Annotated in this window: 52 protein-coding genes, 3 tRNA genes and 2 pseudogenes (1 of these 57 running past the window's edge); 28 read left to right on the forward strand and 29 right to left on the reverse strand. The window is 60.3% G+C overall.

The genetic code is table 11. The features are described 5' to 3' along the window. Window positions 1-194: 194 nt before the first annotated feature. Both HEP69_RS05260 and HEP69_RS05265 read left to right on the forward strand, forming a co-directional pair. Window positions 195-674, forward strand: coding sequence for a hypothetical protein (locus HEP69_RS05260; RefSeq protein WP_290557512.1), 480 nt, complete (start codon window positions 195-197; stop codon window positions 672-674). Between the two features lie 82 nt (window positions 675-756). Next, entirely contained in the window at window positions 757-1815 is a 1059-nt protein-coding gene (locus HEP69_RS05265) for a Fic family protein (RefSeq protein ID WP_290557513.1), read from the forward strand. 105 nt (window positions 1816-1920) lie between these two features. Here HEP69_RS05265 and HEP69_RS05270 read toward each other — a convergent pair whose 3' ends face one another. The 3 genes and pseudogenes from HEP69_RS05270 to HEP69_RS05280 form a co-directional block, all read right to left on the reverse strand. Further along, window positions 1921-2541 carry a LysE family transporter gene (locus HEP69_RS05270; protein WP_290557514.1) on the reverse strand — a complete coding sequence of 207 codons (621 nt, stop codon included), beginning with the start codon at window positions 2539-2541 and terminating at the stop codon, window positions 1921-1923. 17 nt (window positions 2542-2558) lie between these two features. Beyond that, on the reverse strand, window positions 2559-3506 hold the full coding sequence (locus HEP69_RS05275; RefSeq protein WP_290557516.1) for a DMT family transporter: 948 nt from the start codon (window positions 3504-3506) through the stop codon (window positions 2559-2561). A 136-nt stretch (window positions 3507-3642) separates the two neighbouring features. After that, a pseudogene (locus HEP69_RS05280) lies at window positions 3643-4569 on the reverse strand (AAA family ATPase); the annotation flags it as partial. 23 nt (window positions 4570-4592) lie between these two features. Here HEP69_RS05280 and HEP69_RS05285 point away from each other — a divergent pair. Beyond that, window positions 4593-4919: a very short patch repair endonuclease gene (locus tag HEP69_RS05285; RefSeq protein ID WP_290557580.1), complete on the forward strand. Its 327-nt coding sequence runs from the start codon at window positions 4593-4595 to the stop codon at window positions 4917-4919. 94 nt (window positions 4920-5013) lie between these two features. Here HEP69_RS05285 and HEP69_RS05290 read toward each other — a convergent pair. Continuing rightward, window positions 5014-5088, reverse strand: a tRNA-Asn gene (locus HEP69_RS05290). Between the two features lie 104 nt (window positions 5089-5192). After that, entirely contained in the window at window positions 5193-6104 is a 912-nt protein-coding gene (locus HEP69_RS05295; RefSeq protein WP_290557517.1) for an MBL fold metallo-hydrolase, read from the reverse strand. A gap of 39 nt (window positions 6105-6143) precedes the next feature. Here HEP69_RS05295 and HEP69_RS05300 point away from each other — a divergent pair, with 39 nt between their 5' ends. Further along, on the forward strand, window positions 6144-7454 hold the full coding sequence (locus HEP69_RS05300; RefSeq protein ID WP_290557518.1) for an ATP-binding protein: 1311 nt from the start codon (window positions 6144-6146) through the stop codon (window positions 7452-7454). 413 nt (window positions 7455-7867) lie between these two features. Here HEP69_RS05300 and HEP69_RS05305 read toward each other — a convergent pair. Then, window positions 7868-7944, reverse strand: a tRNA-Ile gene (locus HEP69_RS05305). Window positions 7945-8065: 121 nt separating this feature from the next. Here HEP69_RS05305 and purM point away from each other — a divergent pair. The 3 genes from purM (at window position 8066) to rnd (ending at window position 11028) form a co-directional block, all read left to right on the forward strand. Continuing rightward, complete coding sequence (gene purM / locus HEP69_RS05310) at window positions 8066-9115, forward strand: phosphoribosylformylglycinamidine cyclo-ligase (protein WP_290557519.1); 1050 nt, start codon at window positions 8066-8068, stop codon at window positions 9113-9115. Continuing rightward, on the forward strand, window positions 9112-9714 hold the full coding sequence (gene purN / locus HEP69_RS05315) for a phosphoribosylglycinamide formyltransferase (RefSeq protein WP_290557521.1): 603 nt from the start codon (window positions 9112-9114) through the stop codon (window positions 9712-9714). Before purM ends, purN begins: the two co-directional genes overlap by 4 nt. A gap of 156 nt (window positions 9715-9870) precedes the next feature. After that, window positions 9871-11028 carry a ribonuclease D gene (gene rnd / locus HEP69_RS05320; protein WP_290557522.1) on the forward strand — a complete coding sequence of 386 codons (1158 nt, stop codon included), beginning with the start codon at window positions 9871-9873 and terminating at the stop codon, window positions 11026-11028. Between the two features lie 16 nt (window positions 11029-11044). On the opposite strand, the gene HEP69_RS05325 is transcribed toward rnd, so the two are convergent. Then, window positions 11045-11578 carry a hypothetical protein gene (locus tag HEP69_RS05325; protein WP_290557523.1) on the reverse strand — a complete coding sequence of 178 codons (534 nt, stop codon included), beginning with the start codon at window positions 11576-11578 and terminating at the stop codon, window positions 11045-11047. A 136-nt stretch (window positions 11579-11714) separates the two neighbouring features. On the opposite strand from HEP69_RS05325, the gene HEP69_RS05330 reads away from it, so the two are divergent. Beyond that, window positions 11715-12128, forward strand: coding sequence for a SufE family protein (locus HEP69_RS05330; protein WP_290557524.1), 414 nt, complete (start codon window positions 11715-11717; stop codon window positions 12126-12128). A 49-nt stretch (window positions 12129-12177) separates the two neighbouring features. Here the strand turns inward: HEP69_RS05330 and HEP69_RS05335 are convergent, their stop codons facing one another. Both HEP69_RS05335 and HEP69_RS05340 read right to left on the reverse strand, forming a co-directional pair. After that, a complete protein-coding gene (locus tag HEP69_RS05335) occupies window positions 12178-12828 on the reverse strand; it encodes a DUF1638 domain-containing protein (protein ID WP_290557525.1) in 651 nt (216 codons plus the stop codon). A 71-nt stretch (window positions 12829-12899) separates the two neighbouring features. After that, on the reverse strand, window positions 12900-13598 hold the full coding sequence (locus tag HEP69_RS05340) for a B12-binding domain-containing protein (protein WP_290557526.1): 699 nt from the start codon (window positions 13596-13598) through the stop codon (window positions 12900-12902). A gap of 220 nt (window positions 13599-13818) precedes the next feature. Here HEP69_RS05340 and HEP69_RS05345 point away from each other — a divergent pair, with 220 nt between their 5' ends. Further along, window positions 13819-14919 carry a PA0069 family radical SAM protein gene (locus HEP69_RS05345; protein ID WP_290557527.1) on the forward strand — a complete coding sequence of 367 codons (1101 nt, stop codon included), beginning with the start codon at window positions 13819-13821 and terminating at the stop codon, window positions 14917-14919. A 233-nt stretch (window positions 14920-15152) separates the two neighbouring features. Further along, window positions 15153-15238, forward strand: a tRNA-Leu gene (locus HEP69_RS05350). An 89-nt stretch (window positions 15239-15327) separates the two neighbouring features. Here HEP69_RS05350 and HEP69_RS05355 read toward each other — a convergent pair. The 6 genes from HEP69_RS05355 to HEP69_RS05380 form a co-directional block, all read right to left on the reverse strand. Beyond that, window positions 15328-16383, reverse strand: coding sequence for a tyrosine-type recombinase/integrase (locus HEP69_RS05355; RefSeq protein ID WP_290557528.1), 1056 nt, complete (start codon window positions 16381-16383; stop codon window positions 15328-15330). A 205-nt stretch (window positions 16384-16588) separates the two neighbouring features. After that, entirely contained in the window at window positions 16589-16774 is a 186-nt protein-coding gene (locus HEP69_RS05360) for a hypothetical protein (RefSeq protein ID WP_290557529.1), read from the reverse strand. 5 nt (window positions 16775-16779) lie between these two features. Next, window positions 16780-17037 (reverse strand): hypothetical protein, encoded by a 258-nt coding sequence (locus tag HEP69_RS05365; protein ID WP_290557531.1) that lies wholly within the window; start codon window positions 17035-17037, stop codon window positions 16780-16782. 1 nt (window position 17038) lies between these two features. Beyond that, window positions 17039-17185 (reverse strand): hypothetical protein, encoded by a 147-nt coding sequence (locus HEP69_RS05370; protein ID WP_290557533.1) that lies wholly within the window; start codon window positions 17183-17185, stop codon window positions 17039-17041. A 216-nt stretch (window positions 17186-17401) separates the two neighbouring features. Next, the gene (locus HEP69_RS05375) at window positions 17402-17740 is read right to left on the reverse strand and encodes a hypothetical protein (RefSeq protein ID WP_290557534.1); all 339 of its coding nucleotides are present in this window, start codon (window positions 17738-17740) and stop codon (window positions 17402-17404) included. Window positions 17741-17936: 196 nt separating this feature from the next. Further along, window positions 17937-18209, reverse strand: coding sequence for a hypothetical protein (locus tag HEP69_RS05380; protein WP_290557535.1), 273 nt, complete (start codon window positions 18207-18209; stop codon window positions 17937-17939). A 1285-nt stretch (window positions 18210-19494) separates the two neighbouring features. Between HEP69_RS05380 and HEP69_RS23705 the strand changes: the two genes are divergently transcribed. Continuing rightward, complete coding sequence (locus HEP69_RS23705; protein ID WP_366111304.1) at window positions 19495-19941, forward strand: DNA adenine methylase; 447 nt, start codon at window positions 19495-19497, stop codon at window positions 19939-19941. A gap of 553 nt (window positions 19942-20494) precedes the next feature. Here the strand turns inward: HEP69_RS23705 and HEP69_RS05390 are convergent. Continuing rightward, the gene (locus HEP69_RS05390) at window positions 20495-21352 is read right to left on the reverse strand and encodes a DMT family transporter (protein WP_290557537.1); all 858 of its coding nucleotides are present in this window, start codon (window positions 21350-21352) and stop codon (window positions 20495-20497) included. A 181-nt stretch (window positions 21353-21533) separates the two neighbouring features. Between HEP69_RS05390 and HEP69_RS05395 the strand changes: the two genes are divergently transcribed. Continuing rightward, window positions 21534-22004, forward strand: a complete 471-nt coding sequence (locus HEP69_RS05395; protein ID WP_290557538.1) for an Lrp/AsnC family transcriptional regulator — start codon at window positions 21534-21536, stop codon at window positions 22002-22004. 140 nt (window positions 22005-22144) lie between these two features. Beyond that, on the forward strand, window positions 22145-22777 hold the full coding sequence (locus HEP69_RS05400; RefSeq protein ID WP_290557539.1) for a tyrosine-type recombinase/integrase: 633 nt from the start codon (window positions 22145-22147) through the stop codon (window positions 22775-22777). 92 nt (window positions 22778-22869) lie between these two features. On the opposite strand, the gene HEP69_RS05405 is transcribed toward HEP69_RS05400, so the two are convergent. The 4 genes and pseudogenes from HEP69_RS05405 to HEP69_RS05420 all read right to left on the reverse strand — a co-directional run bounded on the left by HEP69_RS05405 (window position 22870) and on the right by HEP69_RS05420 (window position 27627). After that, window positions 22870-23517 carry an MAE_28990/MAE_18760 family HEPN-like nuclease gene (locus HEP69_RS05405; RefSeq protein ID WP_290557540.1) on the reverse strand — a complete coding sequence of 216 codons (648 nt, stop codon included), beginning with the start codon at window positions 23515-23517 and terminating at the stop codon, window positions 22870-22872. Next, window positions 23514-24623 (reverse strand): DUF262 domain-containing protein, encoded by a 1110-nt coding sequence (locus HEP69_RS05410; RefSeq protein WP_290557541.1) that lies wholly within the window; start codon window positions 24621-24623, stop codon window positions 23514-23516. The genes HEP69_RS05405 and HEP69_RS05410 overlap by 4 nt, the downstream gene beginning before the upstream one ends. Window positions 24624-25125: 502 nt before the next feature. After that, window positions 25126-25464, reverse strand: a pseudogene (locus HEP69_RS05415) (transposase); the annotation flags it as partial. Between the two features lie 1242 nt (window positions 25465-26706). After that, on the reverse strand, window positions 26707-27627 hold the full coding sequence (locus HEP69_RS05420) for a LysR substrate-binding domain-containing protein (RefSeq protein ID WP_290557542.1): 921 nt from the start codon (window positions 27625-27627) through the stop codon (window positions 26707-26709). 111 nt (window positions 27628-27738) lie between these two features. Between HEP69_RS05420 and HEP69_RS05425 the strand changes: the two genes are divergently transcribed. From HEP69_RS05425 to HEP69_RS05470, 10 genes are all read left to right on the forward strand, one after another. Beyond that, window positions 27739-28698 (forward strand): universal stress protein, encoded by a 960-nt coding sequence (locus HEP69_RS05425; protein ID WP_290557543.1) that lies wholly within the window; start codon window positions 27739-27741, stop codon window positions 28696-28698. Window positions 28699-28703: 5 nt separating this feature from the next. Continuing rightward, window positions 28704-30980, forward strand: a complete 2277-nt coding sequence (locus HEP69_RS05430) for a putative monovalent cation/H+ antiporter subunit A (RefSeq protein WP_290557544.1) — start codon at window positions 28704-28706, stop codon at window positions 30978-30980. Then, the gene (locus tag HEP69_RS05435; RefSeq protein ID WP_290557545.1) at window positions 30977-31396 is read left to right on the forward strand and encodes a Na+/H+ antiporter subunit B; all 420 of its coding nucleotides are present in this window, start codon (window positions 30977-30979) and stop codon (window positions 31394-31396) included. Before HEP69_RS05430 ends, HEP69_RS05435 begins: the two co-directional genes overlap by 4 nt. Window positions 31397-31400: 4 nt before the next feature. Beyond that, complete coding sequence (locus HEP69_RS05440) at window positions 31401-31766, forward strand: Na+/H+ antiporter subunit C (RefSeq protein ID WP_290557546.1); 366 nt, start codon at window positions 31401-31403, stop codon at window positions 31764-31766. Further along, complete coding sequence (locus HEP69_RS05445) at window positions 31763-33262, forward strand: Na+/H+ antiporter subunit D (RefSeq protein ID WP_290557547.1); 1500 nt, start codon at window positions 31763-31765, stop codon at window positions 33260-33262. The genes HEP69_RS05440 and HEP69_RS05445 overlap by 4 nt, the downstream gene beginning before the upstream one ends. Next, window positions 33259-33741 carry a Na+/H+ antiporter subunit E gene (locus HEP69_RS05450; protein WP_290557548.1) on the forward strand — a complete coding sequence of 161 codons (483 nt, stop codon included), beginning with the start codon at window positions 33259-33261 and terminating at the stop codon, window positions 33739-33741. The genes HEP69_RS05445 and HEP69_RS05450 overlap by 4 nt, the downstream gene beginning before the upstream one ends. Further along, window positions 33738-34043: a cation:proton antiporter gene (locus HEP69_RS05455; RefSeq protein ID WP_290557549.1), complete on the forward strand. Its 306-nt coding sequence runs from the start codon at window positions 33738-33740 to the stop codon at window positions 34041-34043. The genes HEP69_RS05450 and HEP69_RS05455 overlap by 4 nt, the downstream gene beginning before the upstream one ends. Then, on the forward strand, window positions 34040-34375 hold the full coding sequence (gene mnhG / locus HEP69_RS05460; RefSeq protein WP_290557550.1) for a monovalent cation/H(+) antiporter subunit G: 336 nt from the start codon (window positions 34040-34042) through the stop codon (window positions 34373-34375). Before HEP69_RS05455 ends, mnhG begins: the two co-directional genes overlap by 4 nt. A gap of 725 nt (window positions 34376-35100) precedes the next feature. Beyond that, a complete protein-coding gene (locus tag HEP69_RS05465; protein WP_290557551.1) occupies window positions 35101-35799 on the forward strand; it encodes a hypothetical protein in 699 nt (232 codons plus the stop codon). Beyond that, the gene (locus HEP69_RS05470) at window positions 35796-37706 is read left to right on the forward strand and encodes a Hint domain-containing protein (RefSeq protein ID WP_290557552.1); all 1911 of its coding nucleotides are present in this window, start codon (window positions 35796-35798) and stop codon (window positions 37704-37706) included. Before HEP69_RS05465 ends, HEP69_RS05470 begins: the two co-directional genes overlap by 4 nt. 86 nt (window positions 37707-37792) lie before the next feature. On the opposite strand, the gene HEP69_RS05475 is transcribed toward HEP69_RS05470, so the two are convergent. Beyond that, window positions 37793-38398, reverse strand: coding sequence for a nucleotidyltransferase family protein (locus HEP69_RS05475; protein ID WP_290557553.1), 606 nt, complete (start codon window positions 38396-38398; stop codon window positions 37793-37795). Window positions 38399-38430: 32 nt separating this feature from the next. Beyond that, complete coding sequence (locus tag HEP69_RS05480) at window positions 38431-40848, reverse strand: FAD-dependent oxidoreductase (protein ID WP_290557554.1); 2418 nt, start codon at window positions 40846-40848, stop codon at window positions 38431-38433. Between the two features lie 294 nt (window positions 40849-41142). On the opposite strand from HEP69_RS05480, the gene HEP69_RS05485 reads away from it, so the two are divergent. Next, window positions 41143-43557, forward strand: coding sequence for an FAD-dependent oxidoreductase (locus tag HEP69_RS05485; RefSeq protein WP_290557555.1), 2415 nt, complete (start codon window positions 41143-41145; stop codon window positions 43555-43557). 20 nt (window positions 43558-43577) lie between these two features. On the opposite strand, the gene HEP69_RS05490 is transcribed toward HEP69_RS05485, so the two are convergent. The 4 genes from HEP69_RS05490 to HEP69_RS05505 form a co-directional block, all read right to left on the reverse strand. Beyond that, window positions 43578-45203, reverse strand: coding sequence for a hypothetical protein (locus tag HEP69_RS05490; protein WP_290557556.1), 1626 nt, complete (start codon window positions 45201-45203; stop codon window positions 43578-43580). Window positions 45204-45207: 4 nt separating this feature from the next. Then, complete coding sequence (locus tag HEP69_RS05495) at window positions 45208-46542, reverse strand: HlyC/CorC family transporter (protein ID WP_290557557.1); 1335 nt, start codon at window positions 46540-46542, stop codon at window positions 45208-45210. 106 nt (window positions 46543-46648) lie between these two features. After that, on the reverse strand, window positions 46649-47596 hold the full coding sequence (locus HEP69_RS05500; protein WP_290557558.1) for a tyrosine recombinase: 948 nt from the start codon (window positions 47594-47596) through the stop codon (window positions 46649-46651). A gap of 3 nt (window positions 47597-47599) precedes the next feature. Next, entirely contained in the window at window positions 47600-49114 is a 1515-nt protein-coding gene (locus HEP69_RS05505; protein ID WP_290557559.1) for a hypothetical protein, read from the reverse strand. Between the two features lie 240 nt (window positions 49115-49354). Here HEP69_RS05505 and HEP69_RS05510 point away from each other — a divergent pair, with 240 nt between their 5' ends. Together HEP69_RS05510 and aroB are read left to right on the forward strand one after the other, a co-directional pair. Continuing rightward, complete coding sequence (locus tag HEP69_RS05510; protein WP_290557560.1) at window positions 49355-49945, forward strand: shikimate kinase; 591 nt, start codon at window positions 49355-49357, stop codon at window positions 49943-49945. Further along, on the forward strand, window positions 49945-51057 hold the full coding sequence (gene aroB, locus HEP69_RS05515; protein WP_290557561.1) for a 3-dehydroquinate synthase: 1113 nt from the start codon (window positions 49945-49947) through the stop codon (window positions 51055-51057). The genes HEP69_RS05510 and aroB overlap by 1 nt, the downstream gene beginning before the upstream one ends. Before the next feature lie 90 nt (window positions 51058-51147). On the opposite strand, the gene ssb is transcribed toward aroB, so the two are convergent. After that, on the reverse strand, window positions 51148-51633 hold the full coding sequence (ssb, locus tag HEP69_RS05520; RefSeq protein ID WP_290557562.1) for a single-stranded DNA-binding protein: 486 nt from the start codon (window positions 51631-51633) through the stop codon (window positions 51148-51150). A gap of 211 nt (window positions 51634-51844) precedes the next feature. On the opposite strand from ssb, the gene HEP69_RS05525 reads away from it, so the two are divergent. After that, window positions 51845-52429 carry a transglycosylase SLT domain-containing protein gene (locus HEP69_RS05525; RefSeq protein WP_290557563.1) on the forward strand — a complete coding sequence of 195 codons (585 nt, stop codon included), beginning with the start codon at window positions 51845-51847 and terminating at the stop codon, window positions 52427-52429. Window positions 52430-52526: 97 nt separating this feature from the next. Then, window positions 52527-53984 carry a tetratricopeptide repeat-containing sulfotransferase family protein gene (locus tag HEP69_RS05530; protein WP_290557564.1) on the forward strand — a complete coding sequence of 486 codons (1458 nt, stop codon included), beginning with the start codon at window positions 52527-52529 and terminating at the stop codon, window positions 53982-53984. 252 nt (window positions 53985-54236) lie between these two features. Here the strand turns inward: HEP69_RS05530 and HEP69_RS05535 are convergent, their stop codons facing one another. Together HEP69_RS05535 and HEP69_RS05540 are read right to left on the reverse strand one after the other, a co-directional pair. Continuing rightward, window positions 54237-56324: an ABC transporter ATP-binding protein gene (locus tag HEP69_RS05535; protein WP_290557565.1), complete on the reverse strand. Its 2088-nt coding sequence runs from the start codon at window positions 56322-56324 to the stop codon at window positions 54237-54239. A gap of 173 nt (window positions 56325-56497) precedes the next feature. Further along, window positions 56498-56618, reverse strand: the 3' portion of a protein-coding gene (locus tag HEP69_RS05540) for an ABC transporter permease (protein WP_290557566.1). The gene runs 1073 nt beyond the window's last position; only the last 121 of its 1194 coding nucleotides appear in the window; its start codon lies beyond the right edge, outside the window; its stop codon occupies window positions 56498-56500.

Genomic DNA, 56618 nt, shown 5'->3' on the forward strand with positions numbered 1-56618 from the left:
CCCCCCTCAGGGGGGTCGGGGGCAGGAACTTCCCCGAAATGTTCGACGCAATCGCACAGGTCTGCGATCTCTACTCGCCACAGGAGTGCTGGAATTACTGCAGGGCTGCCGGGTATGTCTCAAGTTAATGGCGGGAGACTTTAGCGGTTTACGATACCGCTGTTGTCGAAGCCTTGATGGAAAATGATCGCCTTTTGGCGCTTGTTCAGGCCGAAAAAGACGCGCTGCTGGAGCAAGCCTATGTCATGGAAGATGGGCGTCGCGTCTTCCGCACAGAAGACGGCGGTCAGGTTTTTGACGAGTTTGGTCAGGAAGTCGGTGCCATGGAGATTGATCCGATGATGATCCCCGACACCGCACCCACCTGGGAAACTTATTCCGTCCCGTTCAATGAGGAAATCCGACTGCAAGCCGAGCGCACCCAGATTCTTGAGTACCAGCAGCAACTGGATGACGCCCGCGAAGCGCTTGAGAGCGGCGATATCACAAAGGCAGAACTGGAAGACCTGCAAACAAGCTTGGCGGAGGACATGCCCGATGCTGTTCGCGTTCAACTGCCGACAGATCACCCAACCGCTGCGCTGGAGCAGGCCGCCGAGGTATCAGCACCTGCCGTAACGACACCCGATATTTCCGATCTTCAAGGATTTGCGATGCCTACACCCGGGGGTTAACTTGTGGGTGTTTATGGGTAAAATTTCGGGTGCATAGCCATGAAACTTGCATTTATGGATATTTTTGGGTACATTATTGGGTATGAGCCTGAACACTGACACCCTCACAATCACACCAGATATCCTCGCCATCATAGCAGAAATTGACGAATTTAAAGGCGCATGGAGAGCTCTTGGCACGCTCGCGCCTGAACGGCTTTTGGCCCTGCGCCGCGTGGCAACCATCGAAAGCATCGGGTCATCGACACGGATAGAAGGCAGTAAGTTGTCCGACAGCGAGGTGGACAAGCTGCTATCCAATCTGGAAATCCGACAGTTCGACACTCGTGATCAGCAAGAAGTTGCAGGTTATGCCGAGACCATCCAGACGATTTTTGACAGCGCTGACGCCATCGCCCTGACCGAAAATCACATCAAACAGCTTCATCGAGATTTACTGACATATTCGGAAAAGGATGCACGTCATCGCGGGGAATATAAATCCAACCCCAACCCCAATCATGTCAGCGCGTTCGATGAAAGTGGTAAGGAAATCGGCGTCGTGTTCCAAACCGCCAGCCCATTCGATACGCCGCGCCTGATGGAAGAACTGGTGGCATGGGCCAACAAAACTCTGGATGAAAAATCACTGCACCCGCTTTTGGTGGCTGCGATCTTCACCGTGGTCTTTCTTGAAATCCACCCGTTTCAGGACGGGAACGGGCGGTTGTCTCGCATCCTGACTACGCTGATCCTACTGCGCTGCGGCTATGAATACGTGCCCTACAGCTCACTGGAAAGCGTGATTGAGCAAAGCAAAGAGGGCTACTACCTTGCCCTGCGACGTACCCAAGGCACGATCCGAACCGATACACCCGACTGGCAGCCCTGGCTAATCTTCTTCCTGCGCGCCCTACAACAACAAAAGGCGCGACTGAAAATCAAGATGGAGCGGGAAAAGTTGCTTATGGCCAAGCTGCCCCCTTTAAGTGTCGAAATCATCAATCTTGTGAAGAAGCACGGCAGCCTGAAAAACGCGCAGATCGTTGAGCTAACAGGGGCCAACCGAAACACCGTGAAAAAGCATCTCGCAGACTTGGTGTCTGCAAATCATCTGCAGAAGCAAGGGGTTGGAAAGGGGACGGTATATCTGACTACTTGAGAAGCGCGAGACCAGTCATTCAAATTTAGCGCGGCGAAAGAACGGGGTGAGCCTAGACCCACCGATGCTGTGAGCGCACGGGTGGCTGCATCTGCAAGCTCGCCCTTATCTGCTGTCCCACGCCAGACGTAGACCAAGGAAAATCAGAACGCCGCCGCAAAGCTGATCAACGTACTTCGAAACAGATATGTATCGGGCCTGAACATGCGATGCAGAGAAGCTGATGGCAATCAAGACATGCCAGACCAATGACATGGCTGCGATAGCTCCGACCAGCAGAGCCAAGACCCAAACCGGCATGTCTGGCGTTAGGAATGCAGCAAAAACGCTGGCATAGTAAGCGGCGGATTTCGGATTGGTCATATTCACAATCAATCCGCGCCAGAATCCGCGCGCTCCGCTTGCAGCATTGGTTGTCCGGTTTGCGTTTGGCTGAAACCCTTTCGAGCGTAACAGCTTGATCCCGAGATAAATCAAATAGGCGATGCCCAGAACTTTCAGCACGAAACCGAGCAGCGGTAACGCTTCAAACACCGAGGCAATGCCAAGCGCCGCCGCCCCGGCCCACGCAAGTGACCCCATTGCGATGCCGCAAGCGGTCCAGACGGCATGACGGCGCGATTTGGATACCGCTGCGGAGGTTGTCAGCACGAAATTCGGGCCGGGGCTGATGAGTGCGAGAAAATCAACAAACAGGATCGCGGCAATGATGGGTAGAAACTCCATAGTCCTCTCTCACGGTGTCATTTTGAGCCGGAGCTTAACACCGCTCCCACGATTGCAAAGAGCCCGCCCACGACCGTTGCGATGGTAACAACACCAAGGCCGAATACGGCAAGCAACATCATGGCAACCAATGGCGTCAGAAACGCCAAGCTGGAGATCGTTGCGGCAGAGCCTTCTCGCGTGGCCTTGTCCCAGAAGATATTCGCAACAGTGAATGGGCCAATGCCCATCAGAACGATAGCAAGCCATTGACCATTGGTCGGCCAATAGGCCGGTTCAAGAATGAAATGTGCGGCGAGTGCGGCAATACCGGCCAGCCCGAGTGAGGGGCCGACAACATTCGTTTCGACTTGTGCGAGTGAGCGGCCAACAGAATAGATTGCAAACGTAAGCGCACCACATGCACCAAGGAGCACACCGATCAGATCAAGGCCACCGCCCATCTGCGGAGACAAAGCGACAGCAACACCAATAAATCCGCAGGCGATACCTAAGGTCTGAAGCAAGGTAGGCGCGCGCCGGTGCAAAACGGACGCCAGCCCGACGAGAAAGACAGGCCACAGATAGTGCACCACATTGGCCTCCGCAGGGCCGATCCGGGCGATTGCCGCCAGATAGAACGCATTGTTGCCCATCAGACCGATGGCTACAAACGCCAGCGTTTTAATCGGCACGGTCGCAAAGGAGGTGAGCGCCTTTTGCTTGGCAGCCAGCACAAATGAAAACAGAAAGCCAATCAATGCCGATGCGCCGAGAACCAGCAAAGGAGGAGCCGGATAGGCAATTGTCGCAAGCGCAGGCCAGCTCGCCCAAAGCACCACGGCTCCGCCGACAAGGGCGTATGTCTTGGCCTTAGGCCCACCGGAGAAGGTCGAACGGGCCCACGCTTTGAACTGGCCAAACCCGCCTTGATGTGTGGCAGTTAACGTCCCATCGATATGCATATCGGCAATATCCTGCTTCATTTGTCCGAACGATGCAGCCTGAAGAGAAATTGTGCAATCGGTCTAACTGCATGGAAGCCGACATTTGAGCGGATGCAGCGAAATGCAACTTCTGTCCCGCATTGGGTGAGTACGAATTCATGATTCTGAACGGCTGCTATCTTGAACGCGCAGGCAGTTTGGCACTAAAGTCTGTCAGAGCGGAAATGGTCGGTTCCTGACTGATCTGCTTTCTTTTGATCTCGGGCGCGGTGTAGAGCGCGGTTTCTGTTTTGTGTCGGGTCAGGGCGACATAGGTCAAGTTCGCGTCCATCGTTCGGCTATCAAGCACAAAACTTCGATCCACGGTGCAGCCCTGCGAACGGTGAATGCTAACCGCGAAGCCATGATCGATGGCGGTAAACGTCTTTGGCGCAAAGGTAAGCGTCTGCACTGCGCTGTCTCCGTTTGGATCGAGCGAGATAGTTAATTGTCGGTGGCCAACCTTTGTCACGGTGCCAAGCATGCCGTTCCGCACGTTGAGCGTGGCATCATTGCGGGTGAATAGAAGACGATCACCCGGGGCGAAACTGCGCGGGCCATGATCCGTTTCGAACAGGGTTTCTGTCTTCGTTTTGCCATTGGCCCGGCGGGCGGATTTGATCGCTTGGTTGATCGCATGCACGTCTTTGCGGCGGTGCGCCAAAGCAAGTCGTGAGGATTTGGGATTGTCTTGCCAGTCCGCCATGTAGTCATCAACGAGCGCTGCGATGGCATGTTCACGGGATTGGTCACTGTGGACGCTGCCATGATTCGAATAGGCCGCAATCGCCATTTCCGTTTTACCATCGGCCAGATTGCACGAGGCTTGCCGTTGCCATTCTGAGGCTTGACGACGAATTTCAACCAAGCGCGCCGCGCCGTGCGTTTCAACGATCTCTTTGAACGGAGTCCCGGCTTCAATAGGTTGGAGCTGATCCGGATCGCCTACAAGAACTAGCTTGCAACCACGTTTGCGCAAGCCTTCGGCGACACCGGCCATCTGCCTTGTTCCGACCATACCTGCTTCGTCGATAACGACGATATCGCCAGCGCCGACGGGCTCAAACCCGTTTTTCCAACTGGTTCCTGCACGCCCGTGGTCTGCGCTTCAGGCTCCACCGCAAGGGCCTGCCGGGTCGGCCAGACCTTGTGTTCCCATCTCGCAAACTCGTCGTCTTCGTCCACGGTTGCTTTTGGCACCAGCATTCCGGATGCAAGCGGGCGAAGCTGCCGGAGACGCGTGCCGACTTTTGGCGGCAGAAGATGAAAGCGAACGTCGATAGAGACGCAGCAGCGATGGGCGCGCTGAAAGATGCAGGCTGGACCGCACTGGTCGTGTGGGAATGCGAAATTGGCCCCGAGACGCTAGAGACTCTTTACCAACGCATCAGTGGAGCGCCCCTAAGCTGCTGATCTCCCGGACGAAGACTTACGGTCGAATACTGTACTCCTTCTGTACCCATGCTCTGAAAGCATGACAAAAGTCAGTCTAAGTGCTTGTTTTTATTGGCTCCGGCGGTAGGGATCGAACCTACGACCAATTGATTAACAGTCAACTGCTCTACCGCTGAGCTACGCCGGAACGGTTTGGGCGATATAGCAACCTCTTTTTGGCAGGTCCAGAGGGCAGATGCGCAAATCGGTCGATTTTTTCCTGTGCGGTCGCGATGGGTGGCGATGCGCGGATCAAGTCATTGAAAAGACCGCGTTCACCGAGAGCTCGGTTGCGGAAACCTTTGATTTCCCATGAAGATCAATGAGATGGGCAAAGACGTTGCGTTCGGCCGCAGGGATCAGGGCCGACGGCGTCTGGGTATAGATCGCCTCGGCCAGGTCGCGCGCGGTGGCGGGCGCGCTTGAAAGCGTTTCAAGGATGGCCGTTTCACGTGCCAGCCGATGGTGCACCAGCCAATCCAGGCGGTCATGCGGTGCCGTGACCGGGGCGCCGTGACCGGGGTGGAACACATCCCAGCGCCGCGACTGGAGCCGCGCGCAGGAGGCCATGAAATCGGTCAAATCGCCATCCGGGGGCGAGACCAAGGAACTGGCCCAGCCCATCACGTGATCGGCGGTAAAGCAGGTCTTGTCCCAGCCCAGGGCGATGTGATTGCCGATATGTCCAGGCGTGTGGATCACGTCGAGCGCCCATCCAACGCCTTCGATCCGGGCGCCGTCGCCGACCGTTTCATCCGGGGCAAAGTCAGTGTCGACGCCTTCACCGCCCCCTGCCAGCCCACCCGCCGCCAGATCCCTCATCACCGCACTGCGCCCGGCCTCGGCGTTGCCAAAGGCGAGGATCGGCGCGCCGGTCCGTTCGGCCAGAGGGCGGGCGAGGGGCGAGTGGTCGAGATGCGTGTGGGTGACGATGATGTGGCTGATCTGCTGGCCGGGATGTAAGGCCGTCAGGATGGCGTCGAGATGCGCCGAAGAGGCCGGACCGGGGTCTATCACCGCCAGATCGGTATCGCCCAGCAGATAGGTGTTCGTCCCGCGATAGGTCATCGGTGAGGGATTGGGCGCCACGATCCGGCGCAGGCCGGGCGCCAGGCCCTCGGGAACGCCGATCGGGGGGGCAAAATCATCGGGCGGGGTCTGCATGGTCTTTCTCTCCGCTATGGCACCTTGTAGGTTCGGTGCATGGCAATCGGTTGGCTCAAGACATATCTGCCTCGCGGGCTTTATGGGCGGGCCGCCCTGATCCTGATCGTGCCGGTTGTTGTTGTGCAACTGGTGGTGTCGATCGCCTTTATCCAGCGTCACTTCGAGGATGTCACGACTCAGATGACGCAGACCGTGATCCGTGAACTGCGGTTGGTGCTGGACACGGCCGATCGGGCGGCCGGCCGGGGGGATGCGCTGGCGCAGATCGCGGCCTTTGCTACGACGCTGCAACTGGATGTCACCTTTGATGCGCCGCCGATGGCCGATCAGATCCGCTGGTACGATTTTTCAGGCCGGGTGATGATCCGCACGTTGCGCGCGGCGCTGCCGCAGATCGGCCCGGTGCTGTTGCCCGACAACCGGGTTGTGGTGGTGCGGGCCGAGACTGACCTGGGCCCCTTGCGGATCGTGTTCGACCGGCGGCGGGTGTCGGCGTCGAACCCGCATCAGCTCTTGGTGACAATGGTATTCTTTGGCGGCCTGATGACGGTGATTGCCTATCTCTATCTGCGCAATCAACTGCGCCCGATCACCCGGCTGGCCGATGCGGCGCAAGCGTTCGGTCGGGGACGCCATGTCCCGTACGCGCCCCGCGGCGCAGTGGAAGTGCGCACGGCAGGGCACGCGTTTCTTGACATGCGCGCGCGGATCGAGCGGCAGATCGAGCAGCGCACGCTGATGCTGTCGGGGGTCAGCCACGATTTGCGCACACCGCTGACACGCCTGCGGCTGGGCCTGGCAATGATGGATGAGGAGGAGGCCGAACCGCTGCTGCGCGATGTCAATGACATGGAACGGCTGGTGGATGAGTTTCTCAGCTTTGCCAAGGGTACGTCCGAGGGGGAGCCCGAGCCGGTCGATCCAGCGACCCTCCTGCGGTCGGTGGTCGAGGATGCGCGCCGCGCGGGTCGAAAGGTCGATATCGCCGAAACCCAGGGCACGGGAGAGGTGATGCTGCGCCGGGGCCCGATCCGCCGCGCGCTGGAAAATCTGATTGGCAATGCGGTGCGCTATGGCTCCAGGGCCGAGGTCTCGATGGTGCTGACCGACAAATCCCTGCGCTTTCGCGTGGAGGATGACGGGCCGGGCATTCCCGAAGACAAACGCGGTGAGGCGATCAAGCCCTTTGCGCGGCTGGATCCCGCCCGCAACCAGGACAAGGGTTCGGGCGTCGGTCTGGGCCTGGCGATCGCCACGGATATCGCCCGGGCCCATGGCGGGGTCTTGCGGCTGGGGCAGTCGGACCGTCTGGGAGGTCTGCGCGCGGATATCGTGATCGCGGTCTAGGGACCAGGGTGAGGGCGGGTCTTCTGCCGATGCCGGCTCTGGCACGCGGCGTTGTCGCGGGCGGCCCGAAGAACAAAGGACTTTGCGCTCTTTCCGGGGCCATCCGTTTCGCCGATTTGCAAGGTCTTGCGGCCGCTTTTTCATAGGGATCCGCGACCGGTCTGAACTGTGGAGCGCCTGGCCTAGGCCGGATGCGCGGCCCTTGAGGTGATGTCGATCGCCGGACACCGAAACATCAAAGAGGTGGAAACCTACTGCGTCGGCGCGAACAAAAAACGTCTGGTGAACCCTGCAATCATCAAGCTGAAAGGTGCCACATGAGAACACATAAAAACAGAAATTGACCAACGCCCCCGTGGAGGTAGACAGTTTGCCCTGTAAGGCATTGAAATGCCTTTTGTGGGCGTGGAGCCTGGTAGGCCCGGAGGGACTCGAACCCCCAACCAAAGCGTTATGAGCGCTCTGCTCTAACCAATTGAGCTACAGGCCCGCCTGATCGCGTGCGTATCATGACGGCGGCGCGCGTCAAGCCTTTGCGTGGAATGCGCGTTGCATGACAAGGGCCAATCGTCTAACCCGCCCCGAAAGGCTCCAGCGGAGAGGATGCGTCGATGAGCGAGGGCAAGAACGGGCTGACCTATGCCGAGGCGGGGGTCGATATCGCGGCCGGAAACACGCTGGTGGAGCGGATCAAACCGGCGGCGAAATCCACCAACCGTTCCGGCGTGATGACCGGGCTGGGCGGCTTTGGTGGTCTCTTTGATCTCAAGGCCGCGGGGTTTGAGGACCCCATTCTGGTGGCCGCCACCGATGGGGTCGGCACCAAGCTCAGGATCGCGATTGATACCGGTCACGTGGACGGCGTGGGCGTCGATCTTGTGGCAATGTGCGTCAACGATCTGATCTGCCAGGGTGCGGAGCCTTTGTTCTTTCTCGACTATTTCGCCACCGGCAAGCTGGCGGTGGATCAGGCGGCGCGGATCGTCGAGGGAATAGCGGCAGGCTGTCGCGCCTCGGGATGCGCGTTGATCGGCGGCGAGACGGCCGAGATGCCGGGCATGTACCCGCCCGGCGATTTCGATCTGGCCGGCTTTGCCGTGGGCGCGATGGAGCGCGGGCAGCACCTGCCGCGTGAGATCGGTGAGGGAGATGTCTTGCTGGGGCTCGCCTCGGACGGGGTGCATTCCAATGGGTACTCATTGGTGCGTCGGGTGGTCGAGATGTCCGGCCTAGGCTGGGACGCCGCGTGCCCGTGGGATGCGCAGATGACACTGGGTGCCGCCCTCCTGACGCCGACACGTCTTTACGTGCGCCCGACCTTGGAGGCGTTGCGCGCCGGACATGTCAAGGGGATGGCGCATATCACCGGGGGCGGCCTGACGGAAAACGTGCCCCGGATGCTGCCCGACGGGCTGGGGGCCGAGATTGATCTCGAAGCCTGGCACGTTCCGGGGGTCTTTCGTTGGCTGGCGGAAACCGGCGGGCTGGCCGAGGCTGAACTGCTCAAGACCTTTAACGCGGGGATCGGGATGGTTCTGGCGGTCCCGGCCGACCAGGCCGAGGCGGCCTTGATCCTCTTGCGCGATCACGGTGAGGATGTCTGCACGCTGGGCCATGTGGTTGCGGGATCCGACGTCACCTATCGGGGCGCGCTTGGGTGAGCAAACGGGTTGCGATCCTGATTTCGGGGGGTGGCTCGAACATGCTGGCCTTGCTCGACAGCATGACCGGGGATCATCCCGCACGGCCCTGCCTGGTGATGTCCAACGATCCCGACGCCCCCGGTCTGGCGCGCGCGGCAGAGCGTGGGGTGCCCGTGGCCGCAGTTGACCACCGGCCCTTCAAGGGTGACAGACCGGCCTTTGAAGCGGCGCTGATGGAACCGCTTGTCGCCGCGCGGCCCGACATCCTGTGCCTCGCGGGGTTTATGCGGGTGCTGACAGAAGGGTTTGTCAGCCATTGGCAGGGTCGTATGCTGAACATCCACCCGTCGCTTTTACCCAAATTCAAGGGGCTGAACACCCATGCGCGCGCATTGGAGGCGGGCGAGGCTGAGCATGGGTGCAGTGTACATGAGGTCACCGCAGCCCTGGATGACGGCCCCCTGCTGGGTCAGGCGCGTTTACAGGTCTGTCCGGGCGAGACGCCCGAGGCGCTGGCTGGACGGGTTTTGCGGCTGGAGCATCGCCTCTATCCGATGGTGCTGCGCCGGTTCGCGGCAGGCGAGCGCAAGCCGGTGATGCTGACAGAAGGCGACTGACCCGGTCCCTTGCACCGGTTTGGTTGAGCAGCTAAAGCCATGGGCGGTATCCAAGCCTCTGTGCAAACCGATCCTTTTGGCCTAGTCTGGAACAAAGCGGGGCCGCGTGTCCGGCAGAGGCCGGCAGAGTATGAAGAAGAACAAAGACACGGGCGAATGAAAACACTCACCACGACCGAACAGCTTGTCCAGTTCTGCAAGAGGGCACGCAGCTTCGATTACGTTACCGTCGATACCGAGTTTCTGCGCGAGCGGACCTATTATTCAAAGCTCTGCCTGGTGCAACTGGCCTATCCATCGGATGAAGAGGGCAGCGCGGTTCTGGTCGATCCCTTGATCGACGGGCTGTCGCTGGAGCCGCTCTATGAGCTTTTTCGCGACGAAGGCGTGGTCAAGGTCTTTCATGCGGCCCGTCAGGATCTGGAGATCTTCTATTTCGATGCGGGCGTCTTTCCCAAGCCCCTCTTTGACACTCAGGTCGCCGCGATGGTCTGTGGCTTTGGCGAGCAGGTGGGATATGAGACATTGGTTCGCAAGATCGTGCGCAAGCCTCTCGACAAGTCGTCGCGGTTCACCGACTGGTCGCGCAGACCCTTATCGGACGGCCAAAAGACCTATGCGCTGGCGGATGTGACCCATCTGCGCAATATCTATGATCATCTGGCGGCCGAGTTGAAACAGACTGGGCGGGCCCATTGGGTGGAGGAGGAGCTGCAAATCCTGACCAACCCGGGGACCTATGAGATCCCGCCAAACGAGGCGTGGAAGCGGATCAAGACGCGGTCGAACGCGCCGCGGTTCCTGGCGGTTGTGCGCGAGTTGGCGGCCTTTCGGGAGACCTATGCCCAGGAGCGCAACATTCCGCGCAACCGGGTGTTCAAGGATGACGCGTTGGTGGAGCTGGCCTCCACCAAGCCGAAATCGACGGCGGATCTGGGACAGCTGCGGCTCTTGCTGCGCGAGGCGCGCAAGGGGGCGATTGCCGATGGGATCATCGATGCGGTGGCGCGGGGTCTGTCCTGCCCGCAAGAGGATCTGCCGATTGCCGATCAGGGGCGCGGCAAGGTGCAGGTGAACCCGGCCTTGGCGGATCTGTTGCGGGTGCTGCTCAAGGCCAAGACAGAGGCGTCTGGGGTCGCGGCCAAACTGATCGCCACCAGCTCGGATCTGGATGCGATTGCGGCAGGATTGCGGGACGTGCCCGCCCTGATGGGGTGGCGACGCGAGGTCTTCGGGGAAGAGGCGCTGCGCCTTTGCGAGGGGCGCATCGCACTGGCCGCACGCGGTCAGACCGTCAAGGTGATCGACCTTTGATCTGCGCGTGGGGGGCTTAGCGTCTGCGGGTCTCGCGGGCGTTGCGGGCGCCCTCAACCCGGATGACCCGCACTTGGGACAGCACATCGGCACTGATGGAGTGCGCGACCGTCACCCGGCGGGTGCGCTCAGGCCCGATGGCTGTCTCCCGCGTCGGATAGACGATATCGAAACTGTAGCTGAGTACACCGTCGACCGGCTCATCCTCCAGGGTGGCGGGGGTGAGTTGCACGTCATAGGGGCCTTGGCGCGCGGCGATCCCTTCGACCAGAATGATCGCACCGGTGCGGGTGCGCTCGATCCGCAGATCCGTGATTTGATCGATCGGAATGCCGGCATAGACCTCGTCGGGGCGGCTGAAAATCCCCGAACGCTCGCGCGGGACCAGGGGATTGGCTTCTTCGTCGGGCGTTGTGGCCACTTCGCGGCTGCCACCGAACCAGTTGAACGGGTTCAGGCGCGACTCCCGAACCGTGCCGCATCCCACCAGCACAAAGCTTGTGAGGATCAGTGCAAGGACCGGTTTTTTGGCGATCGTGGTCTTGGTCATGAAATCCTGCCCTGGCATGTCTTTACCCAAGGGGTTAGCGCATCGCGCGCGCGTTGAAAAGCATCAAGAGCGGACTGGACAGAGCGGATCGACCGACATAGGTCAGGCTCGACACAGCGACAGACGGGAAACGCCGATGGCCCAGGACGCCTTTGAGGAACTTGTCGAGGATTTCGAATTTCTGGATGAATGGGAAGACCGTTACCGGTATGTGATCGAGCAGGGCAAGGCGATGCGCCCGCTCGAAGACGCGCTCAAGGTGCCTGCCACCAAGGTGACGGGATGCGCCAGTCAGGTCTGGTTGCATCCGGTGATCAATGACGGACGGTTGCATTTCGATGGCGAAAGCGATGCGATGATCGTAAATGGATTGATCGCGGTTCTCCGCAGGCTCTATAACGGGTTGGCGCTTGCCGAGGTGCTGGAGGTTGATGCACGCGCCGAAATGGGCCGTTTGGGGTTGAACGATCATCTCTCGGCGCAGCGCTCAAATGGGCTGAAGTCGATGATAGCGCGGATCCGCGAGGTGGCAGCGGCCGAGTTGGCCTGAGCCGGTTTCGAATTTTCCTGCGAAAAATCCGACCGGCCAAAATCCTTATCTAAGGATTTTGGTCCGCCCAGCGATCCAGCGTCCGCTCCAGATCGCCATAGCCTGTCGGACGCCGTTCAAAGTCGAGATCCAGCCGCCTGGCGCAGTCCTGGGCGCGGGCAGTGAGATCCGGATCGTCCGTTTGGGCCTGATACACCAGCTTGGTGTAATGCGCGAAATAGGTCGCGCGCAGATCGGGATGCCGGTCGAGCCCAAGCGGTTTCCAGACAAAGGCATCGAACTGGCGCACCAGAAAATCTGTCAGATAGAACGCCGTGATCTCGTCCTCATGCGCGCCAAAGGCGGCATTGCCTTCAAAGAAGCTATAGCAATGCGGCCCCGCGATCATCTCTACCCCCAACCTGTCGCAGGCCGCCTGGAGGTGTCCGCCGGTGCCGCAATCAGCGTAGGCCACGTAAATCGCGCGATATGCCTTACGGTGTCTCAGCACCGCCTCTTCGACGGCGCCGGTGATCCGTTCGGGGTGGTTGTGCAGGATCGCAGGCAGACAGGTCAGGTCGATATGGTCCCACCCGTTGGCCGATTTCAGATCGAGGATTTCCCGTGCCAGGGCGCCGCAGGCGATCAACAGGATTTGTCCTGCGCCATCGGCTCTTAACCCGTCGCGGGTGAGGGTGGCATCATCGGGCACCTTGTCCATATCGGTTGCCTTCGCCGTGTGGGACGGGCCTTACCGGCGCGGGGTGAGCCGTGCCGCGGGCGCTTGGGTGGTCAGGCGCTCATCTGATTGTGCTTGCGCCCGACAAATTCCTTGGCCGTCTCAACCGCGACCGCGGCATCCCGGCAATAGGCGTCCGCGCCGATGGCTTTACCGAACTCTTCGTTCAGTGGCGCGCCGCCGACCAGAACGATGTAATCATCACGAATGCCCTGTTCGACCAATGTGTCGATGACAACCTTCATATAGGGCATCGTCGTGGTCAGCAGCGCCGACATGCCCAGGATATCGGGCTCTTCGCTCTCCAGCGCTTCGAGGTAGTTCTCGACCGGGTTGTTGATCCCCAGGTCGACCACCTCGAAACCGGCACCTTCCATCATCATCGACACAAGGTTCTTGCCGATATCGTGGATGTCGCCCTTGACCGTGCCGATCACCATCTTGCCGACACGCGGCGCGCCGGTCTCGGCCAGCAGCGGTTTGAGGATGAACATGCCGCCCTTCATCGCGTTGGCCGCCAACAGCACTTCGGGCACAAAGAGGATCCCGTCGCGAAAATCGTCGCCGACGATTTTCATGCCGCCTACCAATGCCTCTGTCAAGATCTTGTAGGGCGCCCAGCCGCGTTCGAGAAGGATGTTCACGCCTTCCTCGATCTCTTCCTTGAGACCGTCATAGAGGTCGTCGAACATCTGTTGGACAAGTTCAACGTCGTCCAGTTCGGACAGGATGATGTCGTCTTCATCGGACATGTCGCGTGTTCCTTCTGTTGCGGCGCACCGGCGCATACAAGCATTGCAAGCTTGTCTTTCTTTTTTGCTACTTCGGCACCTATCGACTGCGACAATTGCGACATGGTCCGCTTCGCCACCGACCAATACGGTGTTTTGATCGTGTTTGGTAATGAAGATTGCACATGAGAATTATGGGTTTATTGCATATGTTCCCTATTTGTTCTAAAACACGATGACCATGCCTGTCCCGCCTGCCAAAATAAACGATCATCCGACGATCGCGCCCGAACGCAGACGGGCGCGCGGCGCGCGGCAGAACATCTCCGGCCGGTTCGATCTGGAACGGGTGGAGGAGGCAGACGGGTGGGACATGCCCGAAGAGCGTCCGGCCTTTCGCACCCAGATCAGTTTCGAGCGTCCGCGCAGCCTGATCAGCTATAACCGTTCACCCGATCTGCCATTCGACCGGTCGATCAATCCCTACCGCGGCTGCGAGCATGGGTGCATCTATTGCTTTGCCCGCCCCAGTCATGCCTATCTCGGCCTTTCTCCGGGCCTGGATTTCGAGACACGGCTGATTGCCCGGCCCGATGCCCCTAACGTGCTCGGCCGCGAGCTGTCCGCAAAACGCTACCGCGTCGCACCGATTGCCATTGGCACCAATACCGATCCCTATCAGCCTTGCGAGGCGGATCTGTCGATCACGCGCGCCTGTCTTGAGGTGCTGTCCGCCTTCCGACATCCGGTGGCGATCGTGACCAAAGGCACATTGATCGAGCGGGATATAGATATCCTGGCGCCAATGGCGGCGCAGGGGCTGGCACGGGTGGGTGTCTCGCTGACCAGCCTTGATCCTGATCTGTCGCGTCGGATGGAACCGCGCGCGCCGACCCCCAAGCGCCGTCTCGCGACGATCCGCGCGCTCAGCCAGGCGGGGATCCCGGTGCGGGTCATGACCTCGCCTGTGGTGCCTGGATTGACGGATCATGAGATCGAGGCGCTGCTCAAGGCCGGGGCGGAGGCAGGCGCGTCTACCGCCAGCTGGATCATGTTGCGCCTGCCACGGGACGTGTCAGGTCTGTGGCAGGACTGGCTGGCCGAACACTACCCGGACCGCGCGGGCAAGGTCATGGCGCGTCTGCGCGAGATGCATGGCGGGCGCGATTATGATCCGCGCTGGGGCCACCGGATGCGGGGGGAGGGCAAGTATGCCGAACTGATCGCGCAGAGGTTCAAGGTGCATGCGCGCAAGCTGGGTCTGGATGACACTGCCGAACCGCTGCGGACGGATCTTTTTGCGATCCCGCCGCGCAAGGGCGATCAACTCAGCCTCTTTTAGCTGCTGATGCCCTTGCGTTGTCGGTGCTGGCGACACCTTGGGTCTCTGAGCGGGCGCGGCGGACGGGACTTCCCGCGTTTTTGGCGGGCGCTCTGACTGTATCAGGGCCCCATGCACCGTTGCGATGACCCTGCGGGCGGAGTTGGCGCTGGTGTGTCCCTGTTCGAAAGATGCTGCCAAAATCCACTTGCCGTGCCGCAACTTGCCTGCAATAACGCGATCACCCTTCATGGGCCCAAGTGGCGGAATGGTAGACGCAGGGGATTCAAAATCCCCCGCCTTTGCGGGCGTGCCGGTTCGAGTCCGGCCTTGGGTACCAATGGCTTAGCGGGTATTGGCTTGGCCCGAAGACCCCGCACTCCCATAGGCCACTCCCATACTCACGTTTCGTTTTCGTTCTGTTCCGATTCAGGTTTCGCGCTTTCTCTGCCCGCTACGGGACAGTTTCTTACGGTTCGCCACCTTTCGATAGTACGCGATCATTTCCACACTTTGGTTGGTGATCGCCTGAATTTGGGCGTCGGTGCACCCCCCCTCGGCCAATTGCACTATCGCCAGTTTGCGCAACCCGTGCAGGACATACTTTGAAGCCTTGGCTTCGAGGGAGGCCCGCCACTTACGGAAAGCCTTTTCGACCGCATCATAGCCAACCGGTTCAGTCAAATTCTTTGCAATCACGAACGCGCCGGACTTCCCGCGGTTGGCCAAGTAGCCACGCAAGCGATCCGGGCAATAGACCTCGAATTTCTCGGTACCTTTTTCGTCCAGGACCCACATCCACTCGCCTGAGAAATCGTCCTGCCGCATTGTGATCGCGGCGTTTGGGCGCTGTCCGGTGCCAAGGATTAACTCTGCGGCGCATTGGACCACCTCTGGCGCTGTCGGGAGCTTTTCAATCATCCAGTCAGGCCACGGCTCCCATTCTTTTTGCCGTCCGTAGAGGTCGATCTTTGCCGCCGGGTTCTTCTTGCCCTGCATTGGCCAGTCTTGCTTGTGTTCCGCGTAGTTCCACAACATGCGAACGGTGGTGATCAGCTTGTCAGCCTTGCGGGGCCTGTCGGCGTATTTGGAGTGCATGGCGCGAACCTGGGCGCGCGTCGTCGTGCGAACGTCCTTGTCTTTGTTCTTCGCCAGGATGAAATCCATGTCGCGGGCGTAGGACAATTTGCTTGATGGTTTCAGCTTCGACTGAACGCGGGGATCTGTGCGCCAGAGCTTGACCAACTCGCCCCATGTGTATTTTGCCGGAGCCTTCTGCTTGAGGTGTTGCCCAGCCTCACACAGCCAATACTCATCATCGAGCTTCTTTCTGTCGCCTTCCCACCGCAAAAGGATTGCCCGCTCCTTCGTCTTACCGCCCTGGGTCCATGTGATCCGATGGTAGGGCTCCCAGACACTTCGGTACCGGTTCCACTTCCATGTGAGGTGAGGTTTGGTAATTCTGGGCTTCGGCTGGCGCTTCATAGCTCAAAGGGTGCTTCTTGAGGGCGTGCGGCATCGCCCCTGACGATTGCACGCAAGTCGTCAACAATCCAGCGATCGTGCCCGCCAATGAGTACCGGACCCGGAAGGGAGCCGACCGACACCAAGCGCAGAAATTCAGCCGTAGGCATGTCCAGCATCCTGGCTGCGTTCCTATCGGATACTGCGATTGGCGTCAGGTCAGCCATCAGTTGTCCTTTTGCAATTCCAGCAGTATCGCCAGCGCCGCCTGGTAGTAATCCAAGAAGTTCGGGTGATCGGGTTCAACGGCAATGGTGATCCGGCAATTTTTGTCGCCTTCCACGCGAACACGATAGCGCGCCGATCCGTTGCGATTTGGGTCTGTTATGAATCCGGGAAGGTCCGCTTTCACTGGCGTCACTTCGTTACCCAGTTCTTGGGGTGCAACATTGCGGCAGGCGGACGGCCAATGTGCAGTGATTCGTTCCCGTCGCCATTGGGTGTGCCATCACCGGCGTCATCAACCGGATCGATGCCCTTTGTCACAAAGGGCACGGTTTCAACGCGGACCGATCCGTCCTTTCTGACTGTTACCGCGCTTGGCGACAGACCGGCAGCCTGTGTCGCTTCGATCGCGCGTTGGATCGCGGCCTTGGTGACGTTCGGCGCGGGCATCCTAGCCGGTCACGCTCAGGAACTGGATGTCCTTCGCCGGATATGCCCTGCGGATACGGGCTATGGCCGCGTCGACGGACTCAGCTTTGGTGATATGTTGAACCAAGCCTTCATCGGCCAAATTGATAACGAGCGTGAAGCGTTTCATGCGTCTTCCTTTGTCTTCGGTTTCCAATAGAACGGCGCGGCCTCTGCCACATGGTCGGCGATAATGTCTTTTGTCTTTCGGGCAATCCGGCCATCACCATGGCAGGAATTGCATTTGTGTTTCTTAGGGTTGCGTGCGCCCCAAAAGAAATCGCGATCGGCGTCGCGGCGCAGCTGGCAGGCGGGGCAATCAAGGCCGTTTCCGCACAGGTACTTATCAGGCACCGCCCCGGTCCTTCCGTGCCCACATATCGATCGTGGCGCTGATGCGGGAAAACACGCCCGCGCCGGGCGTGCCCTTGCGACCACGGTGCATGCGCCACACGGTCAGATGGTGGTAGAGTTGCGCGCCGCGATTGCGGGCCATCTTCCACCAGTCCGTCCGACAGGTGCTGTTGCAGAACCGCATGCCGGGCCGGTATGCCGTAGGATCGATGCGTTCCCGGCAATAGTCACAGTATCCCACGCGCAGCGGGCGAAGCGGCTCTACGTCACCGTGGTCCTTCAATCGGCCACGTGCTGGCGTTTGAGCCGTTTCTGGGGGCGCATGAGTCATGCGCTTGACGTCTTGCCGGGGCAACCGGGCTGCACGGTCCCGCGCGGACATCCGCAGTCGGGCCATTTCGGACACTCAAAAACGGGCAAGCAATCATCCGCCCCTTTGGGCGCACGGGGGCCGATCACGGCCCGATTGGTGATACCCCCGCGCTCCCCGGTTCGGGCTGGCCTGAACAGCCCTCGGATACGCGGCATCACGCGGAGCATTGCGCCGCCTCAGCGTCATTTGCTTCCAGGATGTTGAGAGCCGCTTTCAACCAGTTCTTGGGCAAGTCTTTGGCATCGTCAGCAAAGCAGGACACTTGCCACAGCGATATCTCAAAGAGCACTGGATTGTATTGCCGGGGATCATCCGGCACGGTCCAGACACCGTTGTTCTGGCACAGGTTTTTGATCTGTAGGAACTGGGTGTCCGTGGACATGGCTTCGAGCCATTCGACGGTTGTGCGGATCCTGTCGATGTCCATAAGAACGGTCCCTTATTGTGCCCTAAAATTGATCCCGCCATAACCGGCATGATCGGAGTTGTTTCGGATCGTGTTTGCAGGCGGATTCTTCGCCCACCTTTTTTCGTCGTGTCTGGCCATGGCGCGCCGCTCTTCTGGCGTGGCGTGTTCACAGGTGATCGCGTGGTTTTCGCCTGCCGACAGGATGAACCCAAGCTGCCCAGACCCGTGCCTGTTGTAGACGCGCCAGTACCGACCGCAGAAAGGACATTGGGCCTCTGTGTTCGACAGCTTGCTTATCCTGCGCTCATTTCGAAACTCAGCCTTCGCAGCACGATCTTTCGCCCGTTCGCGCCGCTGTCGACCTCTATAACGCCCGTCGCGATTTGGGGGAGGCCATCGCCATCTCGGCCCAGGACATGCGGGCGCTGGTCGTCGAGGATCGGGTGGCGATTGCCAGCCTCGAAACCTTACTCGCAGCCGCGATCAACAACACCGCCGCATCGCTCAAGTCCGAGCAGCTGGTGCGATCCGAGGCCGACGATGCCCTTGCCCAGGATATCGTGACCGTAAAGGCCAGTTTGGAAAGCGCGGAGGGCGATATCGCCGCGAACGCCACGGCGACCAGCGACCTCGCTGTTCGGACAACGGCGGCCGAGGGCGCGATCACCAGTCAGGGCCAGAGCATCGATACGCTTCAGGCCGGGCTGACCACCGCGCAAGGCAACATTGCTGCGAACGCCACGGCCACCAACAACCTCGCTGTTCGGACAACGGCGGCCGAGGGCGCGATCACCAGCCAGGGCCAGAGCATCGATACGCTTCAGGCCGGGCTGACCACCGCGCAAGGCAACATTGCTGCGAACGCTACGGCCACCAGCGACCTCGCTGTTCGGACAACGGCGGCCGAGGGCGCGATCACCAGCCAGGGCCAGAGCATCGATACGCTTCAGGCCGGGCTGACCACCGCGCAAGGCAACATTGCTGCGAACGCCACGGCCACCAGCGGATTGACGGTCCGCACCACGGACGCCGAGAATCAGTTGGCGAGCCAGGCAACGCAGCTTACCAGCCTCACCTCGACCGTGGGCGCGCAATCCACGACGATCCAGTCGCAGCAGACCTCGATCGATGGCATCGAGGCGGAATACGCCCTGCGTATCGACAATAACGGTGTCGTCTCCGGCGTCGTGGTCCGCTCCGATCTGGACAACGCAGGTGTGCCCACAACGGCTGCGGTCTATCAGGTCGACAAGTTCTCGATCATCGCGCCGGGCGATCCATCCGCCTCCTCTATCTGCAACGCCTGGCCTTCGGGGGGAGGGCGGACGGGGTCTTTGGTGTGGCAACCGGAAGGACGCTCTTCTCGCTGTCGCGATTGGAGCCTCTTTTGGATGCCGCGCATGCGCGGCTGGATGGTGTGGTCCTCGAAAACCTGGACTGGTCCGAGCTGGTGCGGCGCTATGACAGTTCCGGTTCTCTGTTCTACCTCGATCCACCTTATTGGGGCGGGGAAGACGATTACGGCAAGGATCTCTTCCAAAGACCCGATTACGCCAGGATGGCTGCCCAATTGGCCGACATCGAGGGCGCGTTCGTGCTCTCCATCAATGACCGGCCCGAAACGCGCGCTCTGTTTGCGTCATTTGAGATCGAGGCTGTGTCGCTGAAATACAGCGTGTCCCGGGGGGACGCGACCGACGCGGCCGAGTTGCTTATCTCCAACCGCAAACCCGACGACCTGCTGCTGTGATCGGGGTGTTTTCTAGTTGGTGGTGTCAGTGCCATGATGGGGCATGTCCGAATTCACAATGCGCCCATGCCGGATCGGCGGCCGAACAGCGCCGAATGACTACCTTGTCTCGTACCAGGGCAGCCCAATTGGCCGCATCTTTCATCAAGAACTCGGCTTTGCGCGGTGGTGGATTTGGGCGATCCAGACCTTTCCGGCAGCAGATGGCCGATCAGACACGCTTGAACAGGCGCAGGCGCAGCTCAAGGCGGCTGTGCTTGCTTTGCCCGACGGTAGGAGGATCAAGGCGGAGGGGAGGGTGGCCACCCTCGCGTGTCCGCTTAGCGCAGAAACTGGACTTTGCAAAGTCAAGATCACTCGGCCCCTCTGAAGGCAAGGACGGTTCATTCCTGCCGTACACCTGGTATGTAAGACGCTGCAGTGCGGCCCGTCATCCCGACATTCGCTGCGATCGCAAAATGCGCAGTTGTTCGAACTCACAGTCTGCGGGACTTAGCCGCCGTCCGTCGACCCCCTTCGAATGGCCGGGTTCGACGCACCCGCGTGTTCGCTGTCATGTGTGCACAACATGTCGATCACTGCTTTTCGCTCCGCCATAGGCCACAAGTATCGCACCGGTGACGTAGATAATCAGGCCGGTCATCGTTGCGGGGGCATAATCAACGCGACCTTCGATGAGCTGGAATAGAAAGACGAAAAGCGGGCCGAGAGCGGTAATCGCGGCGAGGGTCAAGGTAGACATCAGCGAGATTGCCTTCTGCATCGCAAAGACCGGGAACGCCATGATGACAAATCCGATCAGAACCACGATCATCAAACCGCTCGGATCGACGGGGCCTTTCTCATCGAAACCGAGCGAGGCCCCTGCGAGTGCGACCGCCACATAGAGCGGAAACCGCAGTCCATATTGCGCGACGGGAGAGACACCCAGACGGTTGAGCCGCTGACTATAGATCATCATGGCAGCGAGGCTTGCCCCTGAGATACAGGTCAGCAGCAATCCAGTCAGTGCAACTGTCCAGTCTCCTCTCACAAAGCCAGACCTGCCGAGGATGGTGATCGCCGCGAGATAACCGACACCGATCACAATGATGAGCAAGCCCGCGCCTTCAGTGCGGTTTCGCAGCGGCGATGCTCCCGGAACGCCAAGGGCCCAGGCGATCAGAATAGCGACCGGGATCAGACCCGAGAAGATCGTGAACACGACCGCCGGTTCGATCATCTGAAGCGCGAAGAAATAGGCGATCCATACAAAGGCAGTCGACAGGTTCAGGCCAAAGAGAGCAGCGCCGTTACCCCATGCGATACGCAGTTCATCTGCGGCACGGATACCTGTCCATGTAAGAGCGCCCAAGGCGGTGAAGCCAAAGACGGCTGCTCCGATCAGAAAGGAATCGTAGCCCTGAAACACACCCCCGAAGAACACGGCCTGCGCCGCTTCCAGAATGACAAAGGAGAAGGCCCAGATAAGGCCGAGGGTTGTGTTGCTCATGTCGAGGTTCCGTCGCTTTTTCGTAGACTTACGACAAAAGCAATGGAAAGTGTGGTCAAAATCTTCGATATTTTGGAGTTATGAACCACGGGAGGCGGACATGACCATGGATGCTCTGGATCTTCGGATCGTCGCTGCTCTTCAAGCGAACGGCTCCCTGACGAAGGCAGAACTGGCGGAGGCGGTCGGGTCAACACCATCGACCTGTCTGCGGCGCGTCGCCGAGCTACGCCACGCCGGGGTGCTCATAAACTGTGTCTATTTGGCCGATCCTGCCAAACTCGGGCGGGGCATCCGGGCCATCATCACGGTCACGACCCGGAATCACACTAAGGACCTGCGCACCTCTTTCTCATCCCGCATCTCAGAAGAACCAGCAATCACGCAAGCCTATGGCGTGACAGGTGAGCTTGACGCGGTTCTGATCGGCCATTTCAACGATATGGAAGAGTATCAGGGACTTTGTGATCGGCTTTTTGATAGCGACCCAGACGTGGTGCGCTACACGACGCTGTTTGCAGTTGAGACCTATAAGGAGACAACCACTGTTGAACCGGCCGTCATCGGGTAAGCAGTCATTAGAACATCTCGCAGCGTTCAGCACTTTGGGCTCGGAGCCGACCTCAGATGCGACGCAGCATGTTGTGATACACTGCCTCGTCAACGTCGGGTTGGCGTTGCGGCGGGGCGTGGTGGATTGGAGGACCCACCATGCGCATCCCGAATTTACCCGCCATTCGCGCCTGTCGCCCTGCTTGGAACAAAGGGCGCATCGTCGGCCAGAAAAGGCCCTTGCTGCCGAAACACGTCTGGGCGATCCGTGTTCGATTAGATATCGCGGACAATTTCCGTGACCTAGCGCTCTTCAACCTTGCCATCGACAGCAAGCTGCGCGGTTGTGATCTGGTCAAACTTGTGGTGGCCGACGTTTATGCCGCTGGTCAGGTAAAAGAACGAACATCAATCATCCAAAGCAAAACGCAAAAGCCGGTGCGTTTCGAGATTACGGAAGGAACTCGAAAATCACTCCTGAGGTGGATGGAGGAACCATTGATGGTCGGTTCGGAATACCTCTGGCCCGGGCGTTTTCACGAGCGCCTTCACATCTCGACACGGCAATACGCACGACTGGTCCGCGAATGGGTCAAGTCGATTGGGCTGGAGCCAAGTGCGTATGGCACCCACTCGATGCGCCGAACCAAGGTTTCGCAGATTTACAAGAAGACCGGTAATCTGCGGGCGGTTCAACTGTTGCTGGGGCAAACAAAGATGGACAGCACGGTCCGATATCTTGGAGTCGAATTGGAAGATGCCTTAACAATCTCGGAATCCGTTGAAATCTGAAAATCAGGGCCGCCTTCGCGGGCGGCCCATAGCTGCCTTTGGCTAATACATCTCAATGCTGCGGTCGCAGCCCGCATCTCGGACATTAGTCATCATGCAGCCATATAGGTTTTTAGTTGAACCTGGTTATCCAAAGCGTCCCCAAACATTCGCATCAAAGCGATGGTTGTGTTTGTGACTTCATCTAAGTCGTCTTTCGCAATGAAGGTGTCTTCACCATGGGCAATCGCATTGCGCCGTTTCAGAAGCATTGCATCAATAAAGGCCTCATGTTCAATGAATTCTTGGTAAGAAATGTCGCAAACCAAACATATCTCTCGTAGCACCTCAGAATTTAAGTTCGATTTGGTGTTGATCAGATCATCGTTCACTCGACTGAACTGCTTGTTTGAGGACGTAAGGATTTCATCTAGAAGGTTACACCTCGACTCGATACTGCCCTTGCTCTTCGATAGCGCCGTCAGCCGCGGCAAAAAGTAGTTCTTCAAAAACTGACTGTTGAGACTTGTGTATGGATGCTTACGCAAAGCGACATGTATCAAATACAGTTTTGCAGAATTTCTCACATGACCCTCCCAATGAGCATATGAGATTGTAACTAGTGCCCTTAGCAGGACTTTCCCCAAGTTCTGATCTGCCCTTCGAATCGCGGTCTTTAGATCCGATATCTCGCGGATACGCCAAGTCCTGTCCGCGGTTACAAGACTCGAGAAGTCGTCCGCGGTATATGGCTTGCTCATGGCTTGAACCACTCGCTACCAAAAGGCACTGTTTTCTGAATCCGCGTTGTTCCGCGCATGCCGGGTGACACGAAACTTTCAACGTCTGGCTGCTCCCAAAATGCCTGAGACTTGTCCCGCACAAAATTTGCCGGGTCTGCCTGCTGCTGTATTGCCGTAAGGTTCTTTGCGACTCCTACTGCGATCGCTTCTAAGCCCACCAGTCCTACCCTTCCAGAGTAGTTTCCATCTTGGAAACGCCGGAGAGCATTCCCGCCCGCGGCTTGATGCAGAAGGTCTATAGTGCTGTTGATAGTCGTGGAGGCTCCGGCAATATCAGCGTCCATCGCCAATTTTACGATACCGTCGTCTATGTATTCGCCAACGTCTAGGGTTCCATCGTAATTTACCAAAGTGTGAACCAGCAATCTTACCGCCATCTCAATGTGTCGTTGCTTTTCTGTTTGACCGTCGCTCAGGCCCGTTACCGAAAGAAATTTGTCACTCTCAGCCGCGGCTTTAATCGCCCTAAAGTAGTCAGCATTGACCATCAAAATTATGCAATTTCGTATCTCTTGGGCGTTCGCGGCCGTCCCCCCAGCATTTAGTCGTTGAAACAGGTCAAACTTCGTCATGCTATCGCTCGGACGCTTGAGGATTTCTACTCCAATGCGAGACCTCTTGATGGCTAGCTGAAGGCTTCGATCAAGTTCGAGTTGTTCATTCTCTTCCACGTCAGCAATTGCTGCGCCTTTTTCCCAAACTGTATTGCGGAGCGACGGCAGGTATTTTGTTGCTTCCAAGATGGATGGTGGGCAGGCCGCGCCATTTTCGTTTTTCAATTTACCCATGAACTCAAGGATTGATGAAACCCTCTGCAGCCCGTCTACGAGCTCCCACTGCCCGTTTTCTAGCTCGTAGACGAAGATAGATGGCAGAGGAATGCCCAGCAGCAGAGACTCGATCAATTTTGATTTCTGGCCTATTTCCCATCTAAACAGTCGTTGGAATTCCGGAGCAATTATTATGTCGCCGTCATCGTAGAGATTCACAAGCTCACCAATAGACATCTGAAAGGCGTCTGTACGAACATTCCGTTGTGCGGTTTCGATTTCTTCAAGTAGCATTCGTTTCCCAGCTTCCTTGGTGTTGCATGTAAAAGAGAAGCGTCGCCGCATCTCAATGAGGAAGTACCCGCCAGACATGTCTTCTGTCACGTTCAGCCATTATGACCACATAAACCGCTGCCGCAATATCTGCACTCCCAAACGGTATTTTTAGCATCGCTTAAGCGAGCGTCTGGTTTCACAGAATGACCAAGATCACTCCGCAGCCGCAGCAAACGACCGCTACCCGCCGCGACCTGCATGTGCCCGTTGGCCAACTGATCACTCGGTTTGGGTCTGCTTCGGGCTGGCTGCGGACACCTGCCCACGCACAGTAAGGGCGTGAATGGCGCTCGCAGTTCAAAATCCGCGCGCTGCGTTGCCGCAAGGCGGCAGAGAGCCCATTTTGTTGAAGAAGTCGCCGAGATTTGAGGTTTTGCCTGCTTGGCGACTTCAATCGCAAGCTTCTTGATCCGCCCGTTGCATTGGGCGGCTTGTTGGTCTGTCGTTTTGCCGTTTCAGATCATATCGCGATCCTCGTTTCGTGCGTCTTGGGTCTTAGTTTTGCAAGTTTTCGGAGGTTCTGAGCGATTGCTGCGAGCGTAAATTCGTCCTGTACACCACATGGCCCTCGAAGTCTGAGCCGCCCGAGGCCGAGAATGCGTTTGAGGTGAGCGAAGAGCATCTCAACCTTTTTGCGTTTGGCCTGGGCCTTGGGGTTGAAGGGAGACTTTGCAGCCAGTCGGGCGAAGTCGCGTGCGTCCTCGTGTTCCTCACGACCGATAAAGCGCGTATTTGTGTTTGGACAGCATTTTGGTTTCGACGGGCAGGCATCGCATATGGCTTTGGTGGCGCGGTATCTACGGCGACCTGTTTTGGGTTCTTTTCTGCGCGGGTCGGCATCAAAACCGACCTTTCTTGGTGGGTTTGTTGTGCAAGTGGATGACCAGGGCGGGACCTTCCCGTCGCTCTCTATGTCTACAGACTCCAATATGCTATAGTTGATGTAATTGGCCCGTTCGTGCCGGGACGACCGATGGCGCGGGTTGAAATCTGAACAAAGCGATTGGTGCATAGGGTTCTCAAACACACCAGATGCTCAGCTAGAAATCTTGAAGACTTTAGGATTAGTTGCGTTGTCGAAGAAGATTTTATTTTGCATTGCCGCAATAATCGCAGTGTTTACTTCTGCCCTTAAGGCGGAAACGGTAGTCGAGTTTGGGTGCATACTTCTCGACACAGATCACCCGGACGTGGATCGAGACTGGACGGAAGCATTTGTTCCATTCTGTGATATCAGACCGGACCAATCGGTAGTCCAATGCTATGCTCTAACGTTCGAAGGGGAATGGGAAGCGACTGATGCTTTTGCGCCAGACCTAGTTCTGGACAGACAAGAGGGTGGCAAAAGACTTTGCCCTGCAGGGACGGACGATGGAAAACTCCCAACCATCCGTGGATGACCCGAAGCCCGAGATTGGCGGGTCGGAGGATGCAGTAGCCATCCCCAAGATCGAAGTCAGACTGACGTCCGATCCATCCCCGCCGTCATTCGCTTCGCGCCTGACTTCTGCCATCGCCCCCATTCTTCTAGTCGGGGGGTACATCGGCGCGTTGCTGCTGAGCCTTGGATGGAGCTTTGCTTGGCATTGGTTCGCGACTTGGAACGTGCCTTTCACAAGCCTTGGCGTAGGTCCTGATGTACTTCTGGAATACGGACGTATCGTTGTTCTACATCACTGGTGGCAATTTCTAGTATGGGTCGCCCTTGGCGTTGCGGGGATGTGGGCGATCATTTACCTCAATCTTGGCAAAGGGTTCCTTACTCTATTTTGTCTCTCTACATTTCTGGTTCCGTGGCTTGCCAGTCATTCTTTTGGCAAGCGGTTGGCCGACGCCGAGGTCCAGCAGATACAGCGGGAACGGTTTGTTGGACTGCCCGTCGTGAACCTATACCTCGAACCTGGGCTTGATGAGGCGCTGAACGAACGAGCGCGAGCTGCTCTCGTCACGGGTCCCAACTTGTGTCACCGGTTGCTGTACAAGGCACTAGATGGGCTTTGGCTTTTGCGATTGCCCCGGTATCGGCCGACCCTTCGGCGTGTCAGCCCAATACAATCACTTCCTTCGCACGCTCTTTCAGGATCGCGCAGATCTGGGCGGCCAGTTCCCGAAACTCGGCCTCGCGCGCGGTGCCCTTTCGCCAGATCATTCCAATGGTTCGCGACGGCGGAGAGCCGCGAAACTGGCGCGCGACGACGATGTCCTGATGCGCCACCTCGGATTTGACATAGAGCGCGGGCATCAGCGACAGGCCCATGCCCATCGCCACCATCTGGCGCAGCGTATCCAGGGATGTGCCTTCATAGTCGCGCGACAGGTCCGCGCCGTATTGCTCGCAGATGCGCCGCACCTGTTCATAGAGCTTGTGGCCAGGTTCCAGCGACAAAATCGTCTCGCCCCGCAGCATCGCCGGCGCGATCTCACGTTCGGCTGCGTAAGGATGATCGCAAGGCAGGACGATCTCGATGGGTTCGCGGAAGATCGACAGGCTTTCAAAGTCGGCCCGCCGCACGGGCAGCGGGAAAAACAGCAGATCCACCGTGCCGTCCGACAGGCTTTGCAGCAGATAGTCGGGCAGCCCTTCGCGCATATAGAGTTTCAGGGCAGGGTGGCTTTGATGCAGGCCAGGCACGATCAGCGGCAACAGGTACGAGCCCAGCGACTGCACCACGCCAACACGGATCGTGCTTTGCAGATGGCTGTGGCTTTGCGCGGCCAATGTGTGGATTTCGTCCACTTCGCGCAGCGCGCGGCGGGCCCGATCGACCACGGCCTGACCCAGCGGTGTGATGATCACATGGGATCGGCTGCGCTCGACCAGTTCTGCGCCCAGTTTCAGCTCCAGACCTTTGAGCTGTGCGCTGAGCGTTGGCTGGGTGACATGGCACATTTCGGCCGCGCGCCGGAAATGCAGGGTGTCGGCCAGGGCAATGAGGTACCTGAGTTGCTGTAAAGTCGGCAAATGATCGCCTCTGATAGATACTTTCTATCAAACTAATGCCCCGTTTCGATTTGATCAATCAGGCAAAGCCGCCTATGTGACCTCCATCAGCGAATAGGGGGCCGCCGATCCATGCAGCGATTCAAAAAGATTCTGGTTGTGGTGGATGAGGCCAGCGTATCGGACGCGGTGTTCGAGCGCGCGACCTGGCTGGCTCAGGCCAACGCGGCCGAGCTGACGCTGGTCGACATCATCGACGGAGAACCCGGTGAGCTTTCGCGGCTTTTCGCGGCGTTGCCGGGGCGGCGCGCCACGGAAGTCGAAGAGCAGGTGATCGCGTTTCACCGCACGCGTGTTGAGGATCTCGCACAGCCCTTGAGGGAAAAGGGCATCGCCGTCGAGACGGAGGTTCTGAACGGAGCCAGCTTCATCCAGATCATCCGCCGGGTCTTGCGTCATGGTCATGACCTGGTGCTCAAGGGCGCCCATCGCGGGCCCGACCGCCCGTTCCTGCGCGCTCCGGATCTGCATTTGTTGCGCAAGGCGCCCTGTCCGGTCTGGATCCTGAATGGCGAGACGCGCGCAAAATCGGAGCGTATCATGGCCGCGGTCGATCCTGACCCCGAGGATACCGTACGCGATGCGCTCAACCGGATGGTCATGGAACTGGCGACATCGCTGGCGCAGCAGGACGCAGCCAAGCTGGATGTGATGAATGCCTGGCATGTGCAGGAGGAATCGACCCTGCGGCACGGGCTGGTGAAAATGCCCGAAGACGAGATTCAGGCCATCCTCAGCAATGAAGAGCGCAAGAGCACCCAGCGCCTTGATCAACTGATGAGCGGCTTCATCGAATTCTCCGATCTGATGCGCGTTTTGCACATAAAAGGCATTGCCGCCGACGTGATCCCGGAACATGTAGACAGCGAAGGGATCGATACGCTGGTAATGGGCACGCTGGGCCGTACCGGAATTTCCGGTTTTTTCATCGGTAACACGGCCGAGACCATTCTGAACCGGGTCAGCTGCTCGGTTCTGGCGATCAAACCGATGGGCTTTGTCTCGCCGGTGCGGCTGGAAGACGAGGACTGAACACATTGAGCACATCCGCTGATCCGACTGGCGTGCCGCGCGGCAACGGCCTATCCGGGCTGTTGTGCACCGGTTTGTCCGCGCTGTTGTTCGTCTGGTTTCTCACCCTTGCCCCCCAGATCGCCGACGGGGCAAGCCTGCGCTATGTAATCGAATGGGTTCCCAGCCTTGGCATTTCGCTGTCGTTTCTGCTCGACGGGCTGTCTTTGACCTTTGCCTTGCTGATTTCGGGCATTGGCGCGTTGGTGTTTCTCTATTCCAACACATATCTGGCGGGACATCCGCAATTTGACCGGTTCATGCTGTTCCTGTTCAGCTTCATGCTGTCGATGCTGGGCCTGGTTCTGGCCGACAACCTGATCGCGCTGTTTGTGTTTTGGGAGCTGACGACGATCACCTCCTATCTGCTGATCGGGTTCGGACACGAGACGGCCAAGGGACGCCGGTCCGCGCTTCAGGCGCTCTTTGTGACCGGGGCAGGGGCGCTTGCCCTTTTGGCCGGGTTCATCCTGTTGGGCATGACGATGGGCACGTTCGAGCTGTCGGAGATCCTGGCCCGCGGCGATGAACTGAAGGCGCATGCCTATTACATACCGATCCTGCTTCTGATCCTGGCGGGCACCTTTACCAAATCGGCGCAGTTCCCGTTCCATTTCTGGCTGCCCAATGCGATGGCCGCCCCGACGCCGGTATCGGCCTTCTTGCATTCGGCCACCATGGTCAAGGCGGGCGTCTATCTGATGGCCCGGCTGCACCCGGGCATGTCGGGCACCGATATGTGGATGTGGACGCTGACGATCTTCGGTGCGGTCACGGCCGTTGCGGCCAGCATATTCGCGCTGCGCCAAACCGACTTGAAACAGGCATTGGCCTATACCACGCTGATGGCGCTGGGCACGCTGATGCTGTTCCTGGGCCAGCAGTCAAGCTATGCCATTACCGCGTTTGCCACCTTTCTGATCGTGCATTCGCTTTACAAGGCGGCCCTCTTTCTTGTGGTGGGCTGTATTGATCATGCCACCGGCACACGTGAGGCCGACGTGCTGGGCGGTCTGGGCCGTGTCATGCCGTTTACCGCGATTGCTGCGGCCCTGGCGGCGCTGTCCATGGCGGGCTTTCCACCGTTTCTGGGCTTTATCGGCAAGGAGTTGAAATACGCCGGTGCTCTGGGTGTCGCGTCCGAACCCCTGTTCGTGGTCGGTGCGGTGCTATTGGCCAACGCGCTGATGTTTGCCGTGGCAGGGGTCGTGGCGTTCCGTCCGTTCTGGCGCAAGGCGGGTGGCGCGCTGCCCAAGACCCCGCATGAGGCGCCCTGGCCAATGCTCGCGGGTCCGGTGATCCTGGCGGTGCTGGGCACGGTTTTCGGGATCTATCCCGATCTTCTGGAGCGGTCGCTGGTGGCGCCCACGGTGGCCAGCCTGCTGGGCGAAATCGAAGATGCGAAAGAGCTCAAGCTCTGGGCCGGGGTGAACATGCCGCTGCTGTTGTCGATCGTGACGGTGGTCTCGGGCGCGATCATTTACGCGGTGCATCGGCAGGCGCGGACCATGCTGGAGCGGATGGATGCGGCCACGCCGTCCTTTGACGCGGGCTGGGATCGGTTTTTGGATGGCTTCAAAGCGCTGGCCGCCTGGCAGACCGGCGTGATCCAGTCCGGTGTGCTGCGCAAATACATGTTCGTGACCTTCGTGACCGTGCTGGTGGGTATGGGTGGCACCATGATGGCGCGCGGCCTGGGCCTGACGGTGCCCGACTTTTCGGATGCCACAGGGCAGAGCGTGGCGCTGGTGTTGATGATCCTGGGCGGCGCGCTGCTGGCGACGCTGACCTCCTCGCGCATCGCGGCGATGGCGGCGCTGGGCGTTGTGGGGATCGCGGTCGCGATGGTCTTTATCGTCTTTTCGGCACCGGATGTCGCCATTACCCAGCTCTTGGTCGAGACGCTGGTTGTCGTTCTTGTCGCGGTGGCCCTGCTGCGCCTGCCGACACTCGATTCCGGCGGGCGCCACTGGCGGCCCTGGGATGCGCTTTTGGCATTGGGCGTCGGTACGGTGGTGACCTTGACCTTGCTGGCCGTTTTGGCAACCCCGCTGGATCGGCGCCTGACCGACTATTTCGAGATCACCAGCTGGCCCGAGGCCTTCGGGCGCAACATCGTCAACGTGATCCTGGTGGATTTCCGCGCGCTCGACACATTTGGCGAGATCGCCGTGGTGGTGATCGCGGCGCTGTCGGCCTATGCGCTGTTGCGCACAACAACGACAAAGGGGCAGGGCAAATGAACTCGGTCATCCTGCGGGCGGGCACCCGGTACCTGACGGGTCTTCTGCTGATCTTTTCGGTCTATATGCTGCTGCGTGGTCATAACGAGCCGGGCGGTGGGTTTATCGGCGGTCTCATCGGATCGACAGGGTTCGTTTTGTTTGCGGTGGCCTGCGGCACCGCCGATGCGCGGCGCGCCTTGCGGGTGGATCCGCAAAGCATCGCGATGGTGGGGCTCGGACTTGCTTTGTTGTCGGGTCTTTTCGCGGCCTTTTTCGGCGATGATCTCTTTACTGGCCAATGGCTGTTTCTGGGTGCGACCGAGACCGAAAAGGGCTTGCCGATCTCAACCGTGCTGGCCTTTGACATTGGGGTCTACCTGGTGGTTTTCGGATCTGTTCTGACCCTCGTCTTTGCGATGGAAGAGGAGATCTGAGGCTATGGAAGCCCTTCTTGCCATCGCTATCGGCGTGCTTGTTGCCGCGTCGGTCTATCTGATGCTGGCGCGCAATGTGCTGCGGTTTATCTTTGGTCTCGTGCTGATCTCGAACGCGGCGAACCTGACGATCTTTGTTGCGGGCCGTCTGACCACAGGTGCGCCGCCGTTGATCGCCGAAGGGGCCGAGGCGCCCGCAGGTCTTGTGGCCAACGCGCTGCCGCAGGCCCTGGTTCTGACGGCCATTGTGATCGGCTTTGGCCTTTTTGCCTTTGCGCTGGTCTTGATGTTTCGGGCCTATACCACGCTGGGCACGCTTTATTCCGACGAGATGCGCGTCGCCGAACCGCGCCCGGAGGATGAGCGATGAGCTGGTATCTCGCCGCACCTCTGGCGCTTCCGTTCTTGACGGCGGTGGTGGCCTTCCTGCTGCGCAATTCCGGCGCGGGGCGCTGGGTCAGCCTTTTGGGCAATGTCGCCCTTTTGATCCTTGCCGCCCTTTTGATGGGGCAGGTTCTGGACCAAGGCGTGATCGCCGGGCAGATGGGCGGCTGGCAGGGGCCGTTCGGGATCACCCTTGTGGCCGATTACCTGGGCGGGGTGATGGTCGTCATCACCGCGATTACCGCGCTTGCGGTTTCGATCTATGCGCTGGGTGATATTGACGAACGCAAGGAACATCTGGGCTATCATGCGCTCTTTAATGTGCTGATCGGCGGGGTCACCGGCGCGTTTCTGACCGGAGACCTTTTCAACCTCTATGTCTGGTTCGAGGTGATGCTGATTTCCTCCTTTGGCCTTTTGGTCCTGGGCGGCAGCAAGGAGCAGATCGACGGCGGTGTGAAATACGTCACGCTCAACCTCGTCTCGACGATCCTGTTTCTGGCGGGCATCGGGCTGGTCTATGGGATGACCGGGACGCTGAACATGGCCGATCTGGCGCGCACCATGCCCGAGGTCGAGAACCAGGGGCTGGTGACGGTCGTGGCGGTGATGTTCATGATCGCCTTTGGGGTGAAGGCTGCGGTGTTTCCGTTGTTCTTCTGGCTGCCCGCGTCCTATCACACGCCCGCGTTTTCGGTTTCGGCGGTGTTTGCTGGACTTTTGACCAAGGTTGGGGTCTATGCCCTGATCCGCATGTTCACGCTGGTCTTTGACGGGGATGTGGCCTTTACCCACACAATCTTGCTGTGGGTGGCGGGGTTTACCATGGTGACCGGGGTTCTGGGGGCCGCGGCACAAAACGACATCCGCAAGATCCTGTCGTTCCACATCGTCAGCCAGATCGGGTACATGATCCTGGGTCTGGCCCTGCTGACCCCCTTGGCGGTCGCGGGTGCGGTGTTCTATCTGGTCCACCATATCATAGTGAAGGCCAACCTCTTCCTGATCGGCGGGGTGGTCGAACGTGCGGCGGGATCGACCGACCTCAAGAAGATTGGCGGGCTTTACAAATCCGCGCCTCTCTTGGCGGTGCTGTTCCTGATCCCGGCCTTTTCGCTCGCTGGCTTTCCGCCGCTCTCAGGCTTCTGGGCGAAATACATCCTGGTCGCCGCCTCGCTGGAGATCGAGGCCTGGGTCATCGCCGGCGTTGCCTTGCTGGTCGGTTTGTTGACCATCTACTCGATGACCAAGATCTGGGCCGAAGCCTTCTGGAAGGCCCATCCCGAGGGCCTTCAGCCAGAGCTGTCGCGCATCGAGCCGCGTGTGCGTCGCGCCATGCTGCTGCCCATCGCGGGGCTGGCGGCGCTGACCTTGGTGATCGGGTTCTTCCCCGAACCGTTTGTGGTCTTTGCTGAAACGGCTGCCCTGCAACTTCTCGATCCAACGGCCTATATTATGACCGTGTTGGGAGAGGGCGCATGAACAATCTGGTCGTCAATCTGCTCTTTGCGCTGGTCTGGGCGTTCTTCTTTGGGGACTTCTCGCTGCTGACGCTTAGCTCTGGCCTGGTGCTCGGCTATGGAGTGCTGTGGCTGCTGCAACCTTTGACCGGGGGTCCATCGGGCTATTTCCTGCGGGTGTGGTACTGGTTCAAGCTGATCGTGATGTTCCATTACGAGCTTGTGGTCTCCAGCCTTGAGGTTTTGTGGGATATCCTGACCCCCACCCATCGGGCGCGGCCCGCGATCATTGAAATGCCGCTGGATGTCAAAAGCGATGCGGGCATCCTGCTGGTGACCAACCTGATCTCGTTGACGCCGGGGACCTTGTCACTGGATGTGTCTGCAGATCGCAAGACACTGAGTCTTCATGCGATGTTTGCCGATGACCCGGACGCGGTGTGTCGGCAGCTCAAGCAGGGCATGGAAAAATGGGTGATTGACGCGGTGGAGAGATCATGAACGCCGAGTGGCTTTTGCAAACCAGTGTCAGCTTCGGATTTGTCATGGTCTTTGCGACCGTGTTCCTGGCGTTCTGGCGGCTGATGCGTGGACCCAGCCTGCCGGACCGGGTCGTGGCGCTGGATATGATGACCGTGGCGATTGTCGCCTTTTGCGGTCTTGCTGCGGTGCGGTCGGGCGATTCCGCGTTTCTGGATGTCGCGCTTGCGCTTGCGTTGGTGGGCTTTCTGGCCACGGTCGCGCTGGCCCGGTTCGCGGAACGGCAGGTTCTGCGCAAGGAACAGCAGGAGGACGAGACATGAGCACCGTCATCGCGGCCATCTTCCTGTTTCTGGGCGGCGCCTTTACCCTGGTAGCCGGGATCGGGATTTTTCGAATGCCGGATGTGTTTATCCGCATGCATGCCTCGACCAAGGTCGGCACGCTGGGCTCGGGGCTCATTCTGGGGGGGGTCGCGATCCATTTCTGGGAGCCGCAGGTGGTCTTCAAAGTGGTGCTGGTGGTCCTGTTTCTGGTGCTGACGGCACCGATCGGCGCGCATATGATCGGCCGCGCGGCGTTGCGGATCGGGATCAAACCCTGGGGTCTGAAATCCGACGAGCTCTCCTCTGAACCCGGCGACAAGTCGCCATAGGCCGATTTTTGCCCTATTTCGATGCAGCAGGCATTGGCAGGGCGTTCGTCAACGGAATAAGGCTTCTTGGTGTCATCATCGGGTTTCGAATCACCGGTGACGGGGTTTTCTGTGCATAGTTGAGCGAAGAGCCGCTCATTGGTTCCAAAAGTTGAACGACCCTAATGGCCGACCCTCCTTCGCACCGCCACATTTCGGACGTGGTTAAGGTCGGCACCTATTGTTTCTGTTTTTTGAACGTAACCCGCCTATTTCCGCGTATTCACACTGCATCATGCAGTTTTTTTGTAAAATTAGCCCTGATTTGGAAACAAATGCGCCAAGAGTCAGTGCCGATTTCGCCTTAATCTGACCTCGATCAGCCACATTTGCCCATCTTGGGTGCGGATTTCGTCACATTTTGCTTTGTCTGCCGCAATCTCGCCGGTATCTCTATCCCTGCCCACTGGGGGGCGATGTCTGTTGGTCACGGGGGCGACCACGCAGAGCTTGCATCTTGAGATGCGAGAGAGATGTGTTCGCAAGCTGTCGCACGATACCGCGCACAGCAGGAAGGCACCGACCAAGGCGGTAACGTCTTGGACGCTGTTGGCTGCATCCTTTCCATTCTCAAGCGTCTGCGAAGGTGTGTTTGACCTTCGCTGCGGCGGCCGAGCTTTGTGGTTGTGAAATATTTGGTCCGCCCGGGGCGGTTGGCAACAGTGAGTGCCACTAAGGAGAGTATGATGACTAACACTTTTGACAATCCCCATGCGGCAAACCTGGTTGGTTTGTGGGATTTCCTGGCAGGTGGCGAATCCGACGACACCGGCCTGGACGATGGTTTCGCACAAAATGGCGCGTTTGTTGGCGGGGCAACAGCCTCGGGTGGTCAACTGCAACTGAACGGCGACCCGGACCGGTTCGACGTGGGCGGCAATGACGACCCCTTCGATCTGGCCGAAGGCACGCTCATCACGGAATTCACGCAGGAAGATAACTCACGCGGGATCTTTCAGGCGGTCGTGAACCGGGGGGAATTCTTTGACAGCGCCTCCGAAGGGTTCTTTGAGATCCAGGTGGGACAGGACGGCGCGGTGCAGGTCATGCACGTCTCCAATGGTGTGACCATTGTGGAAAGCACCGGCGCGGGCTTTGCCCCTGTCGGCGACACCATCCGCGCCACCTATGAGTGGTCCGAAACCGAGGGCGGCCGTTTCCTGGTCGAGAATCTGACAGCCAGCACCTCCTTTGAGGTCGACACACCGGCGGGGGTGAATTTCGACATCGGCGACAATGACGGCACCAGCTTTATCTTCGGTGTGCGCGAGAACGTGGATGAGATCCAGGAATTCAACGTCATCAGCATTTCGACGGCTCGATCGATTATGTCGCCGTCTATGACGGCAAAATCGGCGTTCCCCCGACAACCTCGGATGGTGTGATCACCAACGATGACGATGGCGATCTGATCGACACCTCCTATACCGGCGATCCGGATGGGGACGTCGTGGATGGCGGCGACTCGATCTTTCCGCCGGTTGGGTCCGACGATGACATCATCGATGCGAACGGTGGCGACGACACAATCGAAGCCGGGGAAGGCAGCGATTCTGTCGATGGCGGTGCCGGTGACGATCTGATCAATACCGACGGCGCGGGGACACCGGCGCTTCCCGATGACGGCATTCCGCCCTTCAACGGTCAGCCCGGCGTGGCGGCCGACCCTGATCCAAGTGACGATCTGGACACCGTGAATGGCGGCGCGGGCGACGACACAATCAGCACTGGCGACGACAATGACGTTGTCCAGGGCGGTCAGGGCGATGATGTCATCGACGGCGGACTGGATGACGACGAACTGCGCGGCGGCGCCGATGACGACGATCTGACCGGCGGTCAGGGCGACGACACGCTTGTTGGCGGCAGCGGTGACGACACAATCGATGGCGGTGACGGCAGCGATTCGGTCTTTGGCGGCGAAGGCGACGATCTGATCGAGACCGGCGGCGGCACGCTGAACGGTCTGCCCGATCTGGGCTTTCCCTCCTATAACGGCCTGCCCGAAGTGCCCGCGGATTCGATCCCGGACAACGATCTCGACACTGTGTTCGGTGGTGCGGGCGACGACACGATCAGCACCGGCGACGATGCGGATCTGATCTCCGGCGATGAGGGTAATGACGTTATCGACGGCGGCCTCGATGCCGATACGATCGATGGCGGCGTGGGTGATGACAACATCATCGGTGGCGAAGGCTCGGATTCGATCCTGGGTGGCGATGGCGCCGACACCATTTACGGCGGTCTGGGCCCGAGCTTTCCCGATGCCACGAACATCCCCGACGATTTGCCGGGTGCTCTGGCCGATCCGCGTCCCGATAACGGGCAGGATGTCATCGACGGCGGTGCCGGAGACGATCTGATCTTCGGTGAAGATGACGACGACACCATCGAAGGTGGGGCCGGGAATGACACCATTGACGGTGGCATTGACGAAGACGACATGTCCGGTGGCGATGATCGCGATACATTCGTCAACATCAACGGCGGCGACCGTGTGGATGGCGGTGAAGGCTTCACCGCAGCGCCCGAAGACGACTTTGACACGCTGGATCTGCGTGGGTCTGTCGACAATACGGTTCCGGGCGGGCGTCTTCAGGTGACCCTGGACGGTGGCAACCCCGAGAACGGTGTCGTCACCTATTTCGACGCCGATGACAACGTGACCGACACGGTCGAGTTCTTCAATATCGAGCGGGTCATTCCCTGTTTCACACCGGGCACCATGATCGCCACCCCGCGCGGCGAGCGTGCGGTGGAAACGCTGGAGGTCGGCGACCGGATCATCACCCGGGATAACGGCATTCAGGAAATCCGCTGGTTGGGAACACGCAACCTGGACCGTCACGAGATGATGCAGGCCACGCATATGCAGCCCGTGTTGATCCGTGAAGGCGCTCTGGGCAAGGGTCTGCCCGAGCGTGACATGATGGTCAGCCCGAACCACCGGGTTCTGGTCGCAAACGACAAGACCTCGCTTTACTTTGACGAAAGCGAAGTGCTGGTCGCGGCCAAGCATCTGACCGGTCTGGATGGCGTGGATTTCGTCGAAGTGTCCTCGGTGACCTACATCCACTTTATGTTCGACCAGCATGAGGTGGTCCTGTCGGACGGCACATGGACCGAAAGCTTCCAGCCGGGCGATCAGACCCTCGCCGGGATCGGTAACGCCCAGCGTCAGGAGATCTTTGAGCTCTTTCCCGAGCTGAACACTCCCGAAGGGGTCGAGGCCTACCAGGCCGCGCGCCGGTCGCTGAAAAAGCACGAGGCCTTCCTCGTCGTGAATTAAGGTTGCAGCCTCCGCGCGAAGGGGGGGCTGTTCGTTGCGGAAAACGAAAAGCGGGGCAGGTGACTGCCCCGTTTTTTCCGTTCGGGTCAGGACCGTTCCGGGTTTTCGGTGCGCCAGCGGTCCCAGTCCCGGGGCGTGTCAAGATCGGCGCGCGCGCGGGTGCCGGGCAGGGCTATCAGGGTGATCCGGCCCTGCGCGGCCGCGACAACGCTCTGCCCGCCGCTATCTCCGGTCAGCTCTGCAAACCTTGGAAAGAGCGTGTTGCGAAAGACCACAGGATGACCTGGTTTGCCATCCTGGGTCATACCTCGCCAAATCAGCGTTTCAGACGTGAGATCAACCGCTTCAAGAACGGTGTTCAGGTCCTCTTCAGTGACATCCGGCAAATCGCCCAGCAACAGCATCGCTGCGCTCGCCGTGTCTGGCAGCGCTGCAAATGCGGCCCTCAACGAAGCATTCATACCCTCGCTCGCATCCGTGACTTCGATACGTGTCACATCCGCATCCTCAAGCACCGCATAGCGCGGGTGCGGTCGCGGCGGCAGCGCCACGAGCACCTCATCCGCAACCGCACGCGCCATGTCGACCTGTCGGCGTACGAGCGGTCGCCCGTCCACCTGTTGCAAAAGCTTGTCGATGCCGCCCATGCGCGATGACGCGCCAGCAGCCAGAACGATGACGGGGCAGTTCATGCCTGCGATGCTAACCCAGATCGCGCTACAGTCTAGCCCCGCATGCGTGCGCCATCCGCATCGAAAAGCGGCTGGGCGATGACCCGCGCGGGGCGCATCTGACCCAGGATCTCGATCTCGACCTCCAGCCCTTCGGCCACCCGATCCGTGGGTAGGAACCCTTGCGCGATGGATTTGCCCGCCCAGTGCGAATACCCGCCCGAGGTACAGAACCCCATGACCGCGCCATCCAGCCAGATCGGCTCATAGGCCTGCACATCGGCATCCTCGGCTTCCACCTCAAAGGCGCAGAGACGCCGCATAGGGCCACTGGTCCGTTCGGCTTCTGCCGCCGCGCGCCCGATGAAATCGCTGTTCTTTTTGAACGAGATAAACCGGTCCAAACCGGTTTCAGCCGCCGTATAGTCCGGCGAAAACTCCGACATCCACGAGCCAAAGAACTTGTCGAGCCGCAGCGACATCATCGCGCGCATGCCAAAGGGCACCATCTTATGGGGTTCTCCGGCGGCCCAAAGCGTCCACCAAAGCTGACGCTGCGCCATGGGATCGCAATAGATCTCGAAGCCCAGATCGCCGGTATAGCTGACCCGCTGCACGATGCAATCGGTCTGTCCCACGGTGATCCGGCGCACATCCAGAAACCGCATGTCGCCGATATTCGCGCGCGTGCACGCCGCCAGCACATCGCGCGCCTTGGGTCCTGCTATCTGGAACCCGTTTCGTTTATCGCTGATATTCTCGATGGTTACGCCATCTTCTGCATGTTGCAGGAACCAGCGCATGTGAAAGGCCTGACTGCCGTAGGAGGCGGTCAGCTGAAACAGCCCGTCCGAGAGGCAGGACATGGTGAAATCCCCGATCAGCTTGCCCTTGGCGCTCAGCATCGGGGTCAGTGACAACCGCCCTGGCTGCGGCACACGGCCCGCCATGATCCGGTCCAGCCAGGCCCGGGCCTTTGGACCGCTCACAAGATATTTGCCGAAGTTATGCACCTCGTTGATACCGACGCCTTCGCGCACGCCGCGCACCTCACGGCCCGTGGCCCCAAACGCGTCCGAGCGGCGGAAAGACGGCGTCTCATATCCCGGCTCATCACCTTGGGCGAAATAGTTCACGACTTCCAGCCCATATTGCTGACCCCAGACCGCGCCCATATCCGAGAAGATGTCATACATCGGCGTGGTGCGATGGGGCCGTGCGGCAGGCAGCTCTTCGTTCGGATAGGCGACCGAGAAGCGTTTCTGGTAGTTCTCGATCACCTTGGGCAGGGTATAGCCGGGACTGATCCAGTCGCCGAACCGCGCCACATCCATGGCAAATGTGTCGCGCTCGGGCTCGCCCTCGATCATCCACTGGGCCAGCATCAGGCCAACGCCGCCGCCCTGGGAAAACCCGGCCATCACACCGCAGGCCGACCAGTAATTGCGCACGCCCGGGACCGGCCCCACCAGAGGGTTGCCGTCGGGGGCAAAGGTAAACGGCCCGTGGATCACGTTTTTCACGCCAGCCCGTTCCAGATCGGGAAAGCGCCGATAGGCAAACGCGATGCTGTCCTCGATCTTGTCGAAATCATTGTCGAGCAGATCTTGGCCGAAGGACCAGCTTGTCCCATCGACCGCCCAGGGGCGGCAGGGCTGTTCATAAAATCCGATGCAGAGGCCACGCCCTTCCTGCCGAAGATAGCTTTCGCCGGCCGGATCCATCACATGCGGATGCTCTTTGCCGTCGGCCATCATCTGGGCGATCAGCGGCACCTCTTCGGTCACAAGGTACTGATGCTCCATCGGGTGCAGCGGAAAATAGATCCCCGCCATGGCCCCCACTTCCCGCGCCCAGAGGCCGCCCGCATTGACCACATGTTCAGCGTGGATCGTGCCCGTGCCGGTGACCACATCCCAGGTTCCATCGGGCCGCTGATTGGTCTCGTGCACCATGCACTGCGTCTTGATCGTGGCCCCACCCATCTTGGCGGCCCTGGCATAGGCATGGGTGGTGCCCGAGGGGTCCAGATGCCCGTCAAGCGGATCCCACAGCGCCCCGATGATCCCATCAGTATTGGTCACCGGCGCCAGCTTGGAGATCTCCTCCGGCCCCACGATTTCCGTCTCCAGCCCCATGAAGCGATGCTTGGCGCGTTCGGCCAGAAGCATGTCGAACCGATCCTGATTGTCGGCCAGCGTCACACCCCCCACATGGTGCAACCCGCAGGACATGCCGGTGATTTCCTCCAGCTCCTTGTAAAGCCGGATGGTGTACCCCTGAAGGGCCGCCATGTTCGTGTCGCCATTGAGCGTGTGAAACCCGCCCGCCGCATGCCAGGTCGAACCTGAGGTCAGTTCTGATCGCTCGATCAGCATCACATCCGACCAGCCCAGCTTGGTCAGGTGATACAGAACAGAACATCCAACAACGCCGCCGCCGATCACGGCCACTCTTGTGGTGGTTTGCATGAGATCCTCCGCAATTGCTGCCCCAGACCTACCCCAGAGCCCGCCGCCTCAGGAGGGATGAAAACGACAGATCATGTCGCATGTCTTCTTCTGGCCAGAAATATTCCCAGGGTTTGGGACAGCGTCCCAAGGCCCGCGCGGCCCCGCGCAAATAGGATAAAATGCGGCGCAGCCGCCCCTGTCGAGATGGGGCCAAGGGTGCCCCAGCGACAGAACATGTCGCCAGCGCACAAGTGGGCCTGCGGCAATCGCGCCAGTCTGCTGGTCAGCATAGCGAAGAAAAAGGCAAATCCCATGCGCACCCACGCTCAGGCCGTCGTGATTGGCGGCGGCGTTATCGGATGTTCGATCCTCTACCATTTGACAAAACTGGGCTGGACAGATGTGGTTCTTCTGGAACGCGACGAGCTGACCTCCGGCTCCACCTGGCACGCGGCCGCAGGCATTCACGGGCTGCACGACAGCGCCAATATCAGCCGCCTTCAGCATTATACCATGAACCTCTATAACAGCCTGGAGGCGGAGACCGGCCAGTCCTGTGGCGTTTTCCAGCCCGGCAGCCTCTATCTCGCCCAGACCGAAGAGCGCGAACACCAGCTGCGCCTCCAGGCCGCCAAGGCGCGGCTCTACGATATGGAGTTTTACGAAATCGACCGCAACGAGGCCGAACGCCTGCACCCGCTGGCCGATTTCGATGGCATCCGCTGCATCATGTGGGAACCCTCGGGCGGCAATGTCGATCCCTCCGGCGTGACCAACGCCTATGCCGTGGGTGCCAAGCAAAAAGGCGCCGAGATCCACCGCTTTACCCCCGTCACAGCCACCCGCCCTCAACCCGATGGCAGCTGGATCGTCGAGACGCCGAAGGGTGCGATCCACACCGGCTGGGTGATCAACGCCGCCGGTCTCTGGGGGCGGGAGGTGGCGGCGCTGGCAGGCATCGACCTGCCGCTCCAGCCCACCGAACACCAGTATTTCGTCACCGAAACGATTGACGAGATCGCCGCCATCGGGCGCCGTTTGCCCTCGGTCGCCGACCGGGACGGCGAATACTACATGCGGCAAGAGGGGCAGGGCCTGCTCATCGGCGCCTATGAGAAAGACATGCGCTTGTGGGCCGAAGAGGGCACACCGCTCGATTTCGCGCATGATCTTTTTCCCGACGACCTCGACCGGATCGAGGAGAACGTGATGCGCGCCATCGATCGGGTGCCGGTGGCCGCCAGCGCAGGCATCAAACGGGTGATCAACGGTCCGATGATCTGGTCACCCGACAGCAATGTCCTGCTGGGTCCAGTGCCGGAGCTTTCGGGCTATTTCTGCTGCAACGGCATCATCCCGGGGTTCAGCCAGTCGGCGGGCATGGGGCTGATGGTGGCGCAGTGGATCATCGAAGGCGAGATGGAATACGACATGTTCGCTTGGGACATGGCGCGCTTTGGCGCCTGGGCGGGCAAGGCCTTTACCAAAGAGCGGGTGCGCGATGTCTATGCCCACCGCTTCAAGATCCATTTTCCGGGCGAGGAACGCGATGCGGGCCGTCCCGTGCGCACCCGTCCTGCATATCAGATGCAAAAGGATCTTGGTGCGCAGTTTGGCCTGAACTATGGCTGGGAACATCCGCTCTACTTTTCCGCTGAGGTGCAGGAGAGCGCGGGGTTCACCCGCCAGCCCTGGTGGGAGGTCGTGGGTGCCGAATGCCGGATGCTGCGCGACCGCGCGGGCATTATCGACATCTCGAACTTTGCCAAGTATCGCTGCGCAGGGCCCGGGGCCGAAGCCTGGCTGAATGCGGTATTTGCCAACCGGATGCCCGTGCAGACTGGCAAATCCTGCCTCACGCAGCTGATTGGCAAGCGCGGCGGGATCGCGGGCGATTTCACCGTCACCCGCCTGGCCGAGGAGGAGTTCTGGATCATCGGATCGGGCATCGCGGAACGCTATCACCAGCGCTATTTCAACGAGGTCCCTCTGCCAGATGGCACCATTTTCGAGAGCCTGACGCAGACGGTCTGCGGGTTCAACGTGGCGGGTCCGCACTCGCGCGCGCTCCTGCAGCGGCTCACCAATGCCGCGCTCGAGACGGCCGATTTCCCCTTCATGACCTCGCGCCGGATCGAGTTGGCGGGGATCGACGTGATGGCACTGCGCGTCTCGTTCACCGGCGATCTGGGCTGGGAGCTGCATTGCCGCGAGGCGGATCAGGCCGCGCTCTATGCCGCATTGATCGAGGCGGGCAAGGATATCGGCGCAGGCCCGGTCGGCGGGCGCGCGCTGATGAGCCTGCGGATTGAAAAGGGGTATGGCTCCTGGAGCCGGGAATACTCGCCCGAGTACCGGCTCCAGGAGGCAGGGCTTGCGCGGCTTTGCAAGCTGGACAAGGATTTCCTGAACAGATCCGCAGTGGCCGCCGTGATGCAGAACCCTCCCCGCGAAACGCTGGTGCTGTTGGAGCTGAACGAGGCGGATGTGACCGCCTCGGACGCCGACGCCAGCGGGGGCGAGCCGATATTCAAGGATGGTGTGGGCATCGGTCGGGTCACCTCGGGCGCCTATGGTTATAGCGTTGGGATGAGCCTGGCGCTGGGCTATGTCAAAGGCGCGGGTCCGGGGGACACGGTCGAGGTGATGGTGTTGGGCAAACCCCACCGGGCGCGTATCCTGCATGCGCCACCCTTCGATCCCGAAGGAGATCGTTTGCGCGCCTGATCTTACGAGATACCAACGGGTTATTCGTCCGTCTTAAAGCGGGAACGCTGAACCATCCAGATCGCGATCAGGGGTGCCGCCACGGTGACCAACGCGACGCTGATCAAGAGCCACCCCAACTGTGTGTAATCGGCGGCCGTCATTATGGCCCCGGTGGCGGGGTCGGTGACCTGGCGCGTGACCACGAAGATTTCGTTCAGGTAGCGCGTGCTGAGGCTGGAGGCGGACAACGCGAGATTGGTGAAGGACGCCATCACGGCAAAGAACGTGGCTTTGAGGTTGTCGGGCGCGTTTCGCGCGATCCAGGCCAGCATCGGGATCATCGCGATCTGGCCCAGCGGCGATTCCACGGCCGTATCCATCACCGCGATGAACCGGGCATCCACCACACCGCCTGTCATCGCCGCGGTCCAGTGATGCAGGCCGTAATAGAGGCCCAGGTTGGGCATCGAAAGAACACCGGCGGCCAGCGTCAGCAGGATCACGATATAGACGATGCTGCGGCGCGCCATCAGCGGACGCAGGATCACCAGCCCCGCCAATGTCAGTACGGCGGTGATCAGCGACAGGACCGACAGGAACTGTTGGTCAAAGCCCAGCGCGTCGATCTCGAACCAGGTCAAACCGGCGCCGGGCAGAGGGACGGCCCGAAACACGAAAATGATGATCGCGGTCCCTACCAGAACCTGCGCCTGGGCCGGATCCAGTGCGCGGATCAACTGGCGCATCAGGATCAGTACGATGGTCATGGATCCTGCAAACACGATCTCCTGCGCGAACGGCACCTCTCCCAGACCAACCGTCAGAGACACCGCGACAAAGGCCGCCCCGCCGGTGAAATACCAGTGGTTGAGCTGCACTGCCTCGGGGCTGCGAAAGACCCGGGCCGTCGCGTCGGCCCGTCCCACACCTGCCGCCAGCAGGGCCCGGAGCCGCATCCGCGCCTGAACCGTCGCCAGAACAACCCCTGAGACCGACAGGCACGGCAGGATCAGCGCCAGCAGGTAGATCCGTCCATAGATCGCCTCCTTGGCCTCTCGGGGCAGATCCTCGATCCCGGCAAAGAGGAAAATGTTGACCGCGGCCACCAGGCTCAGCCCGCTGATCAGCGCAAACCGGCCCAGCGTCTGCATGGTTGTATGCATCGTGCGGGTTTGATCCTCGGGCAGGGGGAGGCCGTTTTCGTCGACCTCCGGCACCGCCTCGACCGACATCGCATCGGCCACGGCGTCCTGAATGACATATCCGCAAGGGGCCAGCAGAACCGCCAGCACATACCAGGCCGTCGCGCTGATGATCTCGGTCATCCAGGGGACGCGCGTTGCCAGACCGAACATGATTGCAAAGGAGGCGGCCATCAGCGCCGCTCCCAGCCAGACCAATCCGGCCTTCCAGCGCCAGATCAGGTCGACCAGATGCCCCAACGGCATCTTGAGCGCCCAGGGCAGGCCCGCCCAGAACGCAAGCCCCGCCAGAAACGCGGCCGACAGATCGAGGTACTCCTTGACGAAGAACGTGCCGACGATGGCGGTGATGCCCGATGCGCCGAAGGCGAAATAGACCATCAGGGGCGGCAGAAAGGACCAGCGCATCTGGCGTGCCAGATCCAGAAAGATATCGTCGAACCAGCCCGCGATCCGCGTCATCGTGTCAGAGCGGTCTGATTTTCAACTGTGTGATCCGGTTGCCCTCGCGGGCCAGCACTTCGAACCGGAAGTTGTGAAACGAAAAGACCTGACCCTTGGTCGGGATCATCTGGGCCTCATGGATGACCAGACCGGCGACGGTGTTGGCCTCGTCATCGGGCAGGTTCCAGTCAGTGGCGCGGTTCAGATCGCGGATCGTCATTGCGCCGTCAACGACGTAATTGTCGTCTTCTCCCTTGAGGACCGGGTGATCGGCATCGGGGTCGAACTCATCCGTGATCTCGCCCACGATCTCTTCGAGAATGTCTTCCAGTGTGATCAACCCTTGCAACGATCCATACTCGTCCACCACCAGAGCGAAATGGCTGCGCATGCGCAGAAACTGCCGCATCTGGTCGTCCAGATTGGTGGTCTCGGGGATAAAATATGGCGGCATCGCCACATCCGTGATCTTGAAATTCTTCAGCGCACTGGCATCGCCGTCCGCTCCGCCGATCAGCTTGTTGATCGCGCGCAACAGATCCTTGGCATGGATCAAACCGATGATGTTCTCGGGATCGTCCTTGAAGACGGGCAGGCGGGTGTGGTTGCTCTCCAGACATTGTTGCAGGATTGCGTCCGGCGGGTCGTCGGCATTGATCATCTCGATACCGGACCGATGCAACATGATTTCTTCGACCAGCCGTTCCGACAGATCCAGCGCGCCCAGGATGCGGTCGCGGTCCTCTTTCTCGACCACCCCTTCGGAATGACCTAAGGTCAGCGCGCCGGCGATCTCTTCGCGCACGGCCATGATGTGACTGTCGGGATCGGCCTGCACACCGAACAAGCGCAGCACGCCGCGCACGAAGAACCGCACCGCAGACACCACGGGCGCAAACAGCGTGACCACCACGCCGATCGGGCCTGAGACGGCAGAGGCGGCTTTTTCGGCATTGGTAATGGCATAGGTTTTGGGCAGTACCTCAGCAAAGATCAGCACCAGCAGCGTCATCACCAATGTGGCCAGTGCCACGCCGCTTTCGCCAAAGGCGCGGGTGAAGATCGCGGTAGCCAGAGAGGCTGCGAGGATATTCACCAGATTGTTGCCCAACAAGACCGAGCCGATCAGACGTTCGTTGTCCTCGGTGATCTTGAGGGCGCGTTCCGCCCCGCGGGAGCCTTTATCGGCACGGGTGCGCAGCTTGCCGCGCGAAGCCGCTGTCAGCGCGGTTTCAGAGCCGGAAAAGAACCCCGACAGCACCAGAAGAAACAGGATCACGCCAGAGGTGATCCAGAATGCGCTGTCCAGAGCGCCCGTCGTCTGTGCCGCGGCAAGCGACGCTGTTGCAGGTTCCATCTTACCCATATTCCGTTACTGTTGCAGGTGGTTATGGGCGCGACCGGCGCATCGTTCAAGGGCTGCGTCGCATTTGGCGGCCCGAGCGTTGCGGTCACACGCCGCGTCAGTCGCGGTTGCGGTCGGCCTCGGTGGCCAGCGGATGGTGATCCATGACCAGCTGCTGCAACCGCTCTTCCAGAACATGTGTGTAAATCTCGGTCGTGGCGACATCGGCGTGACCCAGCAAAGTCTGGATCGAGCGCAGATCGGCGCCATTGGCCAACAGGTGGGTGGCAAAAGCATGGCGCAGGGTGTGGGGTGTGACCAGATCCGGGCTGACCCCGCCCGCGACGGCCAACTCCTTGATCAGGAGATAAAAGCGGTGCCGCGTCAGATGCCCGGACTTGCCGCGCGATGGAAACAGAAAACGCGAGCGCGGCAGGCCACGGGCCACGGCGGCGTCCTCGGCGGCATCGCGGGCCTTGAGCCATGCGATGAGGGCGGTCCGCGCCGGGGGAGAGAGCGGCACCATTCGCTCCTTGCCGCCCTTGCCCAGGATCAACAGCATCCGGGGATCGCCGCGCGCGGCCGAAACCGGCAGGCCCACCAGTTCGCTCACCCGCATGCCAGTGGCATAGAGCAGCTCCATCAGGCAGGTGTTGCGCTGGCGGTCGGCCACTGCGCGGCCATGGGACCGCGCGGCCTCCAGCAGCCGGTCCACCTGCGCGATATCCAGCGTCTTGGGCAGGCGTTTGTCGCGGCCCGGTCCCCGGATCTGAATGGCTGGGTTGTCGCTGCGCCAGCCTTCGTCAAAGGCAAAGCGATAGATTTGGCGGATCGCCGAGAGGCGCCGTGCCCGGGTGGATTTGGCCAGACCCTGATCCGCGCAATGGATCAGATAGGCCTCGATCCGCGCGCGGCTGGCGGTCCCGAATGCCTCGCCACCGCTCTCCAGCCAATGAGCGAAATCCTTCAGATCGCGGCCATAGGCCAGCTGTGTGTTGGTGGCCGCCCCCAGCTCGGCTGCCTGTGCGTCCAGAAAGGTTGATATCCAACGGGCCGAAGACGGCATGGTTTACCCTTCCTCCCGGATCATCAGGTGCAGGGATGCGCGCCGCGCCACGTCTTCCAGACCCAGCGCGCGAAAGACGCCGATGGCATCGCGCAGATCGCGCAAGTTGCCTTCGGCGCCGCGATTGAAAAGAACCATCGCACGCAGGATCGTTTCGCCCAAACGGTCGGCACTCAGGCCGCGCGGCAGGTCGGGCGGGGCGGAAAACCCCGCAACAATCGTTTCGGCAAGGGCCGATGGTGCGGGGGCCGCTTCCGGTGTGCCTTGCGCCAGGGCGACAAGGAAGCGGTCCAGCGGGGCCTGCGGGGTGTAGCGCCGTGAGAGTGCCTCGTACTCCGGCGACAGCAGCGCCATTTCCAATGCGCGGCGTTGCGGCTCCCCTTGTGTCAACCCGATCTCGGCCAGTTGTGTGGCGAAAAGATCGGCTAAGGGCACCAATAGGCCCGCGCGCTCCATATGATCCCAGGCTTCGGTCAAGGTCTTGGTAACCGCATCAGCGCTGCGGGTTTGCAAGGCTGTCTCGAACCGCTGAATGGCCGCCACCCGTTCCCAAACGCCGCCCGACGCCGCAGGCAGGCGTTCGGTGTAAAGCCCAAGCAGGGTGTTCGACGGAATCGCCCCGGTGCGGGCCAGCCGTTCGGCGGCCTCCAACTGGGCCTTCCAGCCTGCCACATCCCGCAGATCGGCCACCGCGAAACGACGGGGAAGGGAGGCGGTCGGCACCCGTTCCCCGATGGCCTCAAAGAGGCGAAAGGTCAGCGGACGTGGCGCGCGCGGCTGGCTGAGCGGGGCGGCGTCCTCAAAGAGCTCGGGATGCAGGAATCGATCGAGCGCGGGCGCGATGCGCGGATCAAGATCGTCAAGCACCAGGCTGATGTCAAAAAGCAGTGTCGCCGCGTTCAGATCGCCCCGACGTGCGGTGCAGAAAATCAGCGTTTCGCGGTCCGGTGCCAGATGCGGCCTTTGCGCCAGCGTCGCGCAAACCTCGCCCTCGCTTCCACTCAGAAAGGCCATGTCCGCCCAGCGGGTCATCAGGGCGGGGCTGCGTGTGGGGCCCGCCTGTTCGATCAGCGCCTTGGCCGGATCAATCGCGCCCAGATCCAGAAGCCGGTCGATCCGGGCGAGAGTAAGCGCCTGGGCACCCTCGGGCCCACCAGGCGGGATCGCTTCGGTCAGGAGCATGGAGTAAAGCAGGGATTGCAGGGGGGCATGCCCGGTCACAGGGGCGGTCTCGATCAGCCGCGTCAGCATCTCGGGCATGCTGTTTTGCCACAGCGTGACCGGCAGACCCGTGACCGAGGGCGGGACCAATCCGATCGGCGGAGCCGACCGGTCGAGCGGCTGAACCTCGATTTGGGGTTGTACGGCCGTTTCGGTGACGGGGGGGGCAGATTGCGGGCCCGATCTCTCTTCGGTGCCAAGCCAGTCGATGATCGACAGCGGCGCTTCGGCACGGGCCGATCCGCCCCAGATGAGGCAGGTGACCGCAAGGCCGATGGCTGGCATCGGATGCCGCATGCGCGTCAACTCCCGTCCAATGTCACGGGCTCGCGGATTTCGGTTTGGGGGGCTGAGAAATCAGCACCGAAAAACGGACCCAGATAGGCATAGCCGACAAGGCCGATACCACCCAGAATAGTCATAAAAATCAATACTTTGAGCAATCGCCACATAAGGGGTCCCCGATTTGCCTGCCTGACGCCTTTTGGCGCTGTTTATATATGGCCTTTTTGCCAAGTTCACGTCATTCAGAGAAGAATGAGCGGAATTGAGCACAGCATGGCCCAAAATAACGGCCCTTCAAGTGGAGGGCTGTTGAAAAAGACCGTCGTGATGGTCGGAATGATGGGGGCGGGCAAGACGGCCGTGGGCCGCGCGCTGGCGGCACGGCTGGGGGTGCCGTTTCTCGACAGCGATGCCGAGATCGTGAGGGCCGCCAATATGTCGATCCCGGAGATTTTCGAGCGCGACGGAGAGGCGTTTTTTCGCGACAAGGAGGCCCGGGTGATCGCGCGGTTGCTGGAGGCCGAACCGGGGGTGCTGTCGACCGGCGGTGGGGCGTTTTTGGCGGACCGCAACCGGCAGGCCATCTCCGATAAGGGGGTATCGGTCTGTCTGGTGGCCGAGCTTGATGTGTTGTGGATGCGGGTCCGGCACAAAGATACCCGCCCCTTGCTGCGCAGCGCTGACCCCTACGCCACGCTGAGCGGGCTTTACAGTGACCGGATGCCGATTTACGCGCTGGCAGATCTCAAGGTCGTGTCGGATGGCGAGACCTCGATCGAGGCGATGGTGGACAGGGTCTTGGCCGCGCTGGCCACGCGACCCGATGTATTGGCGGAGGCATGATGCGCGAAACGGTGCATGTAAAGCTGGGCGCGCGTTCCTATGACGTGGAAATTGGCCCCGGCCTGATTGACGAGGCAGGCGCGCGCATCGCGCCGCTGTTGCCGCGCCCGCGTGTGGCGGTCCTGACGGATGAAACGGTTGCGGCGTTGCATCTGGAGCGGTTGCGCGCCGGGTTGGCCCGCGCCGGGATTGAAATGGTGGCATTGGCATTGCCGCCCGGAGAGGCCACCAAGGGCTGGACGCAATTCTCGCGCGCGGTCGAGTGGCTCTTGGATCAGAGGATCGAGCGCCGCGATCTGGTCGTGGCCTTTGGGGGGGGTGTGATCGGCGATCTGGCCGGTTTTGCGGCGGCGGTCCTGCGCCGTGGCGTGCGGTTCGTGCAAATCCCCACATCGCTTCTGGCGCAGGTCGACAGTTCGGTGGGGGGCAAGACGGGTATCAACACCGCGCAGGGCAAGAACCTTGTAGGCGCCTTTCACCAACCCGCGCTGGTTCTGGCCGATACCGAGGTTCTGAGTTCTCTCGGCCCGCGCGACTTTCTGGCGGGCTACGGTGAGGTTGTGAAGTACGGTCTTCTGGGCGATGCCGGTTTTTTCGGTTGGCTGGAGACGCATGGTTCGTCTTTGGCATCGGGCGATTTGGCAGGGCGGGTTCACGCGGTCACCCGATCGGTCGAGATGAAGGCCCGTATCGTGGAGCGGGACGAAACCGAAGAAGGGGATCGTGCGCTTCTGAACCTGGGGCACACGTTTTGCCATGCGCTGGAGGCGGCAACAGGGTACTCGGATCGCTTGCTGCATGGCGAAGGCGTCGCCATCGGCTGTGCGCTTGCCTTTGAATTGTCGGCCCGATTGGGGCTGTGCAGTCAGGAAGCGCCCAGTCGGGTGCGGGCGCATCTTAAAGCGATGGGGATGAAGACCGATCTGTCGGATATCCCCGGGGATTTGCCGGATGCCGCAAGCCTGTTGGGCCTGATGCAGCAGGACAAAAAGGTCGTTGACGGTCAGTTGCGGTTCATCCTGGCGCACGATATCGGCGATGCGTTCGTGACCGGCGACGTCGGGTCCGAGGCTGTTCTGGATCTGATCGGCGACGCGCTCGCCAGAAACTGACACAGTTTCTGGCCATTTTCTGTCTCAGAAAATGGTGCGGCCCGGACGTGCGCGGTTTGCTTCGGGCAGGCGCAGGCCGGGCGCTGTCACTCAGAACGGAATCTCGTCATCCATATCGCGGGACGAAGCCGGTCCGCCGCCACCCATATCGGATGGTCCGCTCTCATAGCCGCCATATCCGCCGCCCGAGCTGCCACCGGTCTGGCCACCGCCACCGCTACCTTCACGGCTGTCGAGAAAGGTCAATTCGCCCGCGTAGGGGCGCAAGACAACCTCGGTCGAGTATCTGTCTTGACCTGACTGGTCCTGCCATTTGCGGGTCTCCAGCTTGCCTTCGATATACACTTTCGAGCCCTTGCGCAGGTATTGCTCGGCCAGACGCGCCAGATTCTCGTTGAAAATCGCGACGCTGTGCCATTCTGTGCGCTCTCTGCGTTCTCCGCTGCTGCGGTCTTTCCAGGTTTCGGACGTGGCGATACGCAGGTTGCACACCTTGCCGCCGTTTTGAAATGTGCGCACTTCGGGATCGCGCCCGAGATTTCCGATTAGGATTACTTTATTGACCGAGCCAGCCATCTTGCCCCCAGGTTACTACTGTCTGTGTTCGTGGCCCGATCTCGAATCCGTCCGGGCGTTTCGCGACAGCCTACACTCACCCCGAGCCGGTTGAAACATGGTTAACACCAGCGAATCGGGGGATGATCGGTCCTAGGTCACCTCACCCCTGGCAAATTGAGGCAAACTGAGTATATTTCCGCAACGGGAAATTCTTGGGGCACGTGGTGACATGCGGGTATCTCTGACGGCGCTGCTGATCGTGGCCCTGACCATGCCGGTCGCGGCATCGGCAGATATCTTTTCTTCAAAGAGCCGCACACAGCTTTTCAGTTCGCAGAAGCGGGTGCTTGATACCCGGGCGGCCAGCCAGTATGCCTCGTCGGTTCGGCTCAGGCCGCAGACGATCCACACGCCGTCAAAATGGGATTCTCCGGGGTATTCCGGAGCGTACCGGGGGGAATTCCTGCCGATCGCGCGCGACGCGGCGCGGCGCCACGGGGTGCCAGAGGATCTGTTCTTGCGTCTGGTGCAACAGGAATCAGGTTGGAATCCCAATGCCAGATCGCACAAAGGGGCCATCGGTCTGGCCCAATTGATGCCGGGCACTGCGCGTGACCTGCGCGTCGATGCGCTCGACCCTCACGAGAACCTCGACGGAGGCGCCCGTTATCTGGCCGAGCAATACCGCCGCTTTGGCTCGTGGCGCCTTGCCCTGGCGGCCTACAACGCGGGGCCCGAGGCCGTGCGCAAGCACAAGGGTGTCCCGCCATTCCGCGAGACCCGCGACTACGTGCGCATTATCTGGGGCAGCTAGGGGCGCGACCGGGAAAGGCGCGTCTATTTACCGCCGCTTCACCAATGCGCTGTATCTCCTGATCTTCAGGCAACCCTGACGGATGGAGAATCCACCCATGAGCGCTTTGGCCAGCCATGCCGCAACGTCCTTTCCGCTTCGTCGGGAAGGGGCGGTCGAGACCCGCGTTTCCGATCTGATGGCGCAAGGCGCCTATGCCGAGGCGTTAAAGCTACTGCTCCCCCGGCTCAAGTCGGGAAAGCTTGATGTCGCAACGCTGGATCTGGCCGCAAGTTGCTATTGGTATCTTGATGATTCGGACACTGCACTGTCGCTGGTTCAGGTGATCGTCGATCAGTGGCCGGATCGTTGTGCGGGCTGGACCAAGCTGGCCGCGATGGCGACCAGCGTCGGCCAGACCGAACGGGCGCGGGCCGCGCTGGATCAGGCACTGAAACGGGGGCCGAAATCGGCAAATGGGTTGGCTTTGCTGAACCGGCTCGATCCAATTCGCCGCGACAGCGCCTCGGCGCGCAGGCTCAAGGCTTTGGCCACGGCAACGCAGACCCCGGCGCGTGACAAGGCCACGGCGATGAACACATTGGGCCGGATCGAGGATCGCGCGGGCCGCCCTCGGGCGGCCTTTCGCTGGTTTGCGTCAGCCAAACGCGCCTATGGAGAGGAATATCGCCCCCGTGAGGTGACCGCGATGGTTGCCGCCCAGATTGTGCGATTTGACCCGACCGGCCTGCCTGACATGGCTGAGCAAACCCCGCGCATGCTTTTTGTGGTGGGCATGCCCAGATCCGGGACCACACTGGTCGAAACCATCCTGGCCCGGCATTCCGATGTGCGTCCGCTGGGCGAAAGCCAGGCTCTGACGCGCACAGTGATGGCGATGCGCCAGCATGTGGCGCAGACGGCAAACACCACCTCCGCCTGGGACTGGTTCGAGGAACTCTCCCCGCAGGAGGTGGGTGCCTTTCGCCGTCTCTACCTGTCATACCTGCCGCCCGGTGCGGCTCAGGGCAGACAGATGCTGGTCAGCAAGATGCCATTGGATTGTTTTGATCTCGGTGCTGCGCGCGTCTTGCTACCGCAGGCGCGGTTCCTCCTTATGAACAGGCATCCGCTGGATGTGGGGCTGTCGAATTTCACGACTAATTTCCACGAAGGGAATGCGTTTTCCCGCAGGCTGGACTGGACGGGTCACATGATCCGCTCGGTGGCGCGGTCCGCAGATGACTACGAACGCAAACTTGGTGCCCGGTTCCGCCGCCAATCCTATCGCGGCCTGATTGAGAAGCCAAAGCGTCAGGTACGCGCGATCCTCGACCATATCGGGCTGCCCTGGCAAGAGCCATGCCTGTCCCCCGAAAAAGGTCACCACATCGTGCGCACCGCCTCGCTGAACCAGGTACGCGAAGCGATCAATCGCAAGGGGCTGGACAGATGGAAACCGTATCAGGACCAGTTGAGCCCGCTGGTCGGAGCCTTGGGCGGCTGGGATTGGATCCAGGCCTGGGAGGAGGCGGACGCAGCGCTGGCGATGGCGCCTACGGGCGCGCGCGACTGAGGCTACCCGGGTCCAGCTGCAGGCGAAACGCGAGACTGACTTCATTCGGTGCAGACGATGCCGGACATCCATCGGTTCTTGAATGGAGACGCTGACGATCAGTCTGCCACATCGCGGAGAGATGCTCGCCCGTCAACGCCAATCCACACAGCACGGAGGGTGGGGTCCGCGCGTGCAGGGGGCGCGCGTCCGGTTCAGCCTGCATCGGACAAAGCATCAGCCCCCGCCATTGTCCGAGATATCGCGTGATTTTCACTCGGCGGCGATCTTGATCACTGGCTCCATCTGCGCCAGTTTCTCATCGCTCAGATGGCATTTGAGCTGATGCGCGCCCTCCAGCATGCGCACGGGCGGAACTTCGGTCTCACACAGATTGTCCGGAACTTCGGATTTCCATTTGCACCGCGTCTGGAATGGACAGCCCGAGGGCGGGTTCATGGCTGACGGGATGTCGCCTTCGAGAACGATGTGCTTTTTTTTGACCGACGTGTCGGCGATCGGCACCGCGGACAAAAGCGCCTCGGTATAGGGGTGATAGGGCGGGGCAAAGACTTGCTCGGTCGTGCCCAGCTCCACCACATGGCCCAGATACATCACCATAACCCGGTCGCTGAGATACCGCACAATCGACAGATCATGCGAGATGAAAAGCAGCGTGGTCTTTTCCTTGCGCTGGATTTCCATCAAAAGATCGGTCACCGCCGCCTGCACCGACACATCGAGGGCCGAGACAGGCTCATCCGCGACCACGATCCGTGCGCCGCCCGCAAAGGCGCGGGCAATCCCGACACGCTGCTTTTGCCCACCCGACAGCTGACGTGGCATCCTTTCGGCAAAGGCGCGAGGCAGCTTGACCAGATCGAGCAATTCCAGCATCCGCTGTTTGCGCTCGCGGTCATTGTCGCCGATACCGAAGATCTCAAGCGCCCGCATGATCTGGCGGCCCACCGACATCGATGGGTTGAGCGTATCGAACGGGTTCTGGAACACCATCTGGATTTCGCCAACCGTCTTGGCATCGCGCGCCTCGATCGGGATATCCTCGATATTGCGGTTATCGAGCAGGATCTGGCCTTCGGTTGCTGTCTCCAGCCCCATCAGCACCTTGGCAAAGGTGGATTTGCCGCAACCGGATTCGCCCACGATGGCCAATGTCTCGGATTCGCGTGCCTCGAATGACAGCGTTTCATTGGCCTTGACCACCTTCTTGTCGCCGCCGCCAAAAAGCGCATTGGCCGCCACCTCATAGTATTTCTTGAGGTTATCCATTTTCAGAACGACATCGCCGATCTCGCCTTTTTCCTTTGTGTCGGCCAGGGTGATAGGCGCATGCCAGTCGATCTCCTGAAACCGCAGGCAGCGGGTGGCATGACGGTCATTGCCGGGCACATCGAACATCTGAATATCGCCCGCATCGCAGCGCCCGGCCTCGAAATAGTCGCAGCGCGGGCCAAAGTTGCAGCCATTGGGCCGCTCATGGGGCAGCGGGAAGTTCCCTGGAATGGCCACAAGCGGGCGCGAGTTCTTGTCGGCGCCGGGCAGCGGGATCGACCGGAAAAGCGCCTGTGTATAAGGGTGCTGCATTTCGTCGAACACATCCTTGATCGACCCGCGCTCCACCGCCTCGCCCGAATACATCACGCAAAGCCGGTCGCAGGTTTCCAGCACCAACCCCAGATTGTGCGAGATAAAGAGCATCGACGTGCCGTATTTCTTGCCCAGATCCTTGACCAGTTCGACCACCGCCGCCTCCACCGTCACGTCAAGCGCGGTTGTGGGCTCGTCCAGGATCAGCAGCGCGGGCTTGGACATCAGCGCCATCGCAATCACGATCCGCTGCTGCTGCCCGCCCGAAAGCTGGTGGGGATAGGATTTCAGCATCCGTTCGGGATCGGGCAGCTTCACGTCTGTGACCACTTCCAGCGCGCGTTGATAGGCTTCCTCTTCGGATACGCCCTCGTGGATCATCGGCACTTCCATCAGCTGTTTGCCGATACGCATCGCTGGGTTGAGCGAGGCCATCGGCTCCTGATAGATCATCGCGATCTCATTGCCGCGAATATCGCGCAGCTCTTCGGCGCTCATCTCGGCCAGATCGCGGCCCTTGAACTTGATCGTGCCGCCGACGACCCGGCCATTCTTGCCCAGATCCTGCATCACCCCCAATGCCACGGTGGATTTACCACACCCCGATTCCCCGACCAGGCCCACCGCCTCGCCCGGCTGCACGGCCACGGAAAAGTCCATCACCGCCGGGATTTCCCGCAGGCGCGTGAAAAACGAGATCGAAAGTTTGTCGATCTCCAGGATCGGGCCTTCATAATCGTCGAGTTTGTTCATCTCTGTCTCCCTCTCGGGCCAGCGCGCGGCCTGCGCTTCTTCTGGCCGAAAATATTCCCGGGGGTCCGGGGGCTGGCCCCCGGTCCGCCGTCGATGTCATGCCGCGCGCCGATCCGGGGGCGGGCAACAGTCTTCGCCCAAAACTGTTCCCCCCGAGCTGGACCAGGCCCGCCCTAATCCTTCAGGCTCTCTTCCCGCAGACCGTCGGCCAGCAGGTTCAGACCCAGCACCAGCGACAAAAGCGCGAATGCCGGTGGCAGGGCCGGGTGCAGATAGATCGACAAGAGCTTGCGC

It is taken from the genome of Aestuariivita sp. (assembly GCF_021404545.1).
Classification (GTDB): domain Bacteria; phylum Pseudomonadota; class Alphaproteobacteria; order Rhodobacterales; family Rhodobacteraceae; genus Aestuariivita.

What these genes read in the sequence shown, in the direction of transcription:
- HEP69_RS05370 (WP_290557533.1), bottom strand. Translation starts at nt 17,185, where the DNA reads ATGAAACGCTTCACGCTCGTTATCAATTTGGCCGATGAAGGCTTGGTT.
- HEP69_RS05365 (WP_290557531.1), bottom strand. Translation starts at nt 17,037, where the DNA reads ATGCCCGCGCCGAACGTCACCAAGGCCGCGATCCAACGCGCGATCGAA.
- HEP69_RS05400 (WP_290557539.1), top strand. Translation starts at nt 22,145, where the DNA reads ATGCGCATCCCGAATTTACCCGCCATTCGCGCCTGTCGCCCTGCTTGG.
- HEP69_RS05395 (WP_290557538.1), top strand. Translation starts at nt 21,534, where the DNA reads ATGACCATGGATGCTCTGGATCTTCGGATCGTCGCTGCTCTTCAAGCG.
- HEP69_RS05490 (WP_290557556.1), bottom strand. Translation starts at nt 45,203, where the DNA reads ATGACGCGGATCGCGGGCTGGTTCGACGATATCTTTCTGGATCTGGCA.
- purM (WP_290557519.1), top strand. Translation starts at nt 8,066, where the DNA reads ATGAGCGAGGGCAAGAACGGGCTGACCTATGCCGAGGCGGGGGTCGAT.
- HEP69_RS05275 (WP_290557516.1), bottom strand. Translation starts at nt 3,506, where the DNA reads ATGAAGCAGGATATTGCCGATATGCATATCGATGGGACGTTAACTGCC.
- HEP69_RS05300 (WP_290557518.1), top strand. Translation starts at nt 6,144, where the DNA reads ATGGCAATCGGTTGGCTCAAGACATATCTGCCTCGCGGGCTTTATGGG.
- HEP69_RS05440 (WP_290557546.1), top strand. Translation starts at nt 31,401, where the DNA reads ATGGAAGCCCTTCTTGCCATCGCTATCGGCGTGCTTGTTGCCGCGTCG.
- HEP69_RS05455 (WP_290557549.1), top strand. Translation starts at nt 33,738, where the DNA reads ATGAACGCCGAGTGGCTTTTGCAAACCAGTGTCAGCTTCGGATTTGTC.
- HEP69_RS05530 (WP_290557564.1), top strand. Translation starts at nt 52,527, where the DNA reads ATGAGCGCTTTGGCCAGCCATGCCGCAACGTCCTTTCCGCTTCGTCGG.
- HEP69_RS05450 (WP_290557548.1), top strand. Translation starts at nt 33,259, where the DNA reads ATGAACAATCTGGTCGTCAATCTGCTCTTTGCGCTGGTCTGGGCGTTC.
- HEP69_RS05405 (WP_290557540.1), bottom strand. Translation starts at nt 23,517, where the DNA reads ATGAGCAAGCCATATACCGCGGACGACTTCTCGAGTCTTGTAACCGCG.
- HEP69_RS05475 (WP_290557553.1), bottom strand. Translation starts at nt 38,398, where the DNA reads ATGAACTGCCCCGTCATCGTTCTGGCTGCTGGCGCGTCATCGCGCATG.
- HEP69_RS05270 (WP_290557514.1), bottom strand. Translation starts at nt 2,541, where the DNA reads ATGGAGTTTCTACCCATCATTGCCGCGATCCTGTTTGTTGATTTTCTC.
- HEP69_RS05345 (WP_290557527.1), top strand. Translation starts at nt 13,819, where the DNA reads ATGCCTGTCCCGCCTGCCAAAATAAACGATCATCCGACGATCGCGCCC.
- HEP69_RS05480 (WP_290557554.1), bottom strand. Translation starts at nt 40,848, where the DNA reads ATGCAAACCACCACAAGAGTGGCCGTGATCGGCGGCGGCGTTGTTGGA.
- HEP69_RS05425 (WP_290557543.1), top strand. Translation starts at nt 27,739, where the DNA reads ATGCAGCGATTCAAAAAGATTCTGGTTGTGGTGGATGAGGCCAGCGTA.
- HEP69_RS05330 (WP_290557524.1), top strand. Translation starts at nt 11,715, where the DNA reads ATGGCCCAGGACGCCTTTGAGGAACTTGTCGAGGATTTCGAATTTCTG.
- HEP69_RS05465 (WP_290557551.1), top strand. Translation starts at nt 35,101, where the DNA reads ATGACTAACACTTTTGACAATCCCCATGCGGCAAACCTGGTTGGTTTG.
- HEP69_RS05355 (WP_290557528.1), bottom strand. Translation starts at nt 16,383, where the DNA reads ATGAAGCGCCAGCCGAAGCCCAGAATTACCAAACCTCACCTCACATGG.
- HEP69_RS05535 (WP_290557565.1), bottom strand. Translation starts at nt 56,324, where the DNA reads ATGAACAAACTCGACGATTATGAAGGCCCGATCCTGGAGATCGACAAA.
- HEP69_RS05335 (WP_290557525.1), bottom strand. Translation starts at nt 12,828, where the DNA reads ATGGACAAGGTGCCCGATGATGCCACCCTCACCCGCGACGGGTTAAGA.
- HEP69_RS05445 (WP_290557547.1), top strand. Translation starts at nt 31,763, where the DNA reads ATGAGCTGGTATCTCGCCGCACCTCTGGCGCTTCCGTTCTTGACGGCG.
- HEP69_RS05410 (WP_290557541.1), bottom strand. Translation starts at nt 24,623, where the DNA reads ATGCTACTTGAAGAAATCGAAACCGCACAACGGAATGTTCGTACAGAC.
- HEP69_RS05375 (WP_290557534.1), bottom strand. Translation starts at nt 17,740, where the DNA reads ATGACTCATGCGCCCCCAGAAACGGCTCAAACGCCAGCACGTGGCCGA.
- HEP69_RS05500 (WP_290557558.1), bottom strand. Translation starts at nt 47,596, where the DNA reads ATGCCGTCTTCGGCCCGTTGGATATCAACCTTTCTGGACGCACAGGCA.
- aroB (WP_290557561.1), top strand. Translation starts at nt 49,945, where the DNA reads ATGCGCGAAACGGTGCATGTAAAGCTGGGCGCGCGTTCCTATGACGTG.
- rnd (WP_290557522.1), top strand. Translation starts at nt 9,871, where the DNA reads ATGAAAACACTCACCACGACCGAACAGCTTGTCCAGTTCTGCAAGAGG.
- HEP69_RS05505 (WP_290557559.1), bottom strand. Translation starts at nt 49,114, where the DNA reads ATGCGGCATCCGATGCCAGCCATCGGCCTTGCGGTCACCTGCCTCATC.
- HEP69_RS05510 (WP_290557560.1), top strand. Translation starts at nt 49,355, where the DNA reads ATGAGCGGAATTGAGCACAGCATGGCCCAAAATAACGGCCCTTCAAGT.
- HEP69_RS05295 (WP_290557517.1), bottom strand. Translation starts at nt 6,104, where the DNA reads ATGCAGACCCCGCCCGATGATTTTGCCCCCCCGATCGGCGTTCCCGAG.
- HEP69_RS05485 (WP_290557555.1), top strand. Translation starts at nt 41,143, where the DNA reads ATGCGCACCCACGCTCAGGCCGTCGTGATTGGCGGCGGCGTTATCGGA.
- HEP69_RS05525 (WP_290557563.1), top strand. Translation starts at nt 51,845, where the DNA reads ATGCGGGTATCTCTGACGGCGCTGCTGATCGTGGCCCTGACCATGCCG.
- HEP69_RS05435 (WP_290557545.1), top strand. Translation starts at nt 30,977, where the DNA reads ATGAACTCGGTCATCCTGCGGGCGGGCACCCGGTACCTGACGGGTCTT.
- HEP69_RS05340 (WP_290557526.1), bottom strand. Translation starts at nt 13,598, where the DNA reads ATGTCCGATGAAGACGACATCATCCTGTCCGAACTGGACGACGTTGAA.
- HEP69_RS05380 (WP_290557535.1), bottom strand. Translation starts at nt 18,209, where the DNA reads ATGGACATCGACAGGATCCGCACAACCGTCGAATGGCTCGAAGCCATG.
- HEP69_RS05325 (WP_290557523.1), bottom strand. Translation starts at nt 11,578, where the DNA reads ATGACCAAGACCACGATCGCCAAAAAACCGGTCCTTGCACTGATCCTC.
- HEP69_RS05495 (WP_290557557.1), bottom strand. Translation starts at nt 46,542, where the DNA reads ATGGAACCTGCAACAGCGTCGCTTGCCGCGGCACAGACGACGGGCGCT.
- mnhG (WP_290557550.1), top strand. Translation starts at nt 34,040, where the DNA reads ATGAGCACCGTCATCGCGGCCATCTTCCTGTTTCTGGGCGGCGCCTTT.
- ssb (WP_290557562.1), bottom strand. Translation starts at nt 51,633, where the DNA reads ATGGCTGGCTCGGTCAATAAAGTAATCCTAATCGGAAATCTCGGGCGC.
- HEP69_RS05265 (WP_290557513.1), top strand. Translation starts at nt 757, where the DNA reads ATGAGCCTGAACACTGACACCCTCACAATCACACCAGATATCCTCGCC.